The sequence below is a fragment of the Pseudomonas sp. H1_D05 genome (genome assembly GCF_054682705.1).
Genome location: NZ_CP162825.1, coordinates 113915 through 169220, shown reverse-complemented (window position 1 = coordinate 169220; position 55306 = coordinate 113915). Strand labels below are relative to the sequence as shown.

Below are 55306 nucleotides of genomic sequence, written 5' to 3'. Positions count from 1 at the left end.
GCGCAGGCGCGCTTCGAGGCCAGCCTGCTCGACGCCGCGGGCAATCTGCCGGGCCATCTCGTTGGTCGAGCCGTTGCGGCTGTAATACAGCACCAGAATGTACGGCGCGCTCACGGCAGCAACTCCAGGATATTCTCGGGTGGGCGACCGATCACCGCTTTGTCGCCAACCTCGAGAATCGGTCGCTCCATCAGTTTTGGATGCTGGGCAATAGCGTCGATCAATTGCGCTTCGCTGAGGCTTTCGTCAGCCAGTTGAAGCATTTTGTATTCATCTTCCCCGGTGCGCAGCAACTGACGTGCGCTGATCCCGAGCTTGCCGAGCAGGGCCTTGATTTGCGCTGCATTCAGCGGGGTTTCGAGGTACCGCACGACGTTCGGGGTCAGGCCGCGGGCTTCAAGAAGTTCCAGCGCGCCGCGGGATTTCGAGCAGCGCGGATTGTGATAAAGCGTCAGATCGGTCATGGCGGGTCGCTTCTGGCGTAAAGTGGCGGCTATTCTAACTGTGCAGCGCGCAATCCAGAACCTTCGGAGGCAATGGGTCGCAGGCGCCTTCAAATTTTCACAAGGAACACGACATGACACGGCGATTGGCAGCGGCATTGACGATAATCGGGGCGTTGATGCTGGGGGGCTGCGGCAATGATTACGGGATCGACCAGAACGGTCAGAAGGTCGCGTCCGAACGTCTCGACAAGCAATGGGTGGTGCTCAACTACTGGGCCGAATGGTGCGGCCCGTGCCGCACCGAGATCCCGGAGCTCAACCATCTGGCTGACGAGCTGAAGAGCAAGAACGTCGGCGTGTTCGGGGTCAACTTTGACAATGTGCAAGGTGTGGAGCTGAAAGACGCCAGTGAAAAACTGGGCATCAAGTTCACCGTGCTGGCGCAGGATCCGGCGGAGTTGTTTGAGTTGCCGCGCAGTGAAGCATTGCCGGTGACGTACATCATCGACAACAAGGGCAAGGTGCGTGAGCAGTTGATGGGCGAGCAGACGGCGGCGGGGGTGATGGCGAAGCTGGAGGCGTTGCAGGCAACCAAGTGAGTTGCCGCTAAAGAGCAACCCTCACCCCAGCCCTCTCCCAGAGGGAGAGGGAGCCGACCGAGGTGTCTGGCCAGGTACATCGACCTGAGAGATCGAGTCGATTGTAGATTCGCCAAGGCAAGATCAGGTCGATTATGGGGTCGCCAAAGCAAAATCCGGTCGATTATGGATTCGGCATAGGCCTTTCAGGTCGGCGTAGCTCTCCAATATCCCCCATTCAGTCCCCTCTCCCCCTGGGAGAGGGCTAGGGTGAGGGCTTTTTAGCCTTCTTCCAACCACCAACGCAACGGCTTGCCTTCAGCCGGCCAGAAGCGCATCTGCTCGATCGGCGAGATGTCCCAGCGCTCGACGTGTTCCAGCGCCTGCAGGAAGCGTTGTTCCTGCTCCATCAACGCCGGTGCACAGAGTTTGCGGGTCTTGCCGATCTTGCCGAAGGTCAGCTTGTCGCCGTCCAGCGTATACGGCGCAAACCAATGGTTGCAGCCACCGTTGCCGTAGGCGCGGCCATCATCGCCCAGGGTCACGGTCAGATGGCTGTAATCCATCAGCGGGCGCTCGCCGATCCACTCCAGAATGTAGCTGCGGTTCTGTTGCAGTTGCACAGGCTCTGCCGCGCAACCCACCAGACCCACACCGACCATAGCGGTCAGGGCAAGCCGTTTCATCACGCAGGCTCCTGGCATTTCGGGCACAGGTGCTTGTCGCCCACGGCTTTCCAGCCCAGCTCGGCGATGCGCGCGGTGGCCGCCGGTTTCTCGGCGGCCTTGCCGAGTTTGGCGTCCACGGCAAATTCGAAGCTCAGCTCTTTGGCGCAGCTGTCGCAATTGACCTGCCAGGTGTGGATCGCCAGTTCGCCGAACACCGGGCCAGTGGTCATCGCGGTCCATTGGCCCGGCGGGTTGATCAGATGGCGGACGGTTTCAACGGTCAGGCGCATGGACAAGTCCTTGCTGCCTTTGAGGGTGACCAACAGCGCGTCACCGATGCGAATCGAGCCACCATTGCCGGTGACCTGATAGCGGCCCGGAATGAGGGCGCGGCATTCGGTGAGGGTGTGTTGCGGGTTCATGAGGGTGTAGCGGAAATCGTGTTCGACCATGGGTCCTCCAAATATGCGCGACATGCTAGCACGGGGTTGATTGCAGAATGATGCGTGCGTGCGACCTTCGATCCGGTTCAAATACCGCGACACTCATGGCAAACTGCCGGCCTCGAATCTGAAGGAACGGAACATGGCGCTGATCGAATGTTATGAATGCAAAAAGAGCATCAGCTCCGAAGCCTCGGCCTGCATTCATTGTGGAGCTCCGATGGCGGAGCAAACCGCTCACGCCCAGGCGCAGGCAGCTGAGGCCCCGGCTCAGCCTTCGACGATTTCTTTTGGCAGTCTGCCGCGTAACAAGGCTGTGCCCGAAGTCACTGCACCAGCGCCTGAACCGCAACCTTTACCGAAAGTCATGCCGGCCGCCGCGCGGCGTCGACGCCAGCAGCCAACCGAGCAACCGGCCACTGAGCAGGCCAATGCCGATGGCAGTCGTCCGGTGGAAGGTTGGCTGAAAATCATGATCTTCCTGCTGCCGATGGTTTTCGTCTGGTTCCTGCTGCGCTACGGCCACTCGATGAAACAGCGCTTTTTTGGTTTCGGCTGGCTGGCGCTGCTGATTCTGGCGTCTTCGCTTTCACCGAAATAAGCGCAAAAAATCTCAGCCCTCGACCTGGTTCTGTGGCGTTCCCGCCGCCCAGGTCGCGATGTTGTGCAGGGTGGTTGCGGCAATGGCGCCCAGTGCTTCGCGGGTCAGAAAGGCCTGATGCGCGGTGATGATCACGTTGGGAAAGGTCAGCAATCGCGCCAGCACATCGTCCTGCAAAGGCAGGTCGGAGCGATCCTCGAAAAACAGTTGTGCCTCTTCCTCATAGACATCCAGCCCCAGATAGCCGAGTTGGCCGTCCTTCAAGGCATCGATCAGTGCCGGTGTGTCGACCAGCCCACCACGGCCGGTATTGATAAGCATGGCGCCGGCCTGCATGTGCGCCAGTGAGTCGCGGTTGATCAGGTGTTTGCTTTGCTCGTTGAGCGGACAGTGCAGGCTGATGATCCGCGACTGCGCGAGCAGTTCCGGCAGGCTCAGGTAACGCGCACCCAACGCCAGAACATCAGGGTTGGGGAAGGGATCGTAAGCCAGTAGCTCACAACCGAAACCGTGCATGATTTTCGCGAATGTGGCGCCGATCTGTCCGGTGCCGACAATCCCCACGGTTTTGCCGACCAGGTCGAAACCGGTCAGGCCATGCAGGCTGAAATCGCCTTCACGGGTGCGGTTATAGGCACGGTGCAGGCGACGGTTGAGGGCCAGGATCAGCGCCACGGCGTGTTCGGCCACTGCATGCGGCGAGTAGGCCGGCACGCGCACCACGGCCAGTCCGAGACGTTTCGCTGCGGCCAGATCGACATGGTTGTAGCCCGCCGAGCGCAGGGCAATCAGACGCGTGCCGCCCGCAGCCAGGCGCTCCAGCACGGAAGCGCTGAGATCATCATTGATGAACGCACAGACCACTTCATGTCTATCGGCCAGCGCTGCCGTATCGAGGCTGAGCCGGGCCGCTTGAAAATGCAGTTCGATACCTGTCGGGCAAGCGGTGGCGAGAAAGCTGTCACGGTCATAGGTCTGGCTACTGAAAACGAGCGTGCGCATGAAATCCTCCTGGAACATCGACACGGATTGAATCACCCGAACCCACTTTAGCGCTGCCGGTGTTGGCCGGCATTGCCGTGGATCAGGCGCTGATCTTCGCTTGTGCCGCGAGCCGGTTGATCGCGCGCTCCAGTTCTTCCAGCGCTGCCACGGCCTTGGGGTCGTCCTGCTTGAGCAGGGTTTCGCTGCGCTGGCAGGCCGCGCGCAATTGCGGTACGCCGCAATAACGGGTGGCACCGTGCAGGCGATGGACGCGTTCGATCAATGCATTCTGGTCGCGGTTTTCGCACGCCGCGCGGATGGCCTCGCGGTCGGCTTCCAGTGAGGCGAGCAACATGGCCAGCATGTCTGCCGCCAGATCAGCCTTGCCGGCGGCCAGGCGCAAACCTTCCTCGTGATCGAGCACCGGCAGTTCATTATTGCCCGCCGCACTGTCGCTGATCCGCTCCGGCCCTTGATTGCGCAAGGCCAGGCCGGTCCACTTCAGCACCACCTGCGCCAGTTGCCGCTCACTGATCGGTTTGGTCAGGTAGTCATCCATGCCGCTTTGCAGCAACGCGCGTTTTTCGTTGGCCATGGCGTGGGCGGTGAGGGCGACGATCGGCAGCGGCGTGCAGTGCCGCTCGCTTTCCCACTGGCGAATGGTTTCGGTGCTCTGGCGGCCGTCCATGCCCGGCATCTGCACGTCCATCAACACCAGATCGAAGGACTCGCTTTGTACGGCTTTGACCGCCGCGTAGCCGCTTTCCACCGCGAGCACCTTGGCGCCCATGTCTTCGAGCAGGGTTTGCACCAGCAACAGGTTGGCCGGGTTGTCGTCGACACAGAGCACTTTCGGCGCGCGGCTCGACAGCGGTTCCCCCGGCTCATTGCGCGGCTGGCGCGGGTTGACCAGATCGGCCAGCGCGCGACGCAGTTTGCGCGTGCAGGCCGGCTTGGCTTGCAACTGACTGTGCGGGTTCGGCACCGACAGATGGAACAGCGTCTGTTCGGTGGTCGGGCACAGCACCAGCACTTTGCAGCCCAGATGTTCGAGGTCCCAGATGTGCTGATTCAAACGCTCGGGCAGCATGTCGTTGCTGGTGATGCCAATGACCGCCAGATCAATCGCCTGATCGGTCTGGTGCGCGCCGGTGACGCCATTGGTCAAGGTTTCCAATGTATTGAACGGCGTGACATCGAGGCCGCAATCTTCCAGTTGATGTTGCAAGGCCTGACGCGCCAGTTCATGACTTTCCAATACCGCCACGCGGCGCCCGAGTAGCGGCGCGGCCGGCAAGTCTTCGGCGTCGTCACGGGTTTTCGGCAGGCTCAGGCTGATCCAGAATTCCGAGCCTTCGCCCGGTGTGCTGTCGACGCCGATTTCACCACCCATCTGCTCAATCAGACGCTTGGAAATCACCAGCCCCAGGCCGGTGCCGCCCGGTTGCCGCGACAGCGAGTTGTCGGCCTGACTGAAGGCCTGGAACAACGCGCGCACGTCCTGATTCGACAGGCCGATGCCGGTGTCCTGAATGCTGATGCGCAACTGCACGCTGTCCTCGTGCTCATCTTCAAGCATCGCGCGGGCAACGATGGTGCCTTCGCGGGTGAACTTGATCGCGTTGCTGACCAGGTTGGTGAGGATCTGCTTCAGGCGTAACGGGTCACCGACCAGCGACAGCGGCGTGTCACGGTAGACCAGGCTGACCAGCTCCAATTGCTTGGCGTGTGCGGCAGGGGCGAGGATGGTCAGGGTGTCCTGCAACAGATCGCGCAGGTTGAACGGAATATGGTCGAGTACCAGTTTGCCAGCCTCGATTTTCGAGAAGTCGAGGATCTCGTTGATGATCCCCAGCAGGCTGTCGGCAGACTTTTCGATGGTGCCCAGATAATCGAGCTGGCGCGGGGTCAGTTCGCTTTTCTGCAACAGATGCGTGAAGCCGAGAATGCCGTTTAGCGGCGTGCGGATTTCGTGGCTCATGTTGGCGAGGAATTCGGATTTGATCCGGCTCGCCTCCAGCGCTTCTTTGCGCGCCAGGTCCAGTTCGATGTTCTGGATCTCGATGGTTTCCAGATTCTGGCGCACGTCTTCGGTGGCCTGATCGACACTGTGTTGCAGTTCTTCGCGGGCGTTTTGCAAGGTACCGGCCATGCGATTGATCCCGGAGGCCAGTTCATCCAGCTCTTGGCTGCCCAGTGGCGGCAAACGCGTTTCCAGATGGCCATCCTTGAGTTGCGCGACGGCTTGTTTGATCTGGCTCAGCGGCCGGTTGATGGTACGGCCCATGCGCAATGCCAGCAGGGCGGCCCCCGCCAGGCCCGCGGCAATCAGCAGCAGACTGGCAAACAGGCTGCGATAACCGCGCAGCAACATACCGTTGTGCGACAGCTCCAGTTCGACCCAGCCAAGCAGTCGCTCGGATTCTTCCGGGATCAGTTCGCCGGCGAGGTTGCGATGTTTGCCGAACACCGGCATCAGGTAACGCGTCGCGTCATTGCCGCTGCGCCGTTGCAAATGCGCGCTGTCGCCGCTGGGTGCCTGATTGAGCATGGTCGGGCCGGCATGCGCCAGCGGCGAGCGGTCCGGGGCGAGGAAGGTCACCGCGCGCACGTCCGGCTGTTCAAGGGATTGCGTGGCGATGCGCTCCAGCAATTCGCTGTTGCCATGGCCCATGGCGGGTGCCACCAGCGGCGCCAGTTGCTCGGCAATCATTTCGCCGCGCTGCATCAATTGGGTCTGCAAGTCGGCCTGCTGCGTCCAGGTGAAATAACCACCCAGCACCAGCGCCATCAGGCTGGTCGGCAACAAGGTCAGCAATAACACGCGACCTTTGATTCCCAGTTTCTTGAGCACGCCTATCTCCTGCATCCCGCTGATCTGTTGACTCATGCGTGCATCCGGCACGCGACATTGGCGCAGTGTAGCGATTTGCTCGCGGGCAATCTCCGGAAAAATGCGCTCGCGTCGGGGCAGGGCGTCGCTGCTCGTTGGTCAGCTCGGTCAACCTTGAGTTGCCCGATGCCCGGCAATCTTGAATAATCAGTTTCAACTGAGAATTACTTGCAGATACTCATGACTCCTGTTTCCGCTGGCCAGCCACGCATTCTCTCCATCGAAGACGATCCGGTACTCGGCGCCTATGTTCACGAACATCTGGGCCGCATCGGCTTTCAGGTGACGTGGTGCCAGAACGGCCAGGAGGGCCTGAGCATCGCCACGCGCCAGCCGTTCGACGTGGTGCTGATGGATATCCTCTTGCCGGGCCTGGACGGTTTGCAGGTGTTAACGCAATTGCGCCAGAGCCATTCGACACCGGTACTGCTGATGTCGGCCCTCGGCGCCGAGGCGGATCGCATCAGCGGTTTCCGTCTGGGCGCCGATGACTATTTGCCCAAGCCGTTCAGCATGGCCGAGTTGCATGTGCGCATCGAAGCGATCCTGCGCCGGGTCGCGCTGGATCGGCGCCCGGCAGCGCTGGCGGCGCCAGTGGCGGTCGGTACGCTGCGATTCGATGACCAGCAGTGCGATGTGTTTTTCCGCGAACAACCCGCCGGGCTGACCCGCAGCGAATTCCGTTTGCTCGAAACCCTCAATCGCAACGAAGAGGAAGTGCTGAGCAAAGCCTTCCTTTATCAGCACGTTTTGCAGCGCGGCTACGCGGCCCACGATCGCAGCCTCGACATGCACATCAGCCAGATCCGCCGCAAACTGAAAGCCATCGGTTACACCGAGCGGGAAGTGCGTACAGTCTGGGGCAAGGGTTACGTTCTGAGCGCCGCCGATGAAACGCTCTGAACTGCCGGGGCGGCATTCACTGTTCTGGAAACTGGCGTTTCTGCTGGTCGCATTTTGTCTGCTGATGATCTGGCTGAGCTGGTCGTGGGGACGTTATATGGAGGAGCGCAACCAGTTCCTCTCCGACGACGCGCGTGGCACTCTGACGCGTTACGCCGCGCAAGCGGAACAGGCCTGGCAGCACGGCGGCCGCAGCGGGGTCGATGACTGGTTGCAGAGCATGGAGTTGCGCGAAGCCAGTTGGGTCGGTGTGATCGGTGGCAACTTACAGTCGCTGAGCAATGATCCGCTGAATGATCAGGAAATTCAGCACCTGACCTTCTTGCGCGGGCTCGACTGGCCGATCCACAAGAAAGGCCGGCCGTGGTTGCGCATTCCTTTCCCCAAAGAGCCGTCTGCCGGCAGCCTGGTGATCGAATTGCCCGAACGATTTGTTCCGGGTAAGTACCGGGTGTTCTGGCGCGTCATCACCAACGGCGTGATTCCCGGGTTGTTCACGTTATTGCTGTGTGTCGGTCTGTACCGCTTGCTGGTCGTGCCCCTGAACAACCTGCGCGAACAGGCCAACGCCTGGCGCGCCGACCAATTGAATGTGCGGCTGTCGAGCGGTATCACCCAGCGCCCAGATGAACTCGGCGAGCTGGCGCGAGCGTTCGACTCCATGTCCGAGCGCCTGCAATCCACCGTCGCCCTGCAACAGCAATTGCTCCGCGATCTGTCCCATGAATTGCGCACGCCGCTGAGCCGCTTGCGCGTGGCCAGTGAAAGCGAACAAGGCCTGGTGCAACTGCGCGAGCGCATCGGTCGTGAAGTCGACGGTATGCAACGCTTGGTCGAAGACACCCTGCAACTGGCCTGGCTCGATACCGAGCGCTCGCCATTGCCCGACGAGGCGATTCAGATCCAGGCGCTGTGGGAAATGCTCACCGATAACGCCTGTTATGAAAGCGGCTGGCCGAGTCTGCAGTTGCAGTGTTCGGTCGAAGCGTCGTGCTGGGTGCGTGGCAACCTGAATACCCTGGCGCAGGCTTTGGAGAACATTTTGCGCAACGCCATTCGGCATTCGCCGCCGGGTGGGATCGTGCGACTCGATGGACGGCGCGATGGCGATTACTGGCACCTGTGGCTGGAAGATCAGGGCGGCGGCGTAGCGGAAGGGGATCTGGAACGGATCTTCTCACCGTTCACTCGGCTCGACGGCTCGCGGCCCGGTGATGGTGGGTTTGGCTTGGGGCTGAGCATCGCGCGCAATGCCGTGCAGCGTCAGGGCGGAAGGATTTGGGCGGAGAATAGCGGGGCGGGGTTGCGGTTGAATTTGCGCTTGGTCGCTGAGGGTGATTTCGCGTCGCCTGACGCATTCGCGAGCAGGCTCGCTCCCACATTGGAACTGGGTTCGCCGCAGATTGTGTGAACAACAGTTAATAGTGTCATCACTGCTGACACTACTCCCTGTGGGAGCGAGCCTGCTCGCGAAGAGGCCATACGCATCACCGCCAATTAAGATGACCCACCGCAAAAGTCGCACCACTGGTGCGACTTTCAATCCCTTATTCCCATAAACCATAAGCACCGCACTTTGCGTGATATGGCATGTGCGGGTTTGCCGGTATGATAGGCGCCCCCGCACGTCTGGATTGCGAATACGCCATGACCTTGCAGTACCCAACCATCGCCGATTGCGTCGGCAACACGCCGCTGGTGCGTTTGCAGCGCCTGCCCGGTGCTACCAGCAACACCCTATTGCTCAAGCTCGAAGGGAATAACCCGGCAGGTTCGGTCAAGGACCGTCCGGCGTTGTCGATGATCACTCGCGCCGAGTTGCGCGGGCAGATCCACGCCGGCGATACGCTGATCGAAGCGACCTCGGGTAACACCGGGATCGCGCTGGCCATGGCCGCTGCGATCAAGGGTTACAAGATGATCCTGATCATGCCGGACAACTCCAGCGCCGAGCGTAAAGCGGCGATGACCGCGTACGGTGCCGAGCTGATTCTGGTCAGCCAGGAAGAAGGCATGGAAGGCGCCCGCGACCTTGCGCAGCGCATGGAAGCCGAAGGCCGTGGCAAGGTGCTCGATCAGTTCGCCAATGGCGACAATCCTGAGGCGCACTACACCACCACGGGTCCGGAAATCTGGCGTCAGACCCAGGGCACTATCACCCATTTCGTCAGTTCGATGGGCACCACCGGCACCATCATGGGCGTGTCGCGCTACTTGAAAGAGCAGAGCGACAGCGTGCAGATCGTCGGTCTGCAACCGATGGAAGGCTCGGCCATTCCCGGCATCCGCCGCTGGCCGCAGGAATACCTGCCGAAAATTTATCAGGCCGACCGCGTCGACCGTATCGTCGACATGGCGCAAAGCGAGGCCGAGGACGTGACCCGTCGTCTGGCCCGCGAAGAAGGTATCTTCTGCGGCGTGTCCTCGGGCGGTGCAGTGGCAGCGATGCTGCGCCTGTCCCAAGAAGTTGAAAACGCGGTGATCGTCGCGATCATCTGCGACCGTGGCGACCGTTACCTGTCGACCGGCATTTTCGACGCGCCTAACTGATGGCCAAGCACGAGAGAGGCCTGCGCTTCCAGCCCACGGGCGGGAGCAAGGCCGCGCAAATTCCGACCGGCAAAAAGCAGCGCTTGACCATTGAGCGCCTGGCCAATGATGGTCGCGGTATTGCGTTTTTCGAAGGCAAAACCTGGTTCGTCCTCGGCGCCCTCGCCGGCGAAGAGGTCGAAGCGCGGGTGCTCGGCGCCCACGGCAAAGTGGTCGAGGCGCGCACCGAGCGCGTGTTCAAGGCCAGCGAACTGCGTCGCCCGGCACCGTGTCAGCACGCCGGTCGTTGCGGCGGTTGCAGCGTCCAGCACTTGCCCCACAGCGAACAGCTTGCCCTGAAACAGCGCATGCTCGCCGAGCAATTGTCGCGTGTCGCCGGTGTCGAACCTGACGCGTGGGCAGCGCCGCTGACCGGTCCCGAATTTGGCTATCGCCGTCGTGCCCGCATCGCGGTGCGTTGGGACATGAAGGCGAAGAAACTCGAGGTCGGTTTCCGTGCCGCCGGCAGCCAGGACATCGTCGCGATCAACGAATGCCCGGTGCTGGTACAGCCCTTGCAACCGATCATGACCCGTTTGCCGGAGATGCTTCGTCGTTTGAGCAAACCGCAGGCACTGGGCCATGTCGAGTTGTTCAGTGGCTCGTCACTGGCGGTGCTGCTGCGGCACATGGCGCCGTTGTCGGAAGCGGATCTGACCATCCTCAAGGAGTTCTGCCAGTTCCATGAAGCGCAATTATGGCTGCATGGCGAAGGCGAGCCGCAACCGGTCGATGCGACCCAGGCGCTGGGCTATCGCCTGGAACAGTGGGATCTGGATCTGGCGTACCGCCCGGGTGACTTCATCCAGGTCAACGCCGGCGTCAACGAAGCCATGGTTGCGCAAGCGCTGGACTGGCTGAAACCCGGTAGCGACGAGCGCGTGCTGGATCTGTTCTGCGGCCTGGGCAACTTTGCCTTGCCGCTGGCCAAAACCGTTCGGGAAGTGGTGGCGGTCGAAGGCGTGCAGACCATGGTTGATCGCGCTGAAGCCAATGCGGCTAGTAACAATTTGCATAACACAAAGTTTTTTCAAGCCGATTTATCCCAGCCTTTGACCGATGCCCAGTGGATCGGAAACGGCTTTTCTGCGGTACTCTTGGACCCACCGCGTGACGGTGCTTTCGAGGTGGTTCGCAAGCTGGCGACCCTGGGTGCCAAACGGTTGGTGTATGTGTCGTGCAACCCTGCAACTCTGGCGCGCGATACGGTCGAATTGATCAAGCAGGGCTACCGGTTAAAACGTGCCGGGATTCTCGATATGTTTCCTCAGACGGCACATGTCGAGGCCATGGCGTTATTTGAAGCGAGCCAGGATGGCTCGTCTGAATCCGCCTGATCTGTCCGTGCAGCTCTCGCTTTAGCCCCGCGAGCGCAAACGGGCAACAAGGGTCAGCGATTTGACGCATTGAATCTGCGTCGTAGGGAAGGTAAAGCAAGATGGTACAGGTGAGAGCACACCAGCCGATCAACACTGACGGCAGTATCAATCTCGAGGCTTGGCTCGATCACGCGGTCAGTGTCGATCTGGCACTGGATCGCGAAGCCTTGAAAGAAGCCTGCGAGTTCGCTCGCGAGGCCGAACAACAGTCCAATGCCAGGAAGAATCTGTGGGCCGAAGGCTCCGGCAGTTTCAGTACGGGCCTGGAAATCGCCGAGATTCTCGCCGACCTCAAGCTCGATCAGGATTCGCTGGTCGCAGCGGTCCTGTATCGCGGCGTGCGTGAAGGCCAGATCGAACTCGCGGCTGTCGGCCAGCGCTTCGGTCCGGTGGTGGCCAAGCTGATCGACGGCGTGCAGCGCATGGCCGCCATCAGTGCCAGCCTCAGCCCGCGTCAGTCGATGGTCATGGGCACGCAAGGGCAGGTGGAAAACCTGCGCAAGATGCTGGTGGCGATGGTCGATGACGTTCGCGTTGCCCTGATCAAACTCGCCGAACGCACCTGCGCCATTCGTGCGGTGAAAACCGCCGACGACGAAAAGCGTAACCGCGTCGCCCGCGAAGTCTTCGACATTTATGCGCCGCTCGCGCACCGCCTCGGCATCGGTCATATCAAATGGGAACTGGAGGACTTGTCCTTCCGTTATCTCGAGCCGGATCAATACAAGCAGATTGCCAAGTTGCTCCACGAGCGACGGCTGGACCGTGAGCGTTTCATCGCCGATGTGATGACCCAACTCAAGGATGAATTGCAGGCCACCGGCGTCGATGCCGACATCAGCGGCCGGGCCAAACACATCTATTCGATCTGGCGCAAAATGCAGCGCAAGGGTCTGGAATTCAGCCAGATCTACGACGTGCGTGCGGTGCGCGTGCTGGTCCCGGAAATGCGCGACTGCTACACCGCGCTCGGCATCGTCCACACCTTGTGGCGGCACATCCCGAAAGAATTCGACGACTACATCGCCAACCCGAAAGAGAACGGCTACCGCTCGCTGCACACGGCGGTGATCGGCCCTGAGGGTAAAGTGCTCGAGGTGCAGATCCGTACGCACTCGATGCACGAAGAGGCCGAACTCGGTGTCTGCGCGCACTGGCGCTACAAGGGCACCGACGTCAAATCCGGCTCGAACCACTACGAAGAGAAAATCTCCTGGCTGCGTCAGGTCCTCGAGTGGCACGAAGAACTGGGCGATATCGGTGGTCTGGCCGAACAGCTGCGTGTCGATATCGAGCCGGATCGGGTCTACATCTTCACCCCCGATGGCCACGCCATCGACCTGCCGAAAGGCGCGACGCCGCTGGACTTCGCTTATCGCGTGCACACCGAGATCGGCCACAACTGCCGTGGCGCGAAGATCAACGGGCGCATCGTGCCGCTCAACTACAGCCTGCAGACCGGTGAGCAGGTCGAGATCATCACCAGCAAGCACGGTACGCCGAGCCGCGACTGGCTGAACTCGAACCTCGGTTACGTCACTACCTCGCGGGCGCGGGCGAAGATCGTTCACTGGTTCAAATTGCAGGCGCGCGACCAGAACGTTGCCGCCGGTAAAACCCTGATCGAGCGCGAACTGACGCGCCTCGGTCTGCCTGCGGTGGACTTCGACAAGCTGGCCGACAAGGCCAACATGAAAACCGCCGAAGACATGTTTGCCGCCCTCGGTGCCGGCGACCTGCGTCTGGCGCAACTGGTCAACCTCGCGCAGCAACTGGTCGAACCGGAGCGCGGCAACGAGCAGCTGGAACTGATTCCACGCAAAGCCACCGGTTACAAACCGGGCAAGCGCGGCGACATTCAGATTCAGGGCGTCGGCAACCTGATGACGCAGATGGCCGGTTGCTGCCAGCCGCTGCCGGGCGATGCGATCGTCGGTTACATCACCCAGGGTCGTGGCGTGAGCATTCACCGTCAGGACTGCGCCTCGGTGCTGCAACTGGGTGGGCGCGAGCCGGAGCGGATCATCCAGGTCAGTTGGGGCCCTGTGCCGGTGCTCACCTATCCGGTGGACATCGTTATCCGCGCCTACGACCGTTCCGGTCTGCTGCGTGACGTCTCGCAGGTATTGCTCAACGAGCGCATCAACGTGCTGGCGGTCAACACCCGCTCGAACAAGGAAGACAACACCGCGCTGATGTCCCTGACGATCGAGATCCCGGGGCTGGATGCGCTGGGGCGGTTGCTCGGGCGGATTTCGCAGTTGCCGAACATCATCGAAACGCGGCGTAACCGTACCCCTTGAAGATGACCAATGTAGGAGTTGATCGTTCCCACGCTCCGCGTGGGAATGCCTCTAGGGACGCTCTGCGTCCAGTGACGCGGAGCGTCACGGGCTGCATTCCCACGCAGAGCGTGGGAACGATCAAGATCGCAGAAAGGGTTGAGTGAGATTTTGTATGTACAGCCTTGAAGACCTGCTCCACCTCATGAGCCGGCTGCGCGATCCGCAGTACGGTTGCCCGTGGGACATCAAGCAAACCTACGCGACCATCGTTCCGCACACCCTCGAAGAAGCCTACGAAGTGGCCGACGCCATCGAGCGCGGCGACTTCGATCACTTGCAGGGCGAGCTGGGCGATCTGCTGTTCCAGGTGGTGTATTACAGCCAGTTGGCCAAGGAAGAAGGGCGCTTTGAATTTGCCGGGGTGATCGACAGCATCACCCGCAAGCTGATCCGTCGTCACCCGCACGTGTTTCCCACCGGTGATCTGTACGCGCCGCTGGATGTGCCGCGCTTGAGCGAAGAACAGGTCAAACAACGCTGGGAAGAGATCAAGGCCGAAGAGCGCGCCGAGAAATCTGCCGCGCCCGAGCAACTGTCACTGCTCGATGACGTGCCGGCAACGTTGCCGGCATTGTCGCGTTCGGCCAAGTTGCAGAAGCGCGCAGGCCAGGTCGGTTTCGACTGGCCAGACGCCTTGCCGGTGCTCGACAAGGTGCGCGAAGAACTCGATGAAGTCCTCGAAGCCATGTCCGAAAACGATCCCGTCGCCGTGGCTGACGAGATCGGCGATCTGCTGTTTTCCGTGGTCAACCTGGCCCGGCATCTGAAGGTCGACCCGGAAACTGCGCTGCGTGGCGCCAACGGCAAGTTCGAAAGACGTTTCCGATTTATCGAACAGGCATTGCGCGACACCCACCGTCCCATAGAAGATTGCACCCTCGAAGAGTTGGACGCCCTGTGGGGTGAAGCCAAACGTCAGGAAAAGAATTTGCCCGGCTGCGGCTGAGCCACTGCCCAAGTGAGTAAGCACCATGAGTATTTCCCTTCGCGACCAGTTGCTCAAAGCAGGCCTGGTCAACCAAAAGCAGGCCAAGCAGGTCAGCAAGGACAAGCAAAAGCAGCAACGTCTGGCGCACAAAGGTCAGATCGAACTGGATGACTCGCAGCAGCGTGCCGCCCAGGAAGCCATGGCCGAGAAGGTCAAGCGTGACCAGGAGCTGAACCGTCAGCAGAAAGAGAAAGCCGAAGCCAAGGCGCGTGCCGCTCAGGTCAAACAACTGATCGAAGTCTCGCGTCTGCCGAAGCTGACCACCGAGGACTATTACAACTTCGTCGATGACAAGAAGGTCAAGCGTATCTCGGTCAACACACTGATGCGCAACAAGCTCAGCAGCGGTTCGCTGGCGATCGTGCACCATGCCGGCGGCTACGAAGTGATCCCGCGTGAAGCGGCCCTGAAGATCCAGGAGCGCGATCCACAGCGCATCGTCCAGCTCAACGTGCAGACCGAAGAGGTCAGCACCGAGGACGATCCGTACGCGGCGTATCAGATCCCTGATGACCTGATGTGGTAAATCGATAAAGCTGTAACAACGACAAACCCCGCTCATGGCGGGGTTTGTCGTTTTCAATGCTGTGGTTGAATCAGGAGGAACGGGTTTCGCGTTGTTGCTCTTGCACTTCGAGTTCGGCCTTGTAGTTGTGGGCATCGATCTCGTTGTGGAACATGCCGACCAGCAAGTCTTGTTGATGCACATCCCAGATGCGGATACCGGCGGCTACGCCTTCGTGGGACATGTGTGAATCGTCGCGTTCAGTTACTTTTACAGTCATCTGCTAGCTCCAAATCTCAAGTTATCTGCAGCAAGGCGTGTGCAGGACTCTTTTATATGATTTGTTAGCTTGCTAAGTAAACGCTTGATTTGCGCAAGGTGTTATTGCGTTTTTTGCAACAGTGCTGCAGCCCGCGTAATCCGCGACATTCGGTCGCAGGGCGGTAGGTTTCATGACAGAAGTTTCATTTTCAGAAGCGCCGAAACCCCATTGTGGGAGCCTGCTCGCGATAGCTGAGTGTCAGTAGCTGATGGCGGTGGCTGATCCACCGCTATCGCGAGCAGGCTCACTCCTACAGGGGATTTGTGTCGGCCATGAGTTTTGCGCAGGCGAAAAAAAACGCCCCGAACCAGTCGGGGCGTTTTCATGTGTGGCTCAAGCGGGGGGAATTACTTGCCTTCCCAGCGCTTCAGTACCAGCGTGGCGTTGGTGCCGCCGAAGCCGAAGCTGTTGCTCATCACAGTGTTGATGGTGGCGTTTTCGCGGGTCTTGGTCAGCACCGGCAGGTCGGCCACTTCAGGGTCCAGCTCGTCGATGTTGGCGGAACCGGCAATGAAGTTGCCTTCCATCATCAGCATGCAGTAGATCGCTTCGTGAACGCCGGCGGCGCCCAGGGAGTGACCGGACAGGCTCTTGGTCGAGCTGATCGCTGGTGCCTTGTCGCCGAACACTTCACGCACACCTTTCATTTCCGCGACGTCGCCGACCGGAGTCGAGGTGCCGTGGGTGTTCAGGTAGTCGATCGGCGTATCAACGGTGGACATCGCCATCTGCATGCAGCGGATCGCGCCTTCGCCACTTGGGGCAACCATGTCGTAGCCGTCGGACGTTGCGCCGTAGCCAACGATTTCGGCGTAGATCTTCGCGCCACGGGCCAGAGCGTGTTCCAGTTCTTCAACCACGACCATACCGCCACCGCCGGCAATGACGAAACCGTCACGGTCAGCGTCGTAGGCACGGGAAGCTTGTTCCGGGGTGTCGTTACGCTTGCTGGACAGAGCGCCCATTGCGTCGAACAGGAACGACTGGCTCCAGTGCTCTTCTTCACCACCACCGGCGAAAACGATGTCCTGCTTGCCCATCTGGATCTGTTCCATGGCGGTACCGATGCAGTGAGCACTGGTGGCGCAGGCAGATGCGATGGAGTAGTTCAGGCCTTTGATCTTGAATGGCGTGGCCAGGCAAGCGGAAACGGTGCTGCTCATGGTCCGCGTTACACGGTACGGGCCAACGCGCTTGACGCCTTTCTCGCGCAGGATGTCCAGCGCTTCCATCTGGTTCAGCGTGGAAGCACCACCGGAACCAGCGATCAGGCCGGTACGCGGGTTGGACACTTGCTCTTCGGTCAGGCCGGAGTCAGTGATGGCGTCTTTCATGGCCAGGTAGGCGTACGCGGCTGCGTGGCCGACGAAGCGATAGATCTTGCGATCGATCAGTTCTTCAAGGTTGAGGTCGATGGAGCCGGAAACCTGGCTACGCAGACCCATTTCAGCATATTCCGGGTTGAACCGGATGCCAGGGCGGCTTGCACGCAGGTTAGCGGAGACGGTCTCTTTGTCATTGCCCAGGCACGAAACGATGCCCAGACCAGTGATAACGACGCGGCGCATGCGAATAACCCTTAGAAGTTGTCAGTGGAGGTGAACACGCCGACGCGAAGGCCTTCGGCGGTGTAGATTTCGCGACCGTCGACAGTCACCGAACCATCGGCGATGGCCAGGTTCAGCTTGCCCTTGAGGACGCGTTTGATATGAATGTTGTAGGTGACTTTCTTGGCGGTCGGCAGCACCTGACCGAAGAACTTCACTTCGCCTGAACCCAGCGCACGGCCACGGCCCGGCAGGCCTTGCCAGCCCAGGAAGAAACCGACCAGTTGCCACATGGCATCCAGACCCAGGCAGCCCGGCATCACCGGATCGCCTTCGAAGTGGCACGCGAAGAACCACAGGTCAGGGTTGATATCCAGCTCGGCGACCAATTCACCTTTGCCGTACTTGCCGCCTTCTTCGCTGATCAGGGTGATGCGATCGACCATCAGCATGTTCGGGGCGGGCAGTTGCGCGTTACCTGGGCCGAACAGCTCACCGCGACTGCAGCGCAGCAGATCTTCCCGAGTAAAGGCGTTTTGTTTGGTCATGCGAGCTCCTCAATAATCCCATGCGGCAGGTGGGGCAAATCTTCCCGACCGTTCGAAGCGTTCATGCCTCGAACCGGCAGCCTACTCATAGACTATTGCGTTGTGGTGAAAGTCACAGCACCAAGGACATGAATGTACACTTGTGCACTGAAATTTTTATTCAAGCCTCTTTTGAGGCTCGTTCGGGTGCCTAAGACTGCCGCACTTTCGCTTTTCACGCCAGTCGCAGATGGTCGAAAGGCCCACACTACGACACCCAGCGCTGCAGAATCTGCTGCAGATCATTACGTTTGAACGGCTTCGCCAGATAATCGTTCATCCCCGCCGACAGGCAGGTTTCCCGGTCGCCCTGCAAGGCGTTGGCGGTCAGCGCGATGATCGGCACTTCGCTGCGTCCGGGTAGGCAACGGATCTGTCGGGTGGCCTCATAGCCATCGATGATCGGCAAACGGCAATCCATCAGAATCACTTCGAAGTCGCTGCCCTCGGCGCTGCGCACGGCTTGTGCGCCATCGGTAGCAACACTGACAGTAAAGCCCAGACTGCGCAGCATCGCTTCAATAACGGTCTGGTTCACTGGATTGTCTTCGACCAGCAAGACATTGCGTCCTTCACCATGCTCTTTGCCGTTCAGTGCACGCGGCGCAGCCAGGGGCGGCAGCGCCTGCTTATAGAGTGCCAGCGGAATTTCCAGAGTGAATACTGAACCGCGACCTTCCTCGCTCTGCGCGCGCAAGGTGCCGCCCATGCGTTCGGCCAGCGTGCGGGCGATCGGCAGACCGAGACCGGTGCCGCCATAGCGCCGTGAAATCGAACTGTCGGCCTGCTGGAAGGCATTGAACATCAACTCCAGACTTTCAGAAGAGATACCGATGCCGCTGTCACGCACCGAACAGGTGAACCACAGTAATTCGTGATCCAGCGACTGCCACTGCGCCTCGATGCTGACCCGGCCCTGTTCGGTGAATTTCAGCGCATTGCCAACCAGGTTGACCAAAATCTGCCGGATCCGCGTCGGATCGCCCTGCACCTGCAAACCGCGCATGTCGTCCGGGATGCGCAAGTTCAGCGCCAGACCCCGCTGCACCGCGCTGTGCTGGAACGACTGGGCGCAGGCGCCGATCAGTTCGGCGAGGTTGAACGGGATGTGCTCCAGTTCCAGTTCCGAGCGTTCGATGCGCGAGAAGTCGAGAATATCGTTGATGACTTTCAGCAGGTGTTCGGTGGACTCCGAGGCAAGGGCGGCGTATTCGACCTGCTCCTCGGTCATCTCAGTGGTTTCCAGCAGTTGCAGCATGCCCAGCACGCCGTTCATGGGCGTGCGCAGTTCGTGGCTCATCATCGCCAGAAAGTCCGACTTGGCGTTGTTGGCCTTTTCCGCCTCTTCGCGGGTCTGAATCAGTTGCGCCATGGCCTGGTGCTGCTCACGGCTGGCCTGTTCCAGCGCTTGGGCGAGGTTGTTGATGTGCTGCGACAGCGCGCCCAGTTCGGTGTCATCGACAATCGGCAGCGGGGTTTTGTAATCGCCGTCCTGAATCGCCTTGACTGCATCGCCGATGTCGCGAATCGGCTGCGACAGGCTGCCGGCCAGGCGTCGTGCCAATACGAAGGTGAAGAGCAGGGCGAACAGCGCGAGAATCCCGGCCTTGAACAGAATCTCCTGCTGGCGCTGGCTGAAGGCATCGTTGGACAAGCCAACGATTACTCGGCCCAGATAGTCCTCGCTGGCCCCGCCGTTGCTGACCTTGCCGTCCTGAAAGAAATCATTGTGCAGGGCGATGCGTTGCAGGCGCACCGGTGCCTGAAACACTTCAACCTGATGCGGGCGACTGTGCGCGGCGGCGGGCTGTTCGACGTACACCAGAATCCGGTTGGCGCTGTCCTGTATTTCGAGAAAGCGCACGTTGGGCGTGGCCAGTGTCGCTTTGAGCAGGCTTTCCAGCACTTCGTTATTGCCGGAAATCACCCCGTATTCAGTGGCGGGTGCCAGTTGGTTGGCGATCAGTTGGCCGGTGTGGTTCAGCTCCTGGCGCAGATCCTGAATGCGCACAAAGGTAAAGAAGCTGATCAGCAACAGGGTCAACAACAGCGCCGGGCCCAGACTGATCAACTGGGTGCGGGTGTTGATGTCCCAACGGCGACGAAAACTCATGGACGGCGTTCTCCTTCAGCCAGCGCTTGGGCGACAGACGCTTCATTTAGCGGCTCGATCCCTAGGGAACGAGCGACCTGCGCATTACTTGAGACTTTAAAACGTGTGGGGTAGAGCGTTCGCGGCCAACTGGCCGGCGATTGGTCGAGCAAATGATCGAGCACGGCCAGCCAGTCGTTCTGATCGCTGTAGGTACTCGCCAGGCTGCCGGCGCGGACGAACGCCACGTTAGGACCGACCAGCGCGACTTGCCGTGAATAGCTGCTGAGCAGCAGGTTTTTCGCGGTTTTCGGGTTGTACAGGTCGGGGTCGTCGAGGCCGAGTAACACGTCGCTGTTCTTCAGCACGGTTTGCAGCGGGCGGCTGTCGTGGATGTTGTCCCAGCGCTGGCTGACGATTTGCAGGTTCAGTGGTTTAGCGGCGAGATTGAGTTCGTTGAGGAGGAATTCGCTGTGTTGATCGAAGAGCACGCCGATGCGCTGGGCCTGGGGCAGAATGCGTCGGATCAACTGCAACTGGCGGCTCAGCGGTGGGTCACTCCACAGCAAACTCAGGTGCGCCGGTTGCGCGCTGCCGAGGCGCTGGCGCGCTTGCAGACGACTGATGCGCAGCACCAGCGTTGCCGGGCCTTGGGGGGCTTGCAGGCGCCAGTCGAGGCTCGGCAGGTCGAGCAGAATCAGGCGCAGACTGGCAGGCAGTTTTCCCGGTGCCGGCAGACTGGCCAACGGCTGGAAACGCACGTTGTCAGTCGGACGCAATTCGCTGAGTGCCTGGACGAATGCTTGCACGCCGGGACTTTCCTCGGCACCGGTCAACAGAATATCGGCGGCCTGCACCGCCACGCCATGCAGCCATGCGGTCAGAAACAGGCAAACCCCGGCCAGCCAGTGACCAAGGGTTGGCAGCGTCCGTGACGGCCGGTAGCGCATCCTAGAACTCCAGCTCAGCGCTGAAATACATCACCCGACGCTCGTCGTAATTATTGTCGACGAAGGTGGTCGGCGCATGGTCGAGGCGCTGTTGCAGCACGCCGGCCAGTTGCAGCTGGGCTTTGCCCAGCAGGATGCGTTTGGCGATGCGTGTGTCGACCCGCTCGAAACGGTAGCCATTGAGCGCGTTGTCGCCGTAATAGAAGAGGGCGCTGTTCCAGCCATGGCCCCAATCGCGCAGCCAACCGGCCGAACCGCTATTGCGTGAGGTGAATTGTTGATCCAGCGGATTGCTCGCTTCGGCATCGACAAAGGCGTAGGTGAACCGCAAGCGGTCGGCCAGGCTCACGCGCCAGTCGAGCTGGGTTTCGGTGCCACGAAACCGCGAGCTGTTGGCGTTGCTGGCGATGTATTGGTTGTTACGCAGCGGCTCACTGATCATTCCGGTGATCTCGTCGTAGAACAGCTTCACATCCAGGGCCAGGCCCAGCTCGGCGAAGTAGCCGTTGTAGCCCAGCTCCCGCGAGCGCATGTGCTCCTGATCGAGGTCGCCCGGGCCGCGCGTCTTGACGAAGTACCGCGCCGACGACTGGCCGTAAGCCGAAGGCCGCAGGTTGCTGACCTGATAGCTCCAGTTGACGTTGTTCTCGAACATGTCCGGCGAGCGGATCGCTTCCGAGTAAACCGCGCGCAGGCCGTGGCGCGGGTTGATCAGGTAATTGACGGCGAAGCGCGGCGTCAGCGAACTGCCGATCAGTTGCGTGTTTTCGAACATCGCACCGCCCTGCAACAGCCAGTGTTCAGTGGCACGCCATTCCAGTTGGCCGAACGCGCGCCACGTGGTGTCGTCCAGCGTGCCATTGAAGTAGGTTTCGGAGTCGGCGCGGTCGTAACGATAGTTCATGCCGCTGACCAGACGCAGGCTGTCGGACAGGCTGAGGGTGTCCTGCACTTCGAGGTCGTAGCGCGATTCCCGTGCGCTCTGGTCGATGTCGCCGCACAGGGTGCGGCTGGCGCCGTTACGCCATTGCTCGAGCACCTGATTGGCCAGGGCCATTTCCTGCGGGGTGCCGGGCGCAGCGCCGGGGCCGGTGAAACGGGTGATGTTGCGCGCCAGGCGTTCGGTGTAATTCGGGTTGAGTTGCCACAGTTGCGTCAGTTCGGGGCTGAACGACACCTCGGCATCGCAGGCGCGCCAGGTTTGCTGACGATCCCAGTGTTGCGCCGAGCCTTGTATATAAAGGCTGTGTTCGGGGTTGATGTCGAGGTTCCAGCGCACCGAGCCGGCGTAATCCTTGGCGACCACGTCGGAGTTGTTCCCGGCGGCAGTAATCCCGGAAAACACCGGACGATAGGTGTACGGCCGCTGGTTGCTGCCGTCCTTGGCGTTGACCTGCCAGTCGAGGCTCTGGTTATCGCTGAGGGTGTGGCTGACCGCGAGACTGAAACGGTTCAAGCGCCGGCTGTCACGGTAATCGGCGCCGCTGCGATCGCTGTCGAAGCCGTCGTCTTCTTGCCCGGACAACGACAGACGCAAGTCGCCGCCATTCCAGCCGGTGCCCTGGCTGGCGTAGAAATCGTTGATGCCGCGCTGACCACGGGTGTACTTCAGCCGCGTACCGTGGCTGTCCATCGGGTTTCGCGTGATGATGTTGACCACCGCCATCAGCGCGTTGGCGCCGTAGCTGACAGTGTTGGGGCCGCGAAAAACTTCGATGCGCTCGATGTCTTCCATGGCCACCGGAATATCGCTCCAGTCCACCGTGGACAAACCGGCGCGGTACACCGAGCGACCGTCGATCAGCACCTGCATGCGCCGTGCTTCGCTGGCGTTGGTGCCGTGGTAATTGACCGCCGCCTGATTGCCGCTGATGTTGCCGACCATCATCCCCGGCACCAGTCGCAGCAGTTCGCTGATATCGCGGGCACCGCTGGCGTGGATCAGTTCGTTGTCAATTACGGTCATGCTTCCCGGCACTTCCGCCGGTGTCTGCTTCAGGCGCGTGGCGGTCAGCACCTGGGGCAGTGCTTCGTTGTCCATGAACAGGTCGTCCGCCATTAATACCGGGCTGAACAGCAGCGCCAGTAAGACGGACGAACGCGGGGACGCAGAGCCAAAAGACACGACACAACCTTGATAGCGAAGAATTGGCGCGCATGTTAACCGAGGGCAGCGACATTTCCAGTCACGTTGCAGGCATTTTCCTAGGTTTTATTGGTCTTCTTCCTACAAGTGTCGGTAATTGTTGCTGGGGCTGGCCGCGCGTTGGCCGCCCCGTATAATGCCGGCATCGCCACTGGTATGGATTAACGGATTGCATATGACTGAACAGCGCCCGATTGCGGTCCTGGGAGGCGGAAGTTTTGGTACCGCCGTGGCCAATCTTTTGGCCGAGAACGGCCATCAAGTCCGGCAGTGGATGCGTGACCCCGAGCAGGCCGAGGCCATCCGGGTCAATCGCGAAAACCCGCGTTACCTCAAAGGCATCAAGATTCTGCCGGGGGTGACTGCCCTCACCGACCTGCAGGAAACCCTCGACGCCTGCGATTTGTGCTTTGTCGCGCTGCCGTCCAGCGCGTTGCGCACGGTGCTTGCCGCTCACGCCGAGCGGTTGAGCGGCAAGATGCTGGTCAGCCTGACCAAAGGCATCGAAGCGCAGACCTTCAAACTGATGAGCCAGATTCTCGAAGAAATCGCCCCGCAGGCGCGCATCGGCGTGTTGTCCGGGCCGAACCTGGCGCGCGAGATTGCCGAGCACGCACTGACCGCCACCGTGGTCGCCAGCGAAGACGAAGAACTGTGTAAAGCCGTGCAAGCCGCGCTACACGGTCGTACCTTCCGCGTTTACGCCAGTGCTGACCGTTTCGGTGTCGAACTGGGCGGGGCGTTGAAAAACGTTTACGCGATCATCGCCGGCATGGCGGTGGCGCTGGAGATGGGCGAGAACACCAAGAGCATGCTGATCACCCGGGCACTGGCGGAAATGACCCGTTTTGCCGTGAATCAGGGCGCTAATCCCATGACCTTCCTCGGTCTGGCCGGTGTCGGCGATCTGATCGTGACCTGTTCGTCGCCGAAGAGTCGCAACTATCAAGTCGGTTTTGCGCTGGGTCAGGGCTTGAGTCTCGACGAAGCGGTGTCGCGACTTGGTGAAGTCGCTGAAGGGGTCAACACCTTGAAGGTGCTCAAGGCCAAGTCTCAGGAAGTCGGCGTGTACATGCCACTGGTCGCCGGGCTGCATGCGATCCTCTTTGAAGGACGCACGCTGGAACAGGTGATCGGTCTACTGATGCGGGCCGAGCCGAAAACCGACGTCGATTTTATTTCCACCAGTGGTTTCAACTGATTCAGCACGGAGCAAGTCATGAACGATCCGAAAACCGAAGCCAAGTACGAATCCATCCTTCTGCGTGTGTTGTGGATGATCGTCTACGTGCTGGTCTGGCAAGTGGCGCAGTTCATCCTCGGCGCGGTGGTGCTGGTGCAACTGATCTATCGTTTGATCTATGGCGCCCCGAGCGCCAGCCTGATGAATTTCGGCGACAGCCTGAGCCAGTTTCTGGCGCAGATCGGCCGTTTCGGCAGTTTCCACAGCGACCAGAAACCGTGGCCGTTCGCCGACTGGCCAACCCCGCGTACTCCGGAAGGTGAAGCGCCGCACGCCGTCGCACCGGCACCGCATCCGGTTCGAGATGAGGAACCCAAGCTATGAAACTCTGGGTATTACGTCACGGTGAAGCCGTGCCTTTCGGCTCGTGCCCCGACTCCGAACGGGAGCTGACCGATCACGGCCGTAAAGAAGTCTGGAACAGCGCGGCCCATTTGATCGGCCAGCCGCTGACGGCGATCTACGCCAGCCCTTATCTGCGCGCGCAACAGACTGCGCAGATTGTCCGTGAGGCGCTGGGTTTCGAGCCGGAAATTCGCACGGTCGAGTGGCTGACGCCGGAGACCGACCCGGACAAGGTCACCGATCAACTGGTGTCGGTGAGCAACGTCCTGCTGGTCAGTCACAACCCGCTGGTGGGCAATCTGCTCAGCTATCTGCAGCATGGCGCCGGGTATCCGCCGGAGAAGGTCAGTACTGCCGGGTTGGCTGAGCTTGAAAGCGCAGAGCTGCTGATCGGCTCGATGAACCTCAACAGCCTCAAACATCCATAACGCTGGTTCCTTGTGGGAGCGAGCCTGCTCGCGAAAGCGGAGTGTCATTCATCATTTATGTGTCTGACAGCCTGCATTCGCGAGCAGGCTCGCTCCCACATTGGTTTCTGCGTAAACCATGAAATTATTTGTGTGAATTTTCCAACCAAGCACTTGCTTGGTTGACTACGCTTGCTCCAGACCCAAAAAACAGGAGCGAGTCGCATGTCTGCCGCCTTCCGTTTGCCGCTGGACGTGTTCTACGAACGTGAAGCCCGGCACCCGCGTCAGCGCTTCCTCGTGCAGCCCATTGGCGGCGGCCAGGTCGAGACGCTGAGCTGGGCCGACGTCGGCCATCAGGCCCGCTGCGCCGCACATTGGTTGCGTGCGCGGGAGTTGCCGCAGGGCAGCCATATCGCCCTGATCTCGAAAAACTGCGCGCACTGGATCATCGCCGACCTGGCGATCTGGATGGCCGGGCACGTCTCCGTTCCGCTGTATCCCAACCTCACCGCCGACTCCGTTGCGCAAGTGCTCAATCACTCGGAAAGCGTCCTGGCCTTCATCGGCAAGCTCGACGACTGGCCGGGCATGTGCAAAGGCGTGCCGGCGGATCTGCCGACCATTAGTCTGCCACTGCACCCGCCCGGGGATTTCGAATTCAGTTGGGCGGACTTGCAGCGCAGTTCGCCGATTCAGGATGATCCCCGTCCGGCGGCCGAGCAATTGGCGACGATCATTTACACCTCCGGCACCACCGGCCTGCCCAAAGGCGTGATGCACAGTTTTGCCAATCTCGGTTTCGCCACGACGCGCGGCACGCAACTGTTCGGGCTTAACGAGAACGATCGATTGCTCTCGTACTTGCCGCTGTGCCACGTCGCCGAGCGCATGTTCGTAGAACTGGCGTCGATCTACACCGGGCAGACGGTTTTCTTCGCCGAGAGCCTTGAGACCTTCATCACTGACCTGCAGCGAGCACGGCCGACCGCGATGTTCGGTGTGCCGCGCATCTGGACCAAATTCCAGATGGGCGTGTACAGCAAGATCCCGGCGAAACGTCTGGATTTTCTTCTCGGTCTGCCATTCATTAGCAAGCGCGTTGGTCACAAGGTACTGGCAGGCCTGGGGCTGGATGCTTTGCGCGTGGCGTTATCCGGTGCCGCGCCGGTGCCGCAGACCTTGCTCGCCTGGTATCAGAAACTTGGCCTGGATGTGCTGGAGGTCTACGGCATGACCGAGAGTTGCGGCTACTCGCACATCTGCCTGCCGGGGCAATACAAGCAGGGTTGGATCGGCAAGCCGTGCCCGGATGTCGAAGTACGCATCGATGAGTCGGGCGAGGTGCAGGTGCGCAGTCAGGCGAACATGCTCGGCTATTTCAAGGAACCGCAGAAGACCGCCGAAACCCTGACTGAGGACGGCTTTCTGCGCACCGGTGACAAGGGCGAACAGGATGCTGAAGGGCGCCTGCGCCTGACTGGCCGACTCAAGGAGATCTTCAAGACCAGCAAGGGCAAATATGTTGCCCCGGCACCGATCGAAAATCGCTTGGCCGTGCATTCGCGGATTGAACAGGTGTGCGTGGTAGGGGACGGCCTAAGCGCGCCACTCGGCTTGTGCGTCTTGTCGACGGTCAATCAGGAGGAGGGCCGGGCGAGCCTGCATTCGAGCCTGGAAAAACTCCTCGAAGAGGTCAACGCCGTGCTCGACAAGCACGAACGCCTGCGTCGACTGGTGGTGGTCAAGGACAGTTGGGCGGTGGAAAACGGCTTCCTCACGCCAACCCTGAAGATCAAGCGCAACGTCATCGAAGACACCTATGGCGCGCGTTTCGAAGAATGGAGCGAGCGCAGCGAGGCGGTGCTGTGGCAGGATTGAGCGACCACTAAAACAACAAAGGAAGTCTGCGATGAGCTTGTGGCGTACCACTCCGAACATCGAGCAGTTGAACGCAATCCAGAAGAACACCATTGGCGAAGTGCTGGACATCCGCTTCGAAGCGTTCGACGAAGAATCGCTGACTGCAAGCATGGCCATCGACCATCGCACCCATCAGCCCTACGGTTTGCTGCACGGCGGCGCCTCGGTGGTACTGGCAGAAACCGTCGGTTCGATGGCCAGCTATCTGTGCATCGATGCCAGCAAGTTTTACTGCGTGGGACTTGAGATCAACGCCAACCATCTGCGCGGCTTGCGCAGTGGGCGGGTGACGGCGGTGGCTAAGCCGATTCACATTGGTCGCACCACGCATGTGTGGGACATTCGCTTGACCAGTGATGAAGGCAAGGCCAGTTGTGTGTCGCGGTTGACCATGGCGGTGGTGCCGTTGGGTGAGCAGCCGCCGGTGCGTTGAGTGGGGTTCTTCAGTGATCAGCCCCTCACCCCAGCCCTCTCCCAGAGGGAGAGGGGGCCGACCTCGTTGTTTTCACGTGCTTCATCGACCTGAGATACCGAGTCGAATACAGATTCGGAAAAGCATGGAGATCGGCTCCCTTTCCCCCTCGCCCCCTGGGGGTGAGGGGGTAGCGATCCGACTGACTCACCATAGCCCTGACCGGACTGTCATCATTCCTGGCAGTTACGGTCATTGCTGTAAGGCGCGGTCTTACGGACAATCAACGCCACGTTTCCCGCTCATGGATTTGCCAGCATGTCGCAACCGATCTTTTTCGCCCACGCCAACGGCTTCCCTTCGGGCACCTATGGCAAATTGTTCGCGGCGCTGGCGCCCGAGTACCGGGTCGCGCATCTGGAGCAGCATGCCCATGACCCGCGTTTCCCGGCGGATGACAATTGGTACAACCTCGTCGACGAGTTGATCCACCATTTGCAGCAGCAGGATCAGCCGGTGTGGGGCGTCGGCCATTCGTTCGGCGGCGTACTGCATTTGCACGCGGCACTGCGTTGCCCTGAGCTGTATCGCGGCGTGGTGATGCTCGATTCGCCGGTGCTGACCCGCACTGATCAGTGGGTAATCCGCGCGGCCAAGCGCTTTGGCTTCATCGACAGACTGACCCCGGCCGGCCGCACGTTGGGCCGGCGCGAAGAGTTCGCCGACCTCGACAGTGCGCGCAGCTATTTTGCTGGCAAGACGCTGTTTCGCGGCTTCGATCCGGAATGTTTCGACGCCTACCTGCAGCACGGTTTGCACAAGGTTGGCGACAAACTGCGCCTGCGTTTCGACCCGGCCACCGAGATCAGCATCTATCGCGGCGTGCCGCACACCAGCCCTGGCCGTACCGGTCAATTGCAAGTGCCGCTGGCGGTGGTGCGGGGGCATACGAGTCGTGTGGTCATGCGCCATCACACCCGTTTCGTTTCGCGTCTGGCCCAGGGCGAGGCGTTGAGCATGCCCGGCGGCCACATGTTCCCGCTTGAGCGTCCACAGGACACCGCGCGGTTGTTGAAGAATCTGTTTACCCGTTGGGAGCACCGTCAGAACAAGGATTGCGCATGAGTCCGACCTTCGAAGAAGTGCGCCTGAGCCTGCCGCATATAGAACTGGCCGCGCATTTATTCGGGCCCGAGGACGGGCTGCCGGTGATTGCACTGCATGGTTGGCTCGACAATGCCAACAGCTTTGCCCGATTGGCGCCCAAACTCAAAGGCTTGCGCATCATTGCGTTGGACATGGCCGGGCACGGGCACTCCGGGCATCGGCCGAACGGCGCCGGCTATGCGCTGTGGGATTACGCCCATGACGTGCTGCAAGTCGCCGAACAACTGGGCTGGAAGCGTTTCGGCCTGCTCGGGCATTCGATGGGCGCCATCGTTTCCATGGTGCTGGCGGGTTCGCTGCCGGAACGCATCAGCCATCTGGCGCTGATCGACGGCGTCATTCCTCCTACAGACAAAGGCGAAAACGCCGCCGAGCGCATGGGCATGGCCCTGCAAGCGCAACTGGATCTGCGCGAGAAGCGCAAACCGGTTTACAGCACCCTCGACCGTGCCATCGAAGCGCGCATGAAAGGTCTGGTGGCGGTCAGCCGTGAGGCGGCTGAATTGTTGGCCCAGCGCGGTCTGATGCCGGTGCCCGGCGGTTACACCTGGCGCACCGACAATCGCCTGACCCTGCCTTCGCCGCTGCGTCTGACCCAGGAACAGGCAATGGCTTTCGCGCTGCGGGTCAGTTGTCCGGCGCAGCTGGTGGTCGCGGCTGACGGCATGCTCGCCAAACATCCGGAGCTGCTGGAGCGTCTACCCTTTAGCCGGGAACAGTTGGCGGGCGGGCACCATTTGCACCTGAACGACGAGGCGGGTGCCGGCCTTGTAGCAGACTGTTTCAATCGGTTCTTCGCCATTCCTTGACTTGCTGCGGGCAACTGTCGAGGCTGGGCGGGTTGAAATGGGAGACAACTACGATGGATTTCTATACCGCTGCGACCTCGAATTACCCAGTCATGCCGATCCGATGAGCCTGACTATGCGGTCACTCAGTCTGTTGGCACTGTGCTGTTTCAGTACCGTTTCGTTCGCCGCCGATGTGCCGGGCAGTCAGGATCTGCAGATCGTGCCGCGTCTGGCCGATGCACAGATCGTCGACTACCGCCCGCCTGTGGAGCTTGAGCGGATCTATCCGCTGGGCTCGATCCGCAAGATCAGCGGGCAGCTGCGTTTCGACGGTCAGGTCACCGCCCGTGGCCAGACCACTTCGGTGACCTACGAGTTGCCCCCCGAACACTCCGCCACCGAAGCCTTTACTGCCGCTCGTGAAGCCCTGCAAAAGCAGGACGCCGAATTGCTGTTCTGGTGTCAGGCGCGTGATTGCGGTGAAAGCAGCCTGTGGGCCAACGAGGTGTTCGGCAACGCCAAGTTGTACGGTGCTGACGAACAACAGGCGTATCTGTTGTTGAGACTGGCCGCACCGCGTGACAACACGCTGGTGGCGCTTTACAGCATCACGCGTGGCAATCGCAAAGCCTATCTGCATGTCGAACAGTTCGAGGCGGCTGCACCGTTGGGTGAGCTGCTGCCGACCTCGGCCACCCTGTTGCGTCAGTTGAAAAGCACCGGTGAACTGGATTTTCCTGATCGCGTGAATGATCCGGACGATACATGGCTACGCCTGATTTCCCGTGGCCTTAATCTCGATACGACGTTGCGCGTGACGGTGTCCGGGCCGAAAGCCGAGGCATGGCGACAGGCCCTGATCAATCAGGGCGTGCGGGCGGCACGCATGGAGACCGGCAGTGTTGAAGGCTCTGGCCTGCGCATCGATCTGTTGCGTTAAGCTGTTTCGGGCGAGCACGAACTGCGTGTTCGCCTACTCTTTGCCTGACTGACTTTTTCGAGATCTTACATGCTCAATAACGATCGCCTGCTGGTGCAGATCCTGCTGCTGGTGTTGTTTGGTGCCAGCCTGTGGGTGATGGCGCCGTTCTGGTCGGCCCTGTTCTGGGGCGCGGTGCTGGCATTCGCCAGTTGGCCGCTGATGCGTCTGTTGACCCGCTGGCTCAATGGCCGTGAGTCGCTGGCTGCGGGGATTCTGACGCTGGGCTGGATGCTGCTGGTGGCCGCGCCGCTGGTCTGGCTGGGGTTCAACGTGGGGGATCATGTGCGTGATGCCACGGCGTTCATCAAGGATGTGCAGGTCGACGGTCTGCCGGAAGCGCCGGTGTGGCTGGGGACTTTGCCGTTTGTGGGCGAGCGCCTGGTCGGGCTGTGGAACAGCATCGATCAGCAGGGCGCCGCGCTGATGGTGTCGATCAAACCTTATCTGGGGCAGGTCGGTAACTGGCTGCTGGCGCGCAGTGCGCAGATTGGTGGCGGGATTCTCGAGCTGACGTTGAGCATTGTCTTTGTGTTCTTTTTCTATCGTGACGGGCCGCGACTGGCGGCGTTTGTGCACAGTCTGCTGGAGCGCTTGATCGGGGATCGCGCGGGCTATTACATCGAGCTGGTCGCCGGGACTGTGCAGCGCGTGGTCAACGGGGTGATCGGCACGGCGGCGGCGCAGGCGGTTCTGGCGTTGATCGGGTTTTTGATTGCCGGGGTGCCGGGGGCGCTGGTGCTCGGGATTGTCACCTTCCTGTTGAGTCTGATTCCGATGGGGCCGCCGTTGGTGTGGGTGCCGGCGACGGCTTGGCTGGCGTGGAAGGGTGAGTACGGGATGGCGGTGTTTCTCGGGATCTGGGGGACGTTTGTCATCAGTGGGGTGGATAACGTGCTCAAGCCGTATTTGATCAGCCGCGGGGGGAATTTGCCGTTGGTGATTGTGTTGCTTGGGGTGTTTGGCGGGTTGATTGCGTTTGGGTTTATCGGGTTGTTTATCGGGCCTACGTTGTTGGCGGTGGCTTATAGTTTGTTGACGGATTGGAGCAAGAGTCAGGGGCGGGTTGAGGATCGGCGGTAGCTGTTTTGGGTTTGGGTGTATATCCATTGCTGCGGTAACGGCTGCTTAGGGTTCCGCCCTTACGGCGGGTCACCTTTTCCAAACGCCGAAAAGGTAACCCAAAAGGCTTGCTCCTACGTGCGGCCCGCTCGCTGGGGCTCGGGGGTTCCTTCGCTGCGGGATCGATCCGGGCGCAGCGCCTACGGTTTGCTTCGCTGCACCTCCTCTCGCTGTGTTTGGCTGCGCCAAACGGTCGCTGCGCTCCCACGCCCGGATCAATCCCTCCACTCAGCCTTCCGACGTCGCCCGTGGATCAAGATCAAAAGCAGGCGAGCTGACACTCGGCCTATTGAGTGGTGAAGAGCGCGGGTGTTCGGCTTTTGATTTGCGTTGTTGCTGCCCCTCACCCCAGCCCTCTCCCGAGGGAGAGGGGGCTGAAATGTGTGCTTTTCAAAGCCTCAGTTCGACTCGGTATTTCACGTCGGCGTAACTCTCCCAAACACCTCGATCAGTCCCCTCTCCCTCTGGGAGAGGGTTAGGGTGAGGGGCTTTTGATCTGTTTCAGAATCTGAGTTCGACTCGGTATTTCACGTCGGCGTAGCTCTCCCAAACACCTCGGTCAGTCCCCTCTCCCTCTGGGAGAGGGCTAGGGTGAGGGGCTTTTGATTGTCTGCGGCAAATAGTGTCTTCGACTCAAGTCGCCACATTCAAATACTTGCCCACCGACGCCGTTTTCTCCAGCGAGTACTGTTTGCTCAAATTGGCAATCATGCGGTTCAGGGCTTCGGTGGTGCTCTGGGTAGAAGCGGTCTGTTCTTCATCCGGCCGTTCTCGCCCTGCCTGTAAAGCCGCTTTCAGCTCGTCGCTGCTTACACCGCCGCTGCTGTCGCTATCGAGCACCTTGAGCAGCGCGGCACTGGTGTCAGTGCTGGTGGTTGAAGTCGCGCTGTCGCTGGCTTGCAGTGCGCTGCCGAGTTCTGTCGCGGTCACGCTGCCGTCGCCATCCGCATCAAGTTGGCTGAACAGTTCGTCGCTGCTGATGGCGCCGTCACCGTCGCTGTCGAGGGCGCTGATCAGGGCGTCGGCGAGGTCGGTGTCCGGTGCTTGATCGTGTGGCGGTGGCGGGGGCGCCATGGCGGTCAATTCTTCGGCGCTGAGGCTGCCGCTGGCATCGCTGTCCAGATCACCGAATTGTTTACTCAGTTTGACCAGCAGACCGTCGTCGTTCTTCTGCGACAGGGCGCTTTTCAGTTCGTCCTGATCCACTGCGCCGTCGCCGTTGCTGTCGAGTTTGGCGAACAGTTCTTTTTGCAGTTGCTGGCTGCGGGCGTTTTGCGTGGAGGTACTGCTGGTGCTGGTATAGCTCGTGTAGTTGCTGACGCTACCGATCATCGGACTCACTCCCTGGAATGGAAAACCGGTGGGTGTACCGGCTTATGCAGCGTCGGGGCGCAAGTTGTCGGGGGTATGTGGGATTTGTACCGGTGGGTACACACGATGGAATGAACACCAAATACCTTGTAGGAGTGAGCCTGCTCGCGATAGCGGTTTATCAGTGACATTTACTGTGACTGACACTCCGCTATCGCGAGCAGGCTCACTCCTACAGGTGGATTGTGTGTTTCTCAGGTGCGCGGCAGGCGAATGATGGCGGTAAGGCCGCCGCCGGGGGTTTCTTCTAGGTTGAGCTGCCCACCCAAACGCTGGGCCGCTTCGCGGGCAATCGTCATACCCAGCCCGACGCCGCCTGAGTTGCGATTGCGCGAGCCTTCCAGCCGATAAAATGGTTCAAACACCGCTTCACGCTTGTCCTCGGTGATCCCCGGGCCGTGATCGATTACGCGGATCAGCAGTTGCTCGCGCTGATCCTGCAATTCGATGCGTGCCTGGCCGGCATAACGCAGGGCATTGTCCATGAGGTTGTTGAGGCACGAACGCAGCGCCATCGGCTGTACCGGCAACGGTGCGCAATGGCCGCTGACCTGTACGTCGGCGCCTTGATCCTGCGCGTTTTCGCACAGTGATTCGACCAGCGCCTGCACATCCATCAATTGCAAGGCTTCGCTGGTGCGCTGTTCGTGCAGGTAGGTGAGGGTGGCGTCGAGCATGCCGATCATGTCGTCGAGGTCCTGACGCATCTGGCCTTGCAGCTTTTCATCGCTGATGTTTTCCAGGCGCAGTTTCAGGCGTGACAACGGTGTGCGCAGATCATGGGAAACCGCGCCCAGCATCCGTGCGCGCTGCTGCACCTGTTCGCGAATGCGTTGCTGCATCAGGTTGAAGGTGTAGGCGGCTTGTCGCGATTCCCGCGGGCCGGACTCGTCGAGCGGCGGGCTGTCGAGGTCTTCGCTGAGGCGTTCGGCGGCGTCGCTCAGGCGCTGGATCGGGCGACTGAGCAGTTTGGCGCCGTACCAGGCCGCGATCATCAGCGTGATGAATTGAAAGGTCAGCGGCACCACCGGGCCACCGAACCACGGACGCGGTGGCCGTGGCGGGTAGCGCGGATCATGTGCCATCGGTTGCCCTTCGGCGCCTTGAGAGAACTCCGGTGGCGGTGGGGGCGGCGGTGGCCCGTAGTGGTGGAACCAGGCGAACGCCAGCAGGTGCGCCAGGACAATCGCCACGAACAGCACGCCAAACAGGCGCCCGAACAGCGTGTCGAAGCGCGCCCGCATCAGCCGATGTCCCGCGCGTCGAACAGGTAACCCTCACCGCGCACGGTTTTGATCAACTGCGGGGCTTTCGGGTCGTCGCCGAGTTTCTGCCGCAGACGCGAGACCAGCAAATCGATGCTGCGGTCGAAGGCTTCGATCGAGCGGCCACGGGCAGCATCGAGCAGTTGCTCGCGGCTGAGTACCCGACGCGGACGTTCGATAAACACCCACAGCAGGCGGAATTCGGCGTTGGACAGCGGCACCACCAGACCATCGTCGGCGATCAACTGGCGCAGGACGCTGTTCAGACGCCAGTTGTCGAAACGAATGTTCGCCCGCTGTTCGGTTCGATCGTCGCGCACTCGGCGCAGAATGGTTTGAATGCGCGCGACCAGTTCGCGTGGCTCGAACGGTTTGGCCATATAGTCATCGGCGCCCAGTTCCAGGCCGATGATGCGGTCGGTCGGTTCGCAACGGGCGGTGAGCATCAGGATCGGGATGTCCGATTCGGCGCGCAGCCAGCGGCACAGCGACAAGCCGTCTTCGCCGGGCAGCATCAGGTCCAGCACGACAACGTCGAAATGTTCGGCGAGCAGCGCCTGACGCATCGCCGCGCCGTCGGTGACGCCGCTGGCGTGGATATTGAAGCGCGCGAGGTAGTCAATCATCAGCTCGCGGATCGGCACGTCATCATCGACGATCAGCGCGCGAATGCTCCAGCGCTTGTCGTCTTTAGGCTCATCCGTCGCGGTCATTTGGGTGTTGTGCATGAGGCTGTTCATCTGCCAGTAGGCCGCCAACCACAAAAGATGGGCTGCGAGGTTGTGGTTTCAGCATAGGCGTCCGGCCGTGAGGCGGGAAGTGCTGATGTAAGGACGTATTGCGGCTGGTGAGGCTAGCGCGGGTGCTTGTTGCTGGCGTGTCGGTTGTGTATCGGAGTCGACACAATAGCAGCGAGCGCTATGCTGATCACGGCCAGCGCGACGATTTACCGATCATCGGGTGCCGCGCTGCCGCCGGTTCCGCTACAATGCGCGCCGATTTCGACCTGCCTGAGAGCCCATTCATGTCCGCCTGCCAGACTCCTATCATCGTCGCCCTGGATTTCCCTACCCGTGACGCCGCACTGAAGCTGGCCGACCAGTTGGACCCGAAGCTGTGCCGGGTCAAAGTGGGCAAGGAACTGTTCACCAGTTGCGCCGCCGAAATTGTCGGCACCCTGCGTGACAAGGGTTTTGAAGTATTCCTCGACCTGAAATTCCACGACATTCCCAACACCACCGCGATGGCCGTGAAAGCCGCTGCCGAGATGGGCGTGTGGATGGTCAACGTGCATTGCTCCGGTGGTATGCGCATGATGGCCGCTTGCCGTGAAGAGCTGGATAAACGCAGCGGCCCGCAGCCGTTGCTGATCGGCGTGACCGTGCTGACCAGCATGGAGCGCGAAGACCTGGCCGGTATCGGTCTGGATATCGAGCCACAAGAGCAAGTGCTGCGTCTGGCCGCGCTGGCCGAAAAGGCTGGCATGGACGGTCTGGTGTGCTCGGCGCTGGAAGCCTCGGCACTGAAAACTGCGCACCCTTCGCTGCAACTGGTGACCCCGGGAATTCGTCCGGCGGGCAGCGCGCAGGACGATCAGCGCCGCATTCTGACTCCGCGTCAGGCGCTGGATGCCGGTTCCGATTATCTGGTGATTGGCCGTCCGATCAGCCAGGCGGCGGATCCGGCGCAGGCGCTGGCTTCGGTCGTAGCCGAAATCGCCTGATCAGGCACCGCAAAACCCTGTAGGAGTGAGCCTGCTCGCGATAGCGGTGTGTCAAACAACGGTAATGTTGACTGACACACCGCTATCGCGAGCAGGCTCACTCCTACATTTGTTTTGTGGTGGTTTTAGATTTTCAACACCAACTTGCCGAAGTTCTCACCGCTGAACAATTTCATCAGCGTTTCCGGGAAGGTCTCCAGCCCTTCGACGATATCTTCCTTGCTCTTGAGTTGCCCCTTGGCCATCCAGCCGGCCATTTCCTGCGCGGCGCTGGCGTATTGCGCGGCATAGTCCATCACCACAAAACCTTCCATCCGCGCGCGGTTGACCAGCAACGACAGGTAATTGGCCGGGCCTTTGACCGCTTCCTTGTTGTTGTACTGGCTGATCGCGCCGCAGATCACTACACGCGCCTTCATGTTCAAGCGGCTCAACACCGCATCGAGGATGTCGCCGCCAACGTTATCGAAATACACATCGACGCCTTTCGGGCATTCGCGTTTAAGCCCGGCCACGACATCTTCGGACTTGTAGTCGATGGCACCGTCAAAACCCAACTCATCAATAAGGAATTTGCACTTGTCGGCGCCGCCGGCAATGCCAACCACGCGGCAGCCTTTGAGCTTGGCAATCTGCCCGGCGATGCTGCCCACTGCGCCCGCTGCACCGGACAACACCACGGTGTCGCCGGCCTTCGGTGCGCCGACATCCAGCAGGGCGAAGTAGGCGGTCATGCCGGTCATGCCCAGCGCTGACAGGTACACCGGCAGCGGTGCCAGTTTCGGATCGACTTTGTAGAAACCTCTTGGCTCGCCGAGGAAATAATCCTGCACGCCAATGGCGCCGTTGACGTAGTCCCCGACCGCAAAGCCCGGGTTGTTCGAGGCGATGACTTTGCCGACGCCCAGCGCGCGCATGACTTCACCGATACCGACCGGCGGGATGTAGGACTTGCCTTCATTCATCCAGCCACGCATCGCCGGATCGAGAGACAGGTACTCGTTCTTGACCAGAATCTGGCCCGCCGCCGGTTCGCCGACCGGTACTTCCTGATAGGTGAAGGTCTCGCGGTTGGCCGCTCCCACCGGGCGTTTGGCGAGCAGGAACTGGCGATTGGTCTGGTTGGTCATGGCAGGCACTCGAACGGAATGAAGCCTTGTTGATAGACCTTCGCCGGCATTGGCGCAAGGTTGGCTGATGCGGCGAATGCACGCCGATCCAGTGCAGTGATGATCACCTGGCTGGTTTTATCACTGCGACGCATGGGCACATAAACAGCCATTGGATAGTGCTGACGCTCGGCAGACCTCAATGGCTATGCTGCCATTCCATACATCCCCTGCATCTATCCCTTCGAGGACATAACAATGAGCATGACGTTTTCCGGTCAGGTTGCTGTAGTCACTGGCGCGGCCAACGGCATCGGCCGTGCGACCGCCCAGGCGTTCGCCGCCGAAGGCCTGAAAGTGGTGGTCGCCGATCTGGACGCGGCAGGGGGCGAGGGCACGGTGGCGCTGATTCGTACAGCCGGCGGCGAAGCGACCTTCGTGCGCTGCAACGTGACCGTCGAAAGCGAAGTGAAGAATCTGATGGACGAGGTCATCAATACCTACGGCCGTCTCGACTACGCCTTCAACAATGCCGGCATCGAAATTGAAAAAGGCAAACTGGCCGAAGGCTCGATGGATGAGTTCGACGCAATCATGGGCGTCAACGTCAAAGGCGTCTGGCTATGTATGAAGTATCAACTGCCACTGCTGCTGGCGCAGGGTGGCGGGGCGATCGTCAACACCGCCTCGGTAGCGGGACTGGGCGCGGCGCCGAAGATGAGCATCTACGCGGCGTCGAAGCACGCGGTGATCGGTCTGACCAAATCGGCAGCCATCGAATACGCGAAGAAGAAAATCCGCGTCAACGCTGTGTGTCCGGCGGTGATCGATACCGACATGTTCCGCCGTGCTTACGAGGCCGACCCGAAGAAGGGTGAGTTCGCCAACGCCATGCACCCGGTCGGGCGCATCGGCAAAGTCGAGGAAATCGCCAGTGCCGTGTTGTACCTGTGCAGCGACGGTGCGGCATTCACCACCGGCCACTCGCTGGCAGTGGATGGTGGCGTCACCGCTTTCTGAATCACGCCCAAGAACAACAGCCCGCATTCGTTGCGGGCTTTTTTGTGGGCAGCGGTCAGTTCCGTGAAGCCTCTTAAACAATGTGTATCAAACGGTTAGAACGGTCGCTTTTGGCGGCGTTGTCGCACAGCCTGTCCGGCGCGGCTGTGATTTACTGCCGCCAGCAAAACGGACAGGAGTTTGCTTGCTCATGGAATTGAGAATTGATCGACAGGCAATGGTGCCGGTCGTGCAGCAGATTGTTGACGGACTGACCGAGTGGATCCTGCAAAGTGGCGTACCGCCGGCCACCCGTTTGCCGTCCGTGCGGCAAATCGCCCGGGGCAATCTGCTCAGCCAGTCGTGTGTGGTCGAGGCGTGTGAGCGGCTGGTATCGCAGGGTGTTCTGAGTTCATGCCAGGGCACCGGGTTCATTGTCGCCGCCTCGCCCTCGGCAACAGGCGTAGAAGATGAGCTGGCGCCATTCGAGGGCCGGTTCGCCTGGTGCGATGCCGTGTGCGAGGCCGCGGGCGGCTTGAAACTTGGCGCGGGCGGACTGCCGCATAGCTGGCGTGAACCTGACGACCTCAGTTATGCCCTGCGCGAGGTGGCTCGCACCGACATGGCCAGCCTGTTCAACTACAGCACGCCCTTGGGGCTTCCAGCGTTGCGCGAGCAAATCGCCAAGCGCCTGAAACTGTTCGGTATCGAGGCCCGCAGTGCGCAGTTGCTGAGTACCTGCGGCGCCAGCCATGCGCTTGATCTGATCGTGCGCACCTTGTTCAAGGCTGGAGACTGCGTGGTGGTCGAGACGCCCGGTTACGCGCCGTTGTTCGATCTCCTGCGGATGCACGGCGTGCGCATGCTCGAGGTGCGTCGCACCCCGAACGGGCCGGATATCGACGCGCTGGAAGCGTTGCTGCAACAGTTTCGCCCCGGCGCGTTATTCATCAACAGCCATCATCACAACCCCACCGGCAGTTGCCTGTCGCCGAGCGTAGCGCAACGCATCCTGCAACTGAGCAAGACCTACGATTTGCGCGTGATCGAAGACGATGTCTACGCAGACTTGCACACCGGCAACGGCACGCGCCTGGCGGCTCTGGATGATGAGGGGCGAGTCATTTACGTGGGCAGTTTTTCCAAGACGCTGAGCAGCTCGTTGCGGGTCGGTTTCGTTTTTGCCGACAGCGACATGGTCAGACGGCTGGCGCAGGTCAAGATGATCAGCGGTCTGGGGGCGTCAAGGTTTACCGAAGCGGTGCTGGCCAGCCTGATGGTGAGCGGCGCTTACCGCAAACTGGTGCAGCGCCAGCGTCAACGCCTGAATGCCGATCGCGCGGCCGCATTGCAGGCGCTGGAGGACGCCGACTGGGAGGTTTTCGGCAAGCCTGCGGGTGGCTTGTTCATCTGGGCGCGCTCGCGCATGACCGATCAGATTCGGCTGCGTCGGCAGGCTCAACGTTGCGGCGTGTTGCTGTCAGCGCCTGATGCATTCAGTCCCAATGGCGAGTCGGGTGATTGGCTGCGCATCAACGTCGCCTACGCTTGTGATCCACGCGCCCGGCAGTTTTTTCGCTACACCGGTTCGGATCGACCTCAAGTGTTCTGAAAACGACGCAGGCGTAGCTTTTTGCCATTATTCCGACGCCAGAGACTTGTGCTGTTTCATGGCCGTTGCGACTCTTCGCTCTACTGACAATGGCAGGGGACTACGCGCAATGATTTCGGCCATGCAAGGACGTTTTGCCAACCTCGGTATGGCGAAAAAACTGGGTATCGGGTTTGTGCTGGTTTTGCTTCTGACCGCGCTGGTGGCGGTCATCGGCGTTTGGTCCCTGCAAACCATCAGTCAGCGTTTCGACGGGCTGAAACAGATGTCTTCGCTCAACAGCGGCTTGCTCAAGGTGCGCCTGCTTGAGCAGGAATATGCCTTGCGGGGCGATCCGAAGACGGCCGATGCCCTGCGTAAGGGCGTCGACGGACTGGTTGCTCTGGCTGATCAGCTCAAAGCGCAGTCGGCGGCGAATGTGCCGGTCATGAATGATGTGCAGCAGTCGCTGGGCGCTTATCGTAAGGCGTTCGACGAGTTTGTGTCGTTGACTCAGGCCAAGGACCTGGCGCTGGAAATGGCCAGTTGGTCGGTGTCCAGTGTGGCCAACAATCTTGACGTATTGCAGGCCGGACTTGCCGACGACGGTGCTTATACCTTGAAGGACACCGAGGGCAAGGACGGCGCACAGTTCATCGAGCAGGCCAGTCAGGTCAGCCAGGTTTCGCGGTTGATGCTGCAAGCGATGAACGAAGCGCGGATTCGTCTCGATCAAAGCCGCAAGGGCGATGCCGACAGTGCTGGCAAGGGCAATATCGAACAGGCCGCACAAGCGCAGGCGCAGGCCGAAGAATTGAAAACCACGGTCAAGGACGAGGGCTATCTGACCGTGCTCAATGAGGTGTCCGGGCACATCGCCGGTTTCAACGACAAACTGGCCGAGTACACCGGGTTGCTCGCGCAGGAAAAAACCGTCTACGAGCAATTGCACCAGCGTGCCAACGAAGTGGTCGAGCGGGTGAATCAGGCGTATGTCGCTGAAGACGGCGCGATGCAGGCAGAACTGAAGAAAAACTCGCTGCTGATCATCGGCTCATCGGCGCTGGCATTGCTGGTGGGATTACTCGCCGCGTGGCTGATCACCCGACTTATCGTCGCGCCATTGCGCAGTGTGATTCAGGTCGCGCAGCAGATTGCCGCCGGCGACTTGAGTGCGACCGTGGCAGTGACCCGTCGCGACGAGATCGGTCAGTTGATGCTGGCGATGCAACAGATGGGCGCGGGTCTGAGCACCATCGTCAGTGGTTTGCAGGCGGGGATCGAGCAACTGGCCAGTTCGGCGCAATCGTTGTCGGCAGTCACTGAGCAGACCAACCTTGAGGTCAGCAGCCAGAAGGAAGAAACCGAGCAGGTTGCCACGGCGATGAACCAGATGACCGCCACCGTTCACGACGTTGCACGCAACGCCGAAGAAGCGGCGCTGGCCGCGCAGACGGCGGATGACAAGGTCGAGAGTGGACAGCAGGTGGTGCGCCAGAGCATGGCGCGCATCGAGCAATTGGCTGACTCGGCGACGTCGGCCAGTTCGAGCATCGAAAGCCTTAGTGCGGAAATCCAGAATATCGGCACGGTGCTCGGGGTGATCAAGAGTGTTGCCGAACAGACCAATCTATTGGCGCTGAATGCGGCGATCGAGGCTGCGCGGGCTGGGGAGCAGGGCAGGGGCTTTGCGGTGGTGGCTGATGAGGTGCGTGCTTTGGCTCGGCGCACGCAGCAATCGACTGAGGAGATTGAACGGCTGGTCAGTGCTTTGCGCTTGGCGGCGCATTCGTCGGTGCAGCAGATTCAGAGCAGCGGCGAGTTGGTGAAGCTGGCGGTGAGTGATGCGTTGCAGACCGAGAGTGCGCTGGGGAGTATTGCGGCGGCGGTGTCGTTGATTCAGCAGATGAATCAGCAGATTGCGGCGGCGGCCGAGGAGCAGAGTTCGGTGGCGGAGGAGATCAATCGCAGTGTGACGAGTATTCGTGCGAGTGCGGATCAGTCGTCGATCGCGATGCGTGGGAATGCGGCTTCGAGTGTTGAGCTGGCCCAGTTGGGGGGGAGTTGCGCGGGATGGTTGGGCATTTTCGGCTTTGACGCTTTGACGCTTTGACGCTTGGCGGCCTTTGGGCCGACCAGGCTCTTGGGGTTTTGGGGGGATATCCGTTGCTGCGGGTGTTGCTGATTAGGGTTCCGCCCTTACGGCGGGTCACTTTTTACAAACGCCTAAAAAGTAACCAAAAACGCTTGCTCCTACGTGCGGCCCGCTCGCTGGGGCTCGGGGTTCCTTCGCTCCGGGATCGATCCGGGCGCAGCGCCTACGGTTTGCTTCGCTGCACCTCCTCTCGCTGTGTTTGGCTGCGCCAAACGGTCGCTGCGCTCCCACGCCCGGATCAATCCCTCCACTCAGCCTTCCGACGTCGCCCGTGGATCAAGATCAAGAGCGGCAGCCGGGCTAACGCTCATCCTGTTGAGTGGTGAGAAGCTGATGCGGTTGCGAGGTGGGCGTTGCTTTTGCTTTTCTGTGGGAGCGAGTTTGCTCGCGAAGGCGGCCTGACAGCCGACCAATTTTCTATCTGATGTACTCAGCCCCAATGTAGGAGTGAGCCTGCTCGCGATGGCGGCCGGATAGCCGACCAATTTTCTATCGGATGTACTCAGTCCCAATGTAGGAGTGAGCCTGCTCGCGAAGGCGGCCGGATAGCCGACCAATCCGCTATCGGATGTACTCAGTCCCAATGTAGGAGTGAGCCTGCTCGCGAAGGCGGCCGATAGCCGACCAATCCGCTATCGGATGTACTCAGTCCCAATGTGGGAGTGAGCCTGCTCGCGATGGCGGCCGGATAGCCGACCAACCTCTGTCAGATGTACTCAGCGCCCCTTGTGGGAGCGAGCTTGCTCGCGAAGGCGGCCGGATAGCCGACCAATTTTCTATCGGATGTACTCAGTCCCAATGTAGGAGTGAGCCTGCTCGCGAAGGCGGCCGGATAGCCGACCAATCCGCTATCGGATGTACTCAGTCCCAATGTGGGAGTGAGCCTGCTCGCGATGGCGGCCGGATAGCCGACCAACCTCTGTCAGATGTACTCAGCCCCCTGTGGGAGCGAGCCTGCTCGCGAAAGCGGCCTCACATTCACCGGTTTTCTATCAGGTTCACTCCCGCGAGCCCACAAAAAAGCCACCTTTCGGTGGCTTCTCTTCCAGCATCTGCAATCAGTCGTAAATCACTTTCTTCTTCCAGTCCGCATCGGCCTCGACATCTTTGAGGCCGGCGGTCAGTTGGTTTTCTTCACCTTCAACCGGTGCAATCTTGTCCATGACCTGGGCGTTCGCGCGGGCCAGGAGTTTTTCCAGGTATTGCAGTTGTTCTGCGTACATCTGCGGATCCTGCTGTTTGCGCAGGTATTGCACGCCGCGTTCGAAGGCGAGGCGGGCCTGGCCGGGCTGGTTTTGTTGCAGGGACTGTTGGCCGAGGTTGTTGAAGAATTCGATGTGCAGCAGCACCAGAATGTGGCGGACTTCGCGGATCCAGTGTTTGGCTTCATTCGGTGGCAGGAAACCATCGTGGGCGGCGCGGGTGATCTGGCCGTGGAGGGCTTCGAGCAGGAAGCGCACGTCTTTGGCTTTGGCTTCGGTCAGGATCGGTGCCGGTGGGTTGTTGACCGGGATCGATTCGCCTTGGGCGACCAGGGCGCTCAGTTCGGTGATGCGTGCTTTGGTGGTGGCGCTGGTTTTTTCCAGGTTCAGCAGGCGCTGGCAGACGTTCAGTTCCAGACGGGTCAGCAGCAGCTTGAGCGCCGGGGTCATGAACTGGCCGGGGAAGGTTTCGGTCAGTTCGCCGCAACGGCGCAGGCGGTCGTTGAGTTCGACCTTGGTGCGGGCCTTCTCCAGTTTGTTGTTTTCCACCACATGGTTCATGTAGCCAATGGCGATCAGAATTGCGATCCCGGCTATGACAAGCAGGGTGATCATGAGTGGTGTCACCGGTAAGACCTCTTTATAGGGTTCGCATGCGAGTGTAGTGGCTGGGCATTTAGTCGCCTAGCGCCGCTCGACGAGTTGGATCGGCAGGTTCAATCTGTATCGGCCGCACGCTGCTTATATGAATGCTGGCGCTGCGAGTGCAGATTGCCATCACTGTGGGTGGACTATAGCGTCTTGGCGGGTGGCGGAATATAGGCGTCAATCGTCGGGCGACGGAAAAGCCCGATTGCCGCCGTAAAGCAGGTCGAAGTCATTGATTTAAATAAATTTATATCAGGGGGTTGACGACCTCTCAATCCATCCATAGAATGCGCGCCACTTGCAGCGTAAAGCACACAGCGAAGCGCGGCAGGGAGTGAATGTTGTAGTGTGTCCCCTTCGTCTAGTGGCCTAGGACACCGCCCTTTCACGGCGGTAACAGGGGTTCGAGTCCCCTAGGGGACGCCAATGCGGGAATAGCTCAGTTGGTAGAGCACGACCTTGCCAAGGTCGGGGTCGCGAGTTCGAGTCTCGTTTCCCGCTCCAATTTTAAACAGCAGCGCTTTCGGGCGGTGCTGAGTGAAACCAGAACCAAGTCTTCGGATACGGATCTGGACACCGAAACACACACCATGTGTTCCGGGTAGCGTGTCCCCTTCGTCTAGTGGCCTAGGACACCGCCCTTTCACGGCGGTAACAGGGGTTCGAGTCCCCTAGGGGACGCCATTTGCGGGAATAGCTCAGTTGGTAGAGCACGACCTTGCCAAGGTCGGGGTCGCGAGTTCGAGTCTCGTTTCCCGCTCCAAATTCTAAAAACGCCGCTCAGTGAGCGGCGTTTTTATTAGTGAAAGTTGTAGCCTGTGTCCCCTTCGTCTAGTGGCCTAGGACACCGCCCTTTCACGGCGGTAACAGGGGTTCGAGTCCCCTAGGGGACGCCATTGCGGGAATAGCTCAGTTGGTAGAGCACGACCTTGCCAAGGTCGGGGTCGCGAGTTCGAGTCTCGTTTCCCGCTCCATATTCACAAAAACGCCGCTCAACAGAGCGGCGTTTTTGTATGCGCGATTTGTGGCTGTGTCATCAGCCATAAAGAAAAAGGCCCGCCGAAGCGATTCGGCGGGCCTTTTTGCGTTGTGCGTTTGCTTACCAGGACAGCATCAGTCGGCCAGCAAACAGAATAAGCACCACGCCCATCGTGCGTTCAAACCAATGGCCCATACGCATGAACAGCAGGCGAACCCGATTGCTTGAGAAGAACAGCGCGACCACGACAAACCACAGCGCATTCACAAAGCACATCCACAGCCCGTAAAAGGCCTGGATTTGCAAGGGTGTGCTGGCGCTGATGATCGTGGTGAAGATGGCCAGGAAAAACAGTGTGGCCTTGGGGTTGGTTGCATTGGTCAGAAAACCGGTGCTGAAAGCTTTGAACAGGGTTTGTTCGACCACGGGTTCATCCGCAGCTTTTTCACCTTCAACGGCCGATTTGGGTTTGCTGCGCAACAGGCTGACGCCCAGATACAGGATGTAGGCACCGCCAATCACCTTGGCGACGGTCAGCAACCACGGGGTGGTGTGCATCAATGCCCCGACACCCAGCAACGTGTAGAGCACGTGCACGGAAATCCCCGCGCCGATACCCAGCGCCGTGCAGATCCCTACCAAACGGCCGAAGCGTACGCTTTGACGAATGGTGACTGCGAAGTCCGGGCCGGGAGCAACCACGGCCAGAAAGTGAATGGTGGCCAGCGCCAGAAACTCGCCCAGATAATTCGAATACATCTCAGCTCCAGTAGGTCAGGGGTGAAGCATTGCCGCGATAGCCGACAAAAAAGGAAAGGCTCAAACGCGGATCGGCCACGCCCGGGGTCACCGAGTGCATGCGCCGCGAGTTGAACATGATGAAATCACCGGGTTGCGGTCGGACTTCGAGCGCAGGTGGGCCGAGTAGCGCTGGTTCAATGCCATAACTGTCGCCACGCATCTCGTCGAATTGATCCGGGGTGATGTCGTCGTCCCATATCTGCAACGCACCGCCCTCGGTCGGCATATTCAGATAGACGTTGCAGGCGAACTGCGCTTCCAGACTGCGGGCCTGGAAGCTGTCCGGAGCATCCTTGGCGAAGATGTCGTGATGGGCGAGGAAGCACACCCCGGGTTTCACCACGCGCGAAAGGCCGACATACATTTTTCGGCCGTAGAGGTTTTCCAGGTGTGCGCCGGCCGGCCAGGTTTCGTCGAGCATGCAGCGCAAGGTGTCGATCGGTGAGGAGTAGGGCGCGCAGCGATTGCGCAGTTCAGCGATGTTGCTGGTGGCGCGTTCGAAGTAGTCCTCAATCAGCAGCGGCTGGTTTTCCGCCTCGTAAAATGCCATGCCGATGCGGCCGATACTCGGTGCGTTGATGTAACCCTCGAAGCCTGGAGCGAGAATCTTGTCGCCAATCTGAATGGCCAGCGACTCAGGCAAAAAGCCTTTGACGCGGATGGCGAGGACTTCTTCGTTGGCCAGTTTTTTTATGCACGTCTCATCGAGACGCTCGACGTCTAGCATCATTTTTTTAGGTCCATCTATCGATAGTCAACGGAACCTGCGAATGCGGTTCCCCGGCGTCGGACGCTGCCTGAAGCAGCGCCCGAAATGCTCAATCCACGTTGTAGTGGACGGATAACGTGCCTTTCTTCTGCGAAAGGGACGCGATCGTGACTGTGCCCAGATCCTTCAGGCTGCGTACGTGGGTGCCACCGCAGCCATAGGCGGGCAGTTCACCAAAACCGATTTCCCGCGCACCTTCGCGTAGCGAGGTCAGGCGGGGCAGGTCGTGTTCGATCCACTGGTCGATCCCGTGTTGAACGGTCTCTGCATCGACTTCCTGCGCGGTGTCGCCGGGTTTGAATTGCACTCGGCCTTCATCCGGCCAGTGATGGGCTTTGATCGGCATCCAGCCCAGCGCCTGGACGAAATGCCCGATCAGGTGCCCGGCCGAATGCATGCGTGTATTGAAGTGGCGGCGCTGTTCGTCGATGCGGATGCAGGTCATGCCCAGTTCCACCGGCCGGTCGACAAAATGAATGATCCGGTCCGGCTCCTGCACTACACGCAGTACCTGGCTTTCGCCGATCCAGCCGGTATCACACGGCTGACCACCGCCCTGCGGGTGAAACAGCGTGGCGCGCAAGACCACGGCGAATTCGTTCTCTTGGGGCGTGCAGTCGAGGACTTCCACATTGGCCTTGAGGTCATCACTATGGAAAAAGAGGCGAAGCGTCATATTCCATGCCCTTATTAAAGTTTCTTTTTTTATTATATGAATCGTGCAATAACGTGATAATCCGTTCAAACATCAAAGGACTTGTGCGCTGTGAGCATCAATCTGCCGCTACCGCTGCTTGGTGAAATGGCGATTTTCGTCAAGGTCGTCGAGACCGGTAGCTTCTCTGAAGCGGCTCGGCAGTTGGGTTCATCGCCGTCAGCGGTGAGTCGTAGTATTTCGCGGCTGGAAAAGGCCTTGGCCACGCGCCTGCTGCAGCGCACTACACGCAAACTGCGCTTGAGTGACGGTGGCGAAGAGGTGTTCAAACGCTGCCAGGAGATGGTCAGCGCGGCCAAGTCGGTGATGGAAATCAGCGGCCAGTTCACCCATGAAGCGGAAGGACTGGTGCGCGTCAGCGTGCCGAAAGCGGTGGGGCGCTTCGTGATTCATCCGCACATGCCCGAGTTCCTGCGGCGTTATCCCAAGGTCGATGTCGAGTTGTTGCTGGAGGATCGCCAGATCGATTTGATCGACGACCATGTCGATCTGGCCATTCGCATCACCGATCGACCACCGGCCGGGCTGGTTGGCCGGCAGTTACTGACCATCGACCATTTGCTCTGTGCCACGCCGCAGTACCTGGCCGAGCACGGCGTACCGACTCACCCGCATGATCTGCTCAATCACAGTTGTATTTATCTGGGGGAAACCCCGAGTGATGCGCGCTGGAAATTCAAGAAGGGCAGTAAGGCGGTGACGGTAGGTGTCCGCGGTAGGTATGCCGCCAATCACACCGGTGTGCGGCTGGGCGCGGTGTTGCAGCACATCGGCATCGGCAGCCTGCCGTATTTCACCGCCCGTTACGCGCTTGAGCAAAAGTTGGTGGTGCAGGTGTTGCCGGACTGGACGTTCCTCGCGTCCTATCACGGCGGACTGTGGCTGCTGCATTCGCCGACGCGCTATCTGCCACCCAAGTTGCGGGTGTTCATCGACTATCTGGTGGAGTGCCTGCAGAAAGAGCCGACCTTGAGCAAGCCGGGCAAATCAGTGGGGGAAAGCAACGCGGCGATGGCGTATGAATTGCCCGAAAGTGAAGGGTTGTTGTAGCGCAAAGCAAAAGATCGCAGCCTTCGGCAGCTCCTACAGAGGATTGCGTGAGTCCACTGTGGGAGCTGCCGAAGGCTGCGATCTTTTGATCTTCAACCCACTGTTATATCAGTGCTTGCTGTCCTGAGCGGACATCGCCAGCAGTTGTTTTTCCTGGTTCCAGTCGAACGGTTCATCGTTCTGTTCGGCTTCGTAGCGACGTTCTTCCAGTGCCTGATACAGGTCGATCTCTTCATCGGACAAGTAATGCAGGCAGTCGCCGGCGAAGAACCACAACAGATCGCGGGGGATCAGGTGGGCGATTTGCGGATAACGGCTAATCACTTGAGTCAGGATGTCCTGGCCCAGGTACTGGCTTTCGATCGGATCGATCGGCAGCGATGCCAGCAGTTCGTCGAAGCGCTCCAGGAACAAGGCATGGCTTTCTTCGGGAACCTGATCGGCCTCACCTACGGCGACCAGGATACTGCGCAGGTGGTCGAGCAAAACAAGATGATCGGCAACGACGTTGGACACGAGATAAGTCCTCAAGAGCAAAACGGGCGCGGGAGTATAAAGCTCCCGCGCCCTCTTGGACATGGTTGTCAGGATCAGCGGACTTTGCCCTCTGCCAGTTTCAGTTCCTCTTTGTCGAAGTCATCGACGTCGATCACCTTGCGTCGTGCGGCTTCGGCATCGCGCAGGCTCTGTGCTTCTCCCGGTTGCAACACCCCGGCCTCCAGCGCCGCATCGATGGCGTGCTCACCTGCGACCGGTTTGACCTGACCGCTTTTCAGCGACGTGTGCAGTTTTTTGTGCAGTGGCTGCGCGGCATTCAGTAAATCACTGGCGTGTTGCAGCGCGCCGACGGCATCGTCTGCCGACTGCGGGCGATAGCAACCGGTAAGCAGTTCTTCCAGCGCCGGATCACCTTTGGCGCGACCAATCACGCCTGCCACCTCGGCACCGAGTTTGTCCGACGGGCCTTTGTGACGACGACCGAACGGGAACACGATGGCTCGCAGCAGGCAACCGAATACCTTGTTCGGGAAGTTGCGCAGCAATTCATCCAGCGCCCGTTCCGATTGGCCGAGGCTTTCTTCCATCGCCCAACGGAACAGTGGCTCCATATACGCTGGCGAATCCAGATCGTGATAACGCTTGAGCGCGGCGGAGGCCAGATACAGGTTGCTCAACACATCACCCAGACGTGCCGACAGACGCTCGCGACGTTTCAGTTCGCCGCCCAGCAACATCATGCTGAAGTCGGCGAGCATGGCGAACGCCGCTGCCTGGCGGTTGAGTGCGCGGAAGTAGCCTTGGCTGATCTTGTCGCCCGGCGCATGCTCGAAGTGGCCGAAACCGAGGTTCAACACCAGCGTACTGGCCGCATTGCTTACGGCGAAACCGATGTGTTTGAGCAGCAAACCATCGAACTCTTTCAGCGCCTGATCCTTGTCCTCACGACCGGCGAGGGCCATCTCCTTCAGCACGAATGGATGGCAACGAATCGCGCCCTGACCGAAGATCATCAGGTTGCGCGACAGGATGTTTGCACCTTCCACGGTGATGAAGATCGGCGCGCCGTTCCAGCTACGCCCGAGGTAGTTGTTCGGGCCCATGATGATCGCCTTGCCACCATGCACATCCATGGCGTGGCTGATGCACTCGCGGCCGCGTTCGGTGAGGTGATACTTGAGAATCGCCGAGAGCACCGACGGTTTCTCGCCCAGGTCCACTGCGTTGGCAGTGAGCATCCGCGCCGCGTCCATCATCCAGGCGTTGCCGCCGATGCGCGCCATGGCTTCCTGAATACCTTCGAAAGCCGACAGCGGTACATTGAATTGCTCACGAATCTGCGCGTACTGACCGGTGACCAGGCTGGTGAATTTGGCCGCGCCAGTGCCGACTGCCGGCAACGAGATCGAACGGCCGACCGACAGGCAGTTCATCAGCATCATCCAGCCCTTGCCGAGCATCTCCTGACCGCCGATGAGGAAGTCCAGCGGAATAAACACGTCTTTGCCCGAGTTCGGGCCGTTCATGAACGCCGCGCCGAGTGGCAGGTGACGACGACCGATTTCCACCCCAGCGGTATCGGTCGGAATCAACGCGAGGCTGATGCCAAGGTCTTCCTTGTCGCCCAGCAGATGCTCCGGGTCGTAGGCCTTGAAAGCGAGGCCGAGGAGGGTCGCGACAGGACCGAGGGTGATGTAGCGTTTTTCCCAGTTCAGGCGCAGGCCGATGACTTCCTGACCTTCCCATTGGCCTTTGCAGATGATCCCGGTGTCGGGCATCGCACCGGCATCGGACCCGGCGAGCGGACCGGTGAGGGCGAAGCACGGGATGTCATCGCCACGGGCCAGCCGTGGCAGGTAGTGATTGCGTTGTTCGTCAGTGCCGTAATGCAGCAGCAGTTCGGCCGGGCCGAGGGAGTTCGGCACCATCACGGTGGAGGCGAGGTCACCGCTACGGGTAGCGAGTTTCATCGCCACCTGTGAGTGGGCGTAAGCCGAGAAGCCTTTGCCACCGAATTCTTTCGGGATGATCAGGGCGAAGAAACCGTGTTCCTTGATATGCGCCCAGGCTTCGGGTGGCAGGTCCATCGACTGGCCGATCTGCCAGTCAGTGACCATCGCGCAGAGTTCCTCGGTCGGGCCGTCAATGAACGCCTGTTCTTCCTCACTCAATTGCGCCTTGGGATAGGCCAGCAGTTTGTCCCAGTCCGGGCGGCCGCTGAACAGCTCACCGTCCCACCACACGGTGCCGGCGTCGATTGCGTCGCGTTCGGTCTGCGACATGGGTGGCAGGGTTTTCTGGAACCAGTTGAACAACGGCGCAGTGAAATGCTTGCGACGCAGGTCGGGCAGCAGCAGCGGGGCAGCGACCACCGCCAGCAGCACCCAGAACACCAGCAACAACCAGCCCGGCGCATGACTGAAAATACCCATCGCCAGCAGGTAGACTGCCACGATGCCCAACGCAGGCAGAGGTGAAATACGCCGGTGGGCGAGATACGCCACACCAACGATCAAAACCAGTATCCACAACAACAGCATATTCAGTCCTCCGTGAACCAAGGCAAATCGACCCTCCAGAGCTTAGACGGCATCTGTAAAACCGGGTGGTCAGACCAAGGTGATTGAAATCGTGGGAAACCCCGGATGGTTTTCGTAGGTTCGGTGGGCAACACGTGTGGGAAATCGTTCGCTGATCCCGCGTCTTTGCGTCCAAGTTTGGCCGAAACGTCGTTATCTCTGTGCTGACGCTGTCGCTAGACTCGGGGCTCACCCAGGAGATTGTCGTCATGCGCGAGTATCTGAGTCCCGGCCGCTTCATCGATAGTGACCATCCGGCAGTGGTGGAGTTCGCCGAACAACATCGGGGTGCCAGCCGCGATCCGCTCGAGCGGGCGATCAATCTTTATTACGCGGTGCGTGAGGCGGTGCGCTACAACCCCTACACCTTCAGTCGCGATCCGCAGACCTTGCGTGGCAGCTATGCGCTGACGACGGGGGAGAGTTATTGCGTGCCCAAAGCCACGCTGCTTGCCGGTTGTGCGCGGCATTGCGGGATCCCGGCGCGTATCGGTCTGGCCGACGTAAAAAATCACTTATCGACGCCACGTCTGCTTGAGTTGCTGAAAAGCGACATGTTCGCCATGCACGGGTACACCGAACTGTTCCTCAATGGACGCTGGGTCAAAGCCACACCGGCGTTCAATCAGAAGCTATGCGAATTGTTCAACGTTGCGCCGCTGGAGTTCGACGGTATCAATGACAGCGTTTTCCACCCGTTCAATCGCGACGGCGCGCAGCTCATGGAGTATCTGGTCGATCACGGCCAATTCGCCGATGTCCCGGAAACGTTCTTCTTCGAACATTTGCAAAAGTGCTATCCGCATCTGTTCACTGATCAGCAGCCGCAACGGCTGGGCGATATGCAGAGTGATTTGAGCCGTACCTGATCCGGCGTATGCTGCCTGCCCACTCATTTGAAAAGAGGCGGTCATGCTGAAGATCTGGGGACGGAAAAACTCATCGAATGTCAGGAAGCCATTGTGGGCGGCTGAAGAGCTTGGCCTGGCCTACGAGGCAATCGATGCCGGCGGCGCATTTGGAGTAGTCGACACTCCCGAGTACCGGGCGATGAACCCGAATGGCCGGGTGCCGGTGATCGAAGACGACGGTTTCGTGCTGTGGGAGTCCAACGCCATCGTCCGCTATCTGCTGGCCAGACATGCGCCCGACAGTCACTGGTATCCGGCGGATCCGCAAGCGCGAGCCATCGCTGACAAATGGATGGACTGGACCACTTCAAGTTTTGCCGGTCCCTTCCGCACGGTGTTCTGGGGCGTCTTGCGCACGCCGGCGGACAAGCAGGACTGGGCTGCGATCAACGCCGCGATCAAGGAATGCAATGAGTTGCTGAGCATGGCCGATCATGCCTTGGCCAGTCAGCCATATCTCTCTGGACAAGACATCGGCATGGGCGATATCCCGCTCGGCAGTTTCATTTATGCCTGGTTCGAGATGCCCATCGAACGCGCACCACAAGCGCATCTGCAAGCCTGGTATGAGCGCTTGAAGCAGCGTCCGGCTTACCAGAAAGCGGTTATGACCGCTTTGACTTAATACTTACTATCGACACACTTGACTGTACTTGTGCGGCGGCGGCAAGCACCATTGCGCTCTGGTGCTGCGGTTGTTTCCCTCGCCGCCCGCCCTTATTTATCCCTTTCTTCCCTTCTTGGTGCGTAAATCCGATATGAGTTCCGCTCTGTCCATCCGGCAGCTAACCAAAACCTACGGCAACGGGTTCCAGGCCTTGAGTGGTATCGATCTGGACGTCGCCGAAGGTGATTTTTTCGCCTTGCTCGGCCCTAATGGTGCCGGCAAATCCACGACCATCGGCATTCTCTCGACCTTGGTGAACAAGACCAGCGGCACGGTGAATATCTTCGGCCATGACCTGGACAAAAATCCTGCGCAGCTCAAGCGCTCGATTGGCGTGGTGCCCCAGGAATTCAACTTCAATCAGTTCGAAAAGACCTTCGACATCGTCGTGACCCAGGCCGGTTACTACGGCATTCCGGCGAAGATCGCCAAGGAACGCGCCGAGCAGTACCTGACCCAACTGGGCCTGTGGGACAAGCGCGATGTGCCGTCGCGTTCGCTGTCCGGGGGCATGAAGCGGCGTTTGATGATCGCCCGAGCGCTGGTGCACGAACCGCGTCTGCTGATCCTCGATGAACCGACCGCAGGCGTCGACATTGAGCTGCGTCGATCAATGTGGACGTTCCTCACCGAACTGAACCAGAAAGGCATCACCATCATCCTCACCACGCACTATCTGGAAGAGGCTGAGCAGTTGTGCCGCAACATCGGCATCATCGACCACGGCACCATCGTCGAGAACACCAGCATGAAACAGTTGCTGGGCCAGTTGCACGTGGAGACCTTCCTGCTGGACCTGAAAAACGACTTGAACGCCGCGCCGCAATTGCTCGGTTATCCGGCGCGATTGATCGACAGCCACACCCTGGAAGTTCAGGTCGACAAATCCATGGGCATCACGGCGTTGTTCACCCAGTTGGCGCAGCAGAACATCGAAGTGCTGAGCCTGCGTAACAAAACCAATCGCCTCGAGGAGCTGTTCGTGTCCCTGGTGGAGAAGAATCTGTCGAAGGTGGCGGTATGAGTTCCGAATTCCGTCCCAACCTCGTCGCCCTGCAGACCATTGTTTACCGCGAGGTCAAACGCTTCACGCGGATCTGGCCGCAGACGCTGCTGCCGCCAGCGATCACCATGGTTCTGTATTTCGTGATCTTCGGTAACCTGATCGGTCGGCAGATCGGCGACATGGGTGGCTTCACTTACATGGAGTACATCGTGCCGGGGCTGATCATGATGTCGGTGATCACCAACTCCTACGGCAACGTGGTCTCGAGTTTCTTCGGCAGCAAGTTCCAGCGTTCCATCGAAGAGCTGATGGTGTCGCCGGTGTCGCCGCACACTATTCTGATCGGTTTCACCATTGGCGGCGTGTTGCGTGGTCTGATGGTTGGCGTGATCGTGACCATTCTGTCGCTGTTCTTCACCCATTTGCAGGTGCATCACCTCGGCGTGACCATTTTGGTGGTGGTACTGACGGCGACGATTTTCTCGCTGCTGGGCTTCATCAACGCAGTGTTTGCGCGCAACTTCGATGATATTTCGATCATCCCGACCTTTGTGCTGACTCCGCTGACGTACCTGGGTGGGGTGTTTTACTCGATCACCTTGCTGCCGCCGTTCTGGCAGACCGTGTCGTTGGCCAACCCGGTGCTGCACATGGTCAACGCCTTCCGTTACGGCATTCTGGGTGTGTCGGATATCAAGATCGGCATTGCGATCACCTTCATGCTGGTGGCGACCGTTGTGCTGTATCTCGGATGTGCGCGGTTGCTGGTGAGTGGGCGCGGGATGCGTACCTGATCCAGAACCGCGTCGACTTCTTCGCGAGCAGGCTCGCTCCCACATTGGATCTATGTTGTGCTGAAGATCTTCTGTGGGAGCGAGCTTGCTCGCGAATGCAGACGCCACAAATCAGAACGGCCTCCCATTGCGGAGGCCGTTTTGCGTTCAGCGCATGCGACTCTTCTTGCGCCGCGCCCATTGCCGCGCCACCCACCAGCGCCAATACATCATCACAATGCAGTAGGCGAGGGCGCCGAGTACCAGTCCGACTACCACCGAGCCGAGCAGAAACGGCTGCCACAACGTCGACAACTCGCCGCTGATCCACTCCCAGGTCAGCTCGTCCGGTAGATGTCGGGCGGGCACATCCATCAAAAACGCCCCGGCCTGATAGGTGCAGAAGAACACCGCCGGCATGGTGATCGGATTGGTCAGCCAGACCAGGCTGACCGCAATCGGCATGTTGCCGCGCACCGTGACGGCGAGGGCGGCGGCCACCAGCATCTGCGCCGGGATCGGCAGGAACGCGGCGAACAGGCCAACCGCCATCGCCCGGGCGACCGAGTGACGATTGAGGTGCCAGAGGTTCGGGTCATGCAGCAACTTGCCGAGAAAGCGTAAGGATTTGTGTTCCCTGATGCTCGTCGGGTCGGGCATATAACGTTTGAATAAGCGCCGGGGCATAAGGCTTCTCGGTCGGTTAAGGCGGCAAGTATGTCTGGATTCTACGAAGCGCCCATTCAGACTTTGTGACAATTGTTGACGACGCGTGTAACCGACAACCGCTATGCCTAAGTGCGGGACTCTCAAGGACGGGCTTATGCGCACAGGGATGATGGCGCTCGCAGTCGGTCTGCTGGTCGCGGTTTTTATGCCGGCATTACCGCCGGTCTGGTTGATGCTGTTGTTGCCGGTCGTGGCTTTGATGCTGCTGCCGTTCCGCAGCTATCCGCTGGCGTTTTTGCTGTTTGGCTTCACGTGGGCCAGCGTCGGTGCGCAATGGGCGTTGAATGATCGTTTGCCGGCCGGGCTGGATGGCGAAACCCGGTGGGTTGAAGGGTGGGTCGTCGGTTTGCCGCAGAACAGCGACGGCGTGGTGCGCTTCGAATTGGCCGAGGCGCACTCGCGTCATGAAAA

At 60.1% G+C, this 55306-nt stretch carries 52 protein-coding genes, 6 tRNA genes and 1 pseudogene (2 of these 59 cut by a window edge); 35 read left to right on the top strand and 24 right to left on the bottom strand.

Annotation, left to right across the window (positions count from 1 at the left end; all coding sequences use genetic code 11):
* Together wrbA and arsC are read right to left on the bottom strand one after the other, a co-directional pair.
* Positions 1-114: the 5' end (the start) of an NAD(P)H:quinone oxidoreductase gene (gene wrbA, locus AB4O11_RS00845; RefSeq protein WP_460129830.1), read on the bottom strand. Its footprint begins 483 nt before the window's first position; the window shows 114 of its 597 coding nt (coding positions 1-114); its start codon is at positions 112-114; the stop codon falls past the left edge of the window.
* Positions 111-464, bottom strand: coding sequence for an arsenate reductase (glutaredoxin) (arsC, locus tag AB4O11_RS00840; protein WP_093442189.1), 354 nt, complete (start codon positions 462-464; stop codon positions 111-113). Before arsC ends, wrbA begins: the two co-directional genes overlap by 4 nt.
* A gap of 113 nt (positions 465-577) precedes the next feature.
* Here arsC and AB4O11_RS00835 point away from each other — a divergent pair, with 113 nt between their 5' ends.
* Complete coding sequence (locus AB4O11_RS00835; RefSeq protein WP_007917494.1) at positions 578-1045, top strand: TlpA disulfide reductase family protein; 468 nt, start codon at positions 578-580, stop codon at positions 1043-1045.
* Between the two features lie 260 nt (positions 1046-1305).
* Here AB4O11_RS00835 and AB4O11_RS00830 read toward each other — a convergent pair whose 3' ends face one another.
* Positions 1306-1710 carry an META domain-containing protein gene (locus AB4O11_RS00830; protein WP_093442194.1) on the bottom strand — a complete coding sequence of 135 codons (405 nt, stop codon included), beginning with the start codon at positions 1708-1710 and terminating at the stop codon, positions 1306-1308.
* Entirely contained in the window at positions 1710-2144 is a 435-nt protein-coding gene (locus AB4O11_RS00825) for a hypothetical protein (protein ID WP_460129827.1), read from the bottom strand. Before AB4O11_RS00825 ends, AB4O11_RS00830 begins: the two co-directional genes overlap by 1 nt.
* 133 nt (positions 2145-2277) lie before the next feature.
* On the opposite strand from AB4O11_RS00825, the gene AB4O11_RS00820 reads away from it, so the two are divergent.
* Positions 2278-2736 carry a hypothetical protein gene (locus tag AB4O11_RS00820; RefSeq protein ID WP_460091939.1) on the top strand — a complete coding sequence of 153 codons (459 nt, stop codon included), beginning with the start codon at positions 2278-2280 and terminating at the stop codon, positions 2734-2736.
* Between the two features lie 12 nt (positions 2737-2748).
* Here the strand turns inward: AB4O11_RS00820 and AB4O11_RS00815 are convergent, their stop codons facing one another.
* On the bottom strand, positions 2749-3738 hold the full coding sequence (locus tag AB4O11_RS00815; RefSeq protein WP_460129825.1) for a 2-hydroxyacid dehydrogenase: 990 nt from the start codon (positions 3736-3738) through the stop codon (positions 2749-2751).
* An 82-nt stretch (positions 3739-3820) separates the two neighbouring features.
* The gene (locus AB4O11_RS00810; RefSeq protein ID WP_093442290.1) at positions 3821-6574 is read right to left on the bottom strand and encodes a response regulator; all 2754 of its coding nucleotides are present in this window, start codon (positions 6572-6574) and stop codon (positions 3821-3823) included.
* 219 nt (positions 6575-6793) lie between these two features.
* Here AB4O11_RS00810 and AB4O11_RS00805 point away from each other — a divergent pair, with 219 nt between their 5' ends.
* From AB4O11_RS00805 to AB4O11_RS00775, 7 genes are all read left to right on the top strand, one after another.
* The gene (locus AB4O11_RS00805; protein ID WP_460129823.1) at positions 6794-7516 is read left to right on the top strand and encodes a response regulator transcription factor; all 723 of its coding nucleotides are present in this window, start codon (positions 6794-6796) and stop codon (positions 7514-7516) included.
* Positions 7503-8927: a histidine kinase sensor domain-containing protein gene (locus AB4O11_RS00800; RefSeq protein WP_460129820.1), complete on the top strand. Its 1425-nt coding sequence runs from the start codon at positions 7503-7505 to the stop codon at positions 8925-8927. Before AB4O11_RS00805 ends, AB4O11_RS00800 begins: the two co-directional genes overlap by 14 nt.
* 236 nt (positions 8928-9163) lie before the next feature.
* Entirely contained in the window at positions 9164-10066 is a 903-nt protein-coding gene (cysM, locus tag AB4O11_RS00795; RefSeq protein WP_175559687.1) for a cysteine synthase CysM, read from the top strand.
* A complete protein-coding gene (rlmD, locus tag AB4O11_RS00790; RefSeq protein WP_093442221.1) occupies positions 10066-11442 on the top strand; it encodes a 23S rRNA (uracil(1939)-C(5))-methyltransferase RlmD in 1377 nt (458 codons plus the stop codon). Before cysM ends, rlmD begins: the two co-directional genes overlap by 1 nt.
* Positions 11443-11543: 101 nt before the next feature.
* Entirely contained in the window at positions 11544-13787 is a 2244-nt protein-coding gene (gene relA / locus AB4O11_RS00785; protein ID WP_077574114.1) for a GTP diphosphokinase, read from the top strand.
* A 154-nt stretch (positions 13788-13941) separates the two neighbouring features.
* Entirely contained in the window at positions 13942-14775 is an 834-nt protein-coding gene (gene mazG / locus AB4O11_RS00780) for a nucleoside triphosphate pyrophosphohydrolase (RefSeq protein ID WP_460111582.1), read from the top strand.
* Between the two features lie 25 nt (positions 14776-14800).
* Positions 14801-15343 (top strand): DUF2058 domain-containing protein, encoded by a 543-nt coding sequence (locus tag AB4O11_RS00775; protein ID WP_016987455.1) that lies wholly within the window; start codon positions 14801-14803, stop codon positions 15341-15343.
* Between the two features lie 70 nt (positions 15344-15413).
* Here the strand turns inward: AB4O11_RS00775 and AB4O11_RS00770 are convergent, their stop codons facing one another.
* The 6 genes from AB4O11_RS00770 to AB4O11_RS00745 form a co-directional block, all read right to left on the bottom strand.
* Entirely contained in the window at positions 15414-15602 is a 189-nt protein-coding gene (locus AB4O11_RS00770) for a hypothetical protein (protein ID WP_077574113.1), read from the bottom strand.
* Positions 15603-15991: 389 nt separating this feature from the next.
* Positions 15992-17212 carry a beta-ketoacyl-ACP synthase I gene (fabB, locus tag AB4O11_RS00765; protein WP_007968959.1) on the bottom strand — a complete coding sequence of 407 codons (1221 nt, stop codon included), beginning with the start codon at positions 17210-17212 and terminating at the stop codon, positions 15992-15994.
* 11 nt (positions 17213-17223) lie between these two features.
* Complete coding sequence (fabA, locus tag AB4O11_RS00760) at positions 17224-17739, bottom strand: 3-hydroxyacyl-[acyl-carrier-protein] dehydratase FabA (RefSeq protein ID WP_003227150.1); 516 nt, start codon at positions 17737-17739, stop codon at positions 17224-17226.
* Between the two features lie 247 nt (positions 17740-17986).
* Positions 17987-19891: an ATP-binding protein gene (locus tag AB4O11_RS00755; protein ID WP_093442229.1), complete on the bottom strand. Its 1905-nt coding sequence runs from the start codon at positions 19889-19891 to the stop codon at positions 17987-17989.
* Positions 19888-20820, bottom strand: a complete 933-nt coding sequence (locus AB4O11_RS00750; RefSeq protein WP_460129817.1) for an ABC transporter substrate-binding protein — start codon at positions 20818-20820, stop codon at positions 19888-19890. The genes AB4O11_RS00755 and AB4O11_RS00750 overlap by 4 nt, the downstream gene beginning before the upstream one ends.
* A gap of 1 nt (position 20821) precedes the next feature.
* Positions 20822-22945 carry a TonB-dependent receptor plug domain-containing protein gene (locus AB4O11_RS00745; protein ID WP_460129815.1) on the bottom strand — a complete coding sequence of 708 codons (2124 nt, stop codon included), beginning with the start codon at positions 22943-22945 and terminating at the stop codon, positions 20822-20824.
* A gap of 196 nt (positions 22946-23141) precedes the next feature.
* On the opposite strand from AB4O11_RS00745, the gene AB4O11_RS00740 reads away from it, so the two are divergent.
* The 9 genes from AB4O11_RS00740 (at position 23142) to AB4O11_RS00700 (ending at position 31316) form a co-directional block, all read left to right on the top strand.
* The gene (locus AB4O11_RS00740; protein ID WP_460091933.1) at positions 23142-24167 is read left to right on the top strand and encodes an NAD(P)H-dependent glycerol-3-phosphate dehydrogenase; all 1026 of its coding nucleotides are present in this window, start codon (positions 23142-23144) and stop codon (positions 24165-24167) included.
* An 18-nt stretch (positions 24168-24185) separates the two neighbouring features.
* Positions 24186-24533, top strand: coding sequence for a DUF4389 domain-containing protein (locus AB4O11_RS00735; protein ID WP_008087808.1), 348 nt, complete (start codon positions 24186-24188; stop codon positions 24531-24533).
* The gene (gene sixA, locus AB4O11_RS00730) at positions 24530-24982 is read left to right on the top strand and encodes a phosphohistidine phosphatase SixA (RefSeq protein WP_186624785.1); all 453 of its coding nucleotides are present in this window, start codon (positions 24530-24532) and stop codon (positions 24980-24982) included. The genes AB4O11_RS00735 and sixA overlap by 4 nt, the downstream gene beginning before the upstream one ends.
* A 204-nt stretch (positions 24983-25186) precedes the next feature.
* A complete protein-coding gene (locus tag AB4O11_RS00725) occupies positions 25187-26842 on the top strand; it encodes an AMP-binding protein (protein ID WP_460129812.1) in 1656 nt (551 codons plus the stop codon).
* A 31-nt stretch (positions 26843-26873) separates the two neighbouring features.
* Complete coding sequence (locus tag AB4O11_RS00720) at positions 26874-27317, top strand: hotdog fold thioesterase (protein WP_414925596.1); 444 nt, start codon at positions 26874-26876, stop codon at positions 27315-27317.
* Positions 27318-27614: 297 nt separating this feature from the next.
* Positions 27615-28421 (top strand): alpha/beta fold hydrolase, encoded by an 807-nt coding sequence (locus tag AB4O11_RS00715; RefSeq protein WP_460091929.1) that lies wholly within the window; start codon positions 27615-27617, stop codon positions 28419-28421.
* Positions 28418-29272 carry an alpha/beta hydrolase gene (locus AB4O11_RS00710; RefSeq protein WP_460091926.1) on the top strand — a complete coding sequence of 285 codons (855 nt, stop codon included), beginning with the start codon at positions 28418-28420 and terminating at the stop codon, positions 29270-29272. Before AB4O11_RS00715 ends, AB4O11_RS00710 begins: the two co-directional genes overlap by 4 nt.
* 115 nt (positions 29273-29387) lie before the next feature.
* Entirely contained in the window at positions 29388-30194 is an 807-nt protein-coding gene (locus AB4O11_RS00705) for a DUF4892 domain-containing protein (RefSeq protein WP_093442271.1), read from the top strand.
* 69 nt (positions 30195-30263) lie between these two features.
* Positions 30264-31316, top strand: coding sequence for an AI-2E family transporter (locus AB4O11_RS00700; protein ID WP_116256259.1), 1053 nt, complete (start codon positions 30264-30266; stop codon positions 31314-31316).
* A gap of 672 nt (positions 31317-31988) precedes the next feature.
* Here AB4O11_RS00700 and xopAW read toward each other — a convergent pair.
* The 3 genes from xopAW to AB4O11_RS00685 all read right to left on the bottom strand — a co-directional run bounded on the left by xopAW (position 31989) and on the right by AB4O11_RS00685 (position 34719).
* Positions 31989-32687 carry a XopAW family type III secretion system calcium-binding effector gene (gene xopAW / locus AB4O11_RS00695; protein WP_460091924.1) on the bottom strand — a complete coding sequence of 233 codons (699 nt, stop codon included), beginning with the start codon at positions 32685-32687 and terminating at the stop codon, positions 31989-31991.
* A gap of 233 nt (positions 32688-32920) precedes the next feature.
* A complete protein-coding gene (locus tag AB4O11_RS00690) occupies positions 32921-33970 on the bottom strand; it encodes a sensor histidine kinase (protein ID WP_320336517.1) in 1050 nt (349 codons plus the stop codon).
* Complete coding sequence (locus AB4O11_RS00685; RefSeq protein ID WP_016983639.1) at positions 33970-34719, bottom strand: response regulator; 750 nt, start codon at positions 34717-34719, stop codon at positions 33970-33972. The genes AB4O11_RS00690 and AB4O11_RS00685 overlap by 1 nt, the downstream gene beginning before the upstream one ends.
* 296 nt (positions 34720-35015) lie before the next feature.
* Between AB4O11_RS00685 and pyrF the strand changes: the two genes are divergently transcribed.
* Positions 35016-35714, top strand: a complete 699-nt coding sequence (gene pyrF, locus AB4O11_RS00680) for an orotidine-5'-phosphate decarboxylase (protein ID WP_175559628.1) — start codon at positions 35016-35018, stop codon at positions 35712-35714.
* A 125-nt stretch (positions 35715-35839) separates the two neighbouring features.
* Here the strand turns inward: pyrF and AB4O11_RS00675 are convergent, their stop codons facing one another.
* Positions 35840-36844, bottom strand: coding sequence for an NADP-dependent oxidoreductase (locus tag AB4O11_RS00675; protein ID WP_116256262.1), 1005 nt, complete (start codon positions 36842-36844; stop codon positions 35840-35842).
* Positions 36841-36978 carry a hypothetical protein gene (locus AB4O11_RS00670; RefSeq protein WP_158561679.1) on the bottom strand — a complete coding sequence of 46 codons (138 nt, stop codon included), beginning with the start codon at positions 36976-36978 and terminating at the stop codon, positions 36841-36843. Before AB4O11_RS00670 ends, AB4O11_RS00675 begins: the two co-directional genes overlap by 4 nt.
* 103 nt (positions 36979-37081) lie before the next feature.
* Between AB4O11_RS00670 and AB4O11_RS00665 the strand changes: the two genes are divergently transcribed.
* The 4 genes and pseudogenes from AB4O11_RS00665 to AB4O11_RS00650 all read left to right on the top strand — a co-directional run bounded on the left by AB4O11_RS00665 (position 37082) and on the right by AB4O11_RS00650 (position 41526).
* Positions 37082-37843 carry an SDR family oxidoreductase gene (locus tag AB4O11_RS00665; protein WP_007917441.1) on the top strand — a complete coding sequence of 254 codons (762 nt, stop codon included), beginning with the start codon at positions 37082-37084 and terminating at the stop codon, positions 37841-37843.
* 190 nt (positions 37844-38033) lie between these two features.
* A complete protein-coding gene (locus AB4O11_RS00660; RefSeq protein WP_460129809.1) occupies positions 38034-39434 on the top strand; it encodes an aminotransferase-like domain-containing protein in 1401 nt (466 codons plus the stop codon).
* Positions 39328-40602 (top strand): annotated as a pseudogene (locus AB4O11_RS00655) (methyl-accepting chemotaxis protein); the annotation flags it as partial. The gene AB4O11_RS00660 and the pseudogene AB4O11_RS00655, both read left to right, overlap by 107 nt.
* Before the next feature lie 27 nt (positions 40603-40629).
* Positions 40630-41526 (top strand): methyl-accepting chemotaxis protein, encoded by an 897-nt coding sequence (locus AB4O11_RS00650; RefSeq protein WP_460131176.1) that lies wholly within the window; start codon positions 40630-40632, stop codon positions 41524-41526.
* A gap of 1100 nt (positions 41527-42626) precedes the next feature.
* Here the strand turns inward: AB4O11_RS00650 and AB4O11_RS00645 are convergent.
* Positions 42627-43385, bottom strand: coding sequence for a hypothetical protein (locus AB4O11_RS00645; protein WP_016986536.1), 759 nt, complete (start codon positions 43383-43385; stop codon positions 42627-42629).
* Positions 43386-43768: 383 nt separating this feature from the next.
* Between AB4O11_RS00645 and AB4O11_RS00640 the strand changes: the two genes are divergently transcribed.
* The 6 genes from AB4O11_RS00640 (at position 43769) to AB4O11_RS00615 (ending at position 44392) form a co-directional block, all read left to right on the top strand.
* Positions 43769-43844: transfer RNA gene (locus AB4O11_RS00640), tRNA-Glu, on the top strand.
* 2 nt (positions 43845-43846) lie between these two features.
* Positions 43847-43922: transfer RNA gene (locus AB4O11_RS00635), tRNA-Gly, on the top strand.
* Positions 43923-44026: 104 nt separating this feature from the next.
* A tRNA-Glu gene (locus AB4O11_RS00630) sits at positions 44027-44102 on the top strand.
* Between the two features lie 3 nt (positions 44103-44105).
* A tRNA-Gly gene (locus AB4O11_RS00625) sits at positions 44106-44181 on the top strand.
* Between the two features lie 57 nt (positions 44182-44238).
* Positions 44239-44314 (top strand) — tRNA-Glu (locus AB4O11_RS00620).
* Positions 44315-44316: 2 nt separating this feature from the next.
* Positions 44317-44392: transfer RNA gene (locus AB4O11_RS00615), tRNA-Gly, on the top strand.
* Between the two features lie 125 nt (positions 44393-44517).
* Here the strand turns inward: AB4O11_RS00615 and AB4O11_RS00610 are convergent.
* The 3 genes from AB4O11_RS00610 to AB4O11_RS00600 form a co-directional block, all read right to left on the bottom strand.
* Positions 44518-45156 (bottom strand): LysE family translocator, encoded by a 639-nt coding sequence (locus AB4O11_RS00610; RefSeq protein ID WP_095048634.1) that lies wholly within the window; start codon positions 45154-45156, stop codon positions 44518-44520.
* Between the two features lies 1 nt (position 45157).
* Positions 45158-45928, bottom strand: a complete 771-nt coding sequence (locus AB4O11_RS00605) for a 2OG-Fe(II) oxygenase (protein ID WP_460129806.1) — start codon at positions 45926-45928, stop codon at positions 45158-45160.
* An 88-nt stretch (positions 45929-46016) separates the two neighbouring features.
* Positions 46017-46643 carry an alanyl-tRNA editing protein gene (locus AB4O11_RS00600; RefSeq protein ID WP_093435488.1) on the bottom strand — a complete coding sequence of 209 codons (627 nt, stop codon included), beginning with the start codon at positions 46641-46643 and terminating at the stop codon, positions 46017-46019.
* A gap of 90 nt (positions 46644-46733) precedes the next feature.
* Here AB4O11_RS00600 and AB4O11_RS00595 point away from each other — a divergent pair, with 90 nt between their 5' ends.
* Positions 46734-47732 carry a LysR family transcriptional regulator gene (locus AB4O11_RS00595; protein ID WP_460129804.1) on the top strand — a complete coding sequence of 333 codons (999 nt, stop codon included), beginning with the start codon at positions 46734-46736 and terminating at the stop codon, positions 47730-47732.
* Positions 47733-47840: 108 nt separating this feature from the next.
* Here the strand turns inward: AB4O11_RS00595 and AB4O11_RS00590 are convergent, their stop codons facing one another.
* On the bottom strand, positions 47841-48248 hold the full coding sequence (locus AB4O11_RS00590) for a PA2817 family protein (protein WP_093435483.1): 408 nt from the start codon (positions 48246-48248) through the stop codon (positions 47841-47843).
* 74 nt (positions 48249-48322) lie between these two features.
* Entirely contained in the window at positions 48323-50770 is a 2448-nt protein-coding gene (locus AB4O11_RS00585) for an acyl-CoA dehydrogenase (RefSeq protein ID WP_460129802.1), read from the bottom strand.
* 248 nt (positions 50771-51018) lie between these two features.
* On the opposite strand from AB4O11_RS00585, the gene AB4O11_RS00580 reads away from it, so the two are divergent.
* The 4 genes from AB4O11_RS00580 to AB4O11_RS00565 all read left to right on the top strand — a co-directional run bounded on the left by AB4O11_RS00580 (position 51019) and on the right by AB4O11_RS00565 (position 54187).
* Positions 51019-51678 (top strand): transglutaminase-like domain-containing protein, encoded by a 660-nt coding sequence (locus tag AB4O11_RS00580; RefSeq protein WP_093435478.1) that lies wholly within the window; start codon positions 51019-51021, stop codon positions 51676-51678.
* Between the two features lie 43 nt (positions 51679-51721).
* Positions 51722-52345 (top strand): glutathione S-transferase family protein, encoded by a 624-nt coding sequence (locus AB4O11_RS00575; RefSeq protein ID WP_093435475.1) that lies wholly within the window; start codon positions 51722-51724, stop codon positions 52343-52345.
* Between the two features lie 133 nt (positions 52346-52478).
* Positions 52479-53411, top strand: a complete 933-nt coding sequence (locus AB4O11_RS00570; RefSeq protein WP_093435472.1) for an ABC transporter ATP-binding protein — start codon at positions 52479-52481, stop codon at positions 53409-53411.
* Positions 53408-54187, top strand: a complete 780-nt coding sequence (locus AB4O11_RS00565) for an ABC transporter permease (RefSeq protein WP_008087860.1) — start codon at positions 53408-53410, stop codon at positions 54185-54187. The genes AB4O11_RS00570 and AB4O11_RS00565 overlap by 4 nt, the downstream gene beginning before the upstream one ends.
* Positions 54188-54334: 147 nt before the next feature.
* Here AB4O11_RS00565 and AB4O11_RS00560 read toward each other — a convergent pair whose 3' ends face one another.
* The gene (locus tag AB4O11_RS00560; RefSeq protein ID WP_095048627.1) at positions 54335-54853 is read right to left on the bottom strand and encodes a DUF2062 domain-containing protein; all 519 of its coding nucleotides are present in this window, start codon (positions 54851-54853) and stop codon (positions 54335-54337) included.
* Positions 54854-54989: 136 nt separating this feature from the next.
* Here AB4O11_RS00560 and AB4O11_RS00555 point away from each other — a divergent pair, with 136 nt between their 5' ends.
* Positions 54990-55306, top strand: partial view of a DNA internalization-related competence protein ComEC/Rec2 gene (locus tag AB4O11_RS00555; protein WP_460129800.1) — the 5' portion only. 1918 nt of this gene lie beyond the right edge of the window; only the first 317 of its 2235 coding nucleotides appear in the window; it begins with the start codon at positions 54990-54992; the stop codon falls past the right edge of the window.

What these genes read in the sequence shown, in the direction of transcription:
- AB4O11_RS00600 (WP_093435488.1), bottom strand. Translation starts at nt 46,643, where the DNA reads ATGACGCTTCGCCTCTTTTTCCATAGTGATGACCTCAAGGCCAATGTG.
- AB4O11_RS00710 (WP_460091926.1), top strand. Translation starts at nt 28,418, where the DNA reads ATGAGTCCGACCTTCGAAGAAGTGCGCCTGAGCCTGCCGCATATAGAA.
- AB4O11_RS00700 (WP_116256259.1), top strand. Translation starts at nt 30,264, where the DNA reads ATGCTCAATAACGATCGCCTGCTGGTGCAGATCCTGCTGCTGGTGTTG.
- AB4O11_RS00690 (WP_320336517.1), bottom strand. Translation starts at nt 33,970, where the DNA reads ATGCGGGCGCGCTTCGACACGCTGTTCGGGCGCCTGTTTGGCGTGCTG.
- relA (WP_077574114.1), top strand. Translation starts at nt 11,544, where the DNA reads ATGGTACAGGTGAGAGCACACCAGCCGATCAACACTGACGGCAGTATC.
- AB4O11_RS00740 (WP_460091933.1), top strand. Translation starts at nt 23,142, where the DNA reads ATGACTGAACAGCGCCCGATTGCGGTCCTGGGAGGCGGAAGTTTTGGT.
- AB4O11_RS00610 (WP_095048634.1), bottom strand. Translation starts at nt 45,156, where the DNA reads ATGTATTCGAATTATCTGGGCGAGTTTCTGGCGCTGGCCACCATTCAC.
- AB4O11_RS00805 (WP_460129823.1), top strand. Translation starts at nt 6,794, where the DNA reads ATGACTCCTGTTTCCGCTGGCCAGCCACGCATTCTCTCCATCGAAGAC.
- AB4O11_RS00580 (WP_093435478.1), top strand. Translation starts at nt 51,019, where the DNA reads ATGCGCGAGTATCTGAGTCCCGGCCGCTTCATCGATAGTGACCATCCG.
- AB4O11_RS00570 (WP_093435472.1), top strand. Translation starts at nt 52,479, where the DNA reads ATGAGTTCCGCTCTGTCCATCCGGCAGCTAACCAAAACCTACGGCAAC.
- AB4O11_RS00815 (WP_460129825.1), bottom strand. Translation starts at nt 3,738, where the DNA reads ATGCGCACGCTCGTTTTCAGTAGCCAGACCTATGACCGTGACAGCTTT.
- AB4O11_RS00735 (WP_008087808.1), top strand. Translation starts at nt 24,186, where the DNA reads ATGAACGATCCGAAAACCGAAGCCAAGTACGAATCCATCCTTCTGCGT.
- AB4O11_RS00830 (WP_093442194.1), bottom strand. Translation starts at nt 1,710, where the DNA reads ATGAAACGGCTTGCCCTGACCGCTATGGTCGGTGTGGGTCTGGTGGGT.
- arsC (WP_093442189.1), bottom strand. Translation starts at nt 464, where the DNA reads ATGACCGATCTGACGCTTTATCACAATCCGCGCTGCTCGAAATCCCGC.
- AB4O11_RS00685 (WP_016983639.1), bottom strand. Translation starts at nt 34,719, where the DNA reads ATGCACAACACCCAAATGACCGCGACGGATGAGCCTAAAGACGACAAG.
- AB4O11_RS00820 (WP_460091939.1), top strand. Translation starts at nt 2,278, where the DNA reads ATGGCGCTGATCGAATGTTATGAATGCAAAAAGAGCATCAGCTCCGAA.
- AB4O11_RS00720 (WP_414925596.1), top strand. Translation starts at nt 26,874, where the DNA reads ATGAGCTTGTGGCGTACCACTCCGAACATCGAGCAGTTGAACGCAATC.
- fabB (WP_007968959.1), bottom strand. Translation starts at nt 17,212, where the DNA reads ATGCGCCGCGTCGTTATCACTGGTCTGGGCATCGTTTCGTGCCTGGGC.
- AB4O11_RS00665 (WP_007917441.1), top strand. Translation starts at nt 37,082, where the DNA reads ATGAGCATGACGTTTTCCGGTCAGGTTGCTGTAGTCACTGGCGCGGCC.
- AB4O11_RS00565 (WP_008087860.1), top strand. Translation starts at nt 53,408, where the DNA reads ATGAGTTCCGAATTCCGTCCCAACCTCGTCGCCCTGCAGACCATTGTT.
- AB4O11_RS00775 (WP_016987455.1), top strand. Translation starts at nt 14,801, where the DNA reads ATGAGTATTTCCCTTCGCGACCAGTTGCTCAAAGCAGGCCTGGTCAAC.
- sixA (WP_186624785.1), top strand. Translation starts at nt 24,530, where the DNA reads ATGAAACTCTGGGTATTACGTCACGGTGAAGCCGTGCCTTTCGGCTCG.
- AB4O11_RS00825 (WP_460129827.1), bottom strand. Translation starts at nt 2,144, where the DNA reads ATGGTCGAACACGATTTCCGCTACACCCTCATGAACCCGCAACACACC.
- AB4O11_RS00645 (WP_016986536.1), bottom strand. Translation starts at nt 43,385, where the DNA reads ATGATCACCCTGCTTGTCATAGCCGGGATCGCAATTCTGATCGCCATT.
- rlmD (WP_093442221.1), top strand. Translation starts at nt 10,066, where the DNA reads ATGGCCAAGCACGAGAGAGGCCTGCGCTTCCAGCCCACGGGCGGGAGC.
- fabA (WP_003227150.1), bottom strand. Translation starts at nt 17,739, where the DNA reads ATGACCAAACAAAACGCCTTTACTCGGGAAGATCTGCTGCGCTGCAGT.
- AB4O11_RS00755 (WP_093442229.1), bottom strand. Translation starts at nt 19,891, where the DNA reads ATGAGTTTTCGTCGCCGTTGGGACATCAACACCCGCACCCAGTTGATC.
- AB4O11_RS00560 (WP_095048627.1), bottom strand. Translation starts at nt 54,853, where the DNA reads ATGCCCCGGCGCTTATTCAAACGTTATATGCCCGACCCGACGAGCATC.
- mazG (WP_460111582.1), top strand. Translation starts at nt 13,942, where the DNA reads ATGTACAGCCTTGAAGACCTGCTCCACCTCATGAGCCGGCTGCGCGAT.
- AB4O11_RS00605 (WP_460129806.1), bottom strand. Translation starts at nt 45,928, where the DNA reads ATGATGCTAGACGTCGAGCGTCTCGATGAGACGTGCATAAAAAAACTG.
- AB4O11_RS00660 (WP_460129809.1), top strand. Translation starts at nt 38,034, where the DNA reads ATGGAATTGAGAATTGATCGACAGGCAATGGTGCCGGTCGTGCAGCAG.
- xopAW (WP_460091924.1), bottom strand. Translation starts at nt 32,687, where the DNA reads ATGATCGGTAGCGTCAGCAACTACACGAGCTATACCAGCACCAGCAGT.
- AB4O11_RS00750 (WP_460129817.1), bottom strand. Translation starts at nt 20,820, where the DNA reads ATGCGCTACCGGCCGTCACGGACGCTGCCAACCCTTGGTCACTGGCTG.
- AB4O11_RS00650 (WP_460131176.1), top strand. Translation starts at nt 40,630, where the DNA reads ATGCTGGCGATGCAACAGATGGGCGCGGGTCTGAGCACCATCGTCAGT.
- AB4O11_RS00705 (WP_093442271.1), top strand. Translation starts at nt 29,388, where the DNA reads ATGCGGTCACTCAGTCTGTTGGCACTGTGCTGTTTCAGTACCGTTTCG.
- cysM (WP_175559687.1), top strand. Translation starts at nt 9,164, where the DNA reads ATGACCTTGCAGTACCCAACCATCGCCGATTGCGTCGGCAACACGCCG.
- AB4O11_RS00675 (WP_116256262.1), bottom strand. Translation starts at nt 36,844, where the DNA reads ATGACCAACCAGACCAATCGCCAGTTCCTGCTCGCCAAACGCCCGGTG.
- AB4O11_RS00670 (WP_158561679.1), bottom strand. Translation starts at nt 36,978, where the DNA reads ATGCGTCGCAGTGATAAAACCAGCCAGGTGATCATCACTGCACTGGAT.
- AB4O11_RS00725 (WP_460129812.1), top strand. Translation starts at nt 25,187, where the DNA reads ATGTCTGCCGCCTTCCGTTTGCCGCTGGACGTGTTCTACGAACGTGAA.
- AB4O11_RS00585 (WP_460129802.1), bottom strand. Translation starts at nt 50,770, where the DNA reads ATGCTGTTGTTGTGGATACTGGTTTTGATCGTTGGTGTGGCGTATCTC.
- AB4O11_RS00575 (WP_093435475.1), top strand. Translation starts at nt 51,722, where the DNA reads ATGCTGAAGATCTGGGGACGGAAAAACTCATCGAATGTCAGGAAGCCA.
- AB4O11_RS00835 (WP_007917494.1), top strand. Translation starts at nt 578, where the DNA reads ATGACACGGCGATTGGCAGCGGCATTGACGATAATCGGGGCGTTGATG.
- AB4O11_RS00715 (WP_460091929.1), top strand. Translation starts at nt 27,615, where the DNA reads ATGTCGCAACCGATCTTTTTCGCCCACGCCAACGGCTTCCCTTCGGGC.
- AB4O11_RS00800 (WP_460129820.1), top strand. Translation starts at nt 7,503, where the DNA reads ATGAAACGCTCTGAACTGCCGGGGCGGCATTCACTGTTCTGGAAACTG.
- pyrF (WP_175559628.1), top strand. Translation starts at nt 35,016, where the DNA reads ATGTCCGCCTGCCAGACTCCTATCATCGTCGCCCTGGATTTCCCTACC.
- AB4O11_RS00770 (WP_077574113.1), bottom strand. Translation starts at nt 15,602, where the DNA reads ATGACTGTAAAAGTAACTGAACGCGACGATTCACACATGTCCCACGAA.